Here is a 57,671-nt window from a genome sequence, read left to right on the forward strand (position 1 = left end):
ATCCCTCCTGTTCTGTGAGAGGATAGCTCTCATCCGCGGTCACTTCCACATCGTTCAAAGGAAGATAATAAAGGAACAGGAAGGAGGCGATGATAGGAGCGATTATGATTATAAGTATGAGAACAATGAGAAGCCTGCTTATGGAAGGCTTGGCCTTAGACCCTCCACGCTTCGATCGTTCCACTTGCTTCCCCCAAGAATGAATAGACACCTGTGAATAATAAACCTTGGGTTATGAGTTTGGAGATAGAATCTGATTGCGGGATCCACTCGATTATTGGGTCTTTCTTATCCGGCCTCAGCGCACGCTCCTGAGGAAGGTCATTCGGATACCCAAGAACTATTGTCCGATTATCTGCTCCTCATCTGTCAGTTCCAGCGCTTCCACCACCTTAGGGTTGCCTTTCACAAGCGAGCCGAAGCCCACGAAACAACTAACGGGACCGAATGTGTGCGCGGCGAGTGTCCTTTTCGAACTCATCTATTTCCCTTCATCATCGGGATTGATTGGAAGCTGCATTGGATAAATGCGATAACATGCTTCCTGAGAAATTGGTGTGGGGGGATGAAACCCCCTTTTGAACATCCTATTGGAGATGTCCTAAGAATTCTCCGAATTGGCGTCTCATTAGGCCATTCTGGATGCCTGTATCTCTGCCAGGTTCTCCAGAGTAGCTTCGTCCAGCGCCCCTATCGGAGGTTCTTCAAACCCAACTCCTGCCAGTATGTTCCCTACGCGCAGAATGTACCCCACACTTCCACCGTCATCAAGCAGGAAGCACTCATCACCTATGTTCACATCATCCGAAATGATCTGTTGATAGGTCGAATTGGCAAGTTCGTCATGATACTTATTAAAATGAGAACTCGCCGCATCGGGCGTCTCGAATCGAAGGAGCTGGATAACTATTCTCGTTGAATTCCCATATTTGAAGTATTTGATGTATGCATCGACCCCGTCCTCCATAACGAATTCTGGGCCAACCTCGGTCTGATTATAGTAGAAATCGACAAGGAATTCCCAACCTTCAGGGAGATCGCTCTCGGTAATGGCGATCTCCTGGAGGGAGGCTGTACTGTCATCTCCCAAACATCCTGTGAGGGGAACCGCTACCAGAGCAAAGGCTATGACCACCATCAGGACCTTCTTCATGAAATTCTTATGAAGTTATAAATATAAATTATTTTTTTAAAATACATAATTTTAATAAAGAAAATAAAAAGGGGGAAAGGAGTTGTTTATGCCTTCGACATCTTCTTGGTCATTGAATATGCCAGTGGTATAAGCAGTATTGCAAGGGCAACCGCGAACGCCCAGGAGATGTTGGCAATTATGTCTGTCACTCCGCTGAAAGTGGCGAAGATCGCGCCCGCACCGATGATCAGGAAGATGGAGTAGAGCACGAACTTGGCATACCCAGCAACATCCCTGAACTCGGGATGATCGTCCGCCACCGATTTTATCAGAGCGTCGGTCAACAGGATGCCGGCAGCGATTATCACGAAACCCAGGATCAATGGGTAGATGAGACCACCGCTAAGTAGCAGAGTGTCGAGTGCCAGGAACAGTATGAATGCGAGCAGACCTATCAGCAGGAGGTTCTTCAGCATATCGGCAATCTCCACCTTTTCCTCCGGGAACATCGGGCGGATTATCTTGCCGATGAAAGTTGCTAGGAAATCTACGAACACCGAACCCAGTATGAGTATCAGAATTCCAGCGAGCAGCCGGGGGAGATAGTCCGCTATTTGGGCCAGATAGTCCCCGACGGTCCCACCAACATTCAAGACCTGTATCGCCAGGACGATCGCGATGATTATTATGAAGGCCTTAACGGTCCCTCCGATGAGACCTGAGAAGTCCAAGCCCGAATTCTTGAGGGACCTCCCGATCGTGCTCTGGTCGTATGTCTGTTCGATTCCAATCCTTCTAACCAGACTGCTTATCCCCTTGCCGACGTAAGTGCCGACCACATAGCCGATCACCAGTATGATAATCGCCAGGATGATGGCCGGGATCGCATCGATTATAGCTTCCAGCATGTTTTCTAATTCTTGCACAATGTCTACCACAAGAATCACCCTGGTCCTTCTCGATACGATCCAGCACTAATATGGTGTTTATATTTTTTATGAATATGATAATTGGAAATGTGACTGAATAGGAAGACATTATAGATTTCATTGATTGAAATGAAGTTTGAATGACCATCCAATTCTATCCTTTCAATGGTAAATGGATATGAATCCAGAAAGGGATCGAGCTGAATTGACCACCAATCAATATTGCCCTCATATCCATTTGACCGTTGGATCTTTCTTCTCAGTCCGCATCGCCCGCTCTTCGGGGAGGTCCTTCGGATAACCGAGAACGATGGGCCCGTAGATGCTTTCCTCCTCTGTCAACTCGAGAGCTTCCACGATCTCTGCATTTCCCTTGACCAGCGAGCCGAAACCCACATAGCAGCTTCCGAGGCCGAAGGATTGTGCGGCTATCATGATGTTCTCGCAGGCAAGCGCGCAGCTCACAGCGTTTCTAGATGGACCTATGACGAAGAGAATGATTGGTGCGGAATAATACACCATGTCCTTGGGTTCGTCGGTCGCATCATAGAAGGCCTTCGCTTTCATGTAATATCCCGAGAACACAGGATCGTCTTTCATGCCATCGAAGGAATTCTTCCAGAATGGAAGCGTGGTCTCAACGAGTTTCTTCTTGAACTCTGGGTCCTCGACAACGACAAACCGCCAGGGCTGAAAAGGATAGGTTGAAGGTGCCTGATTGCCAGCCTCGATGATCGCGTTCATGATATCCCTCGGAATTGATTTTGGTTTATAGGCCCTGACAGACCTTCTACTGCTTATGGCTTCAATTACCGGGTTCGACATGGAAAATCCTCCTAGTTCAATTTTCTTTGTATTTGGTACCCGCCTTACTTAACGCTTGTTACCGTTAGCGTTCCGCTTGGTATCGAACCTTCGGATGTCGAAGATATAGGCCTGTATCTCTTTCTTGCTCACCATTGGATGCTATCAGAACTTCATAACCTTTGAATTACTGGCCATATTTGAATGAACTCGAATATCGAGATATCAGAGTTGACAGTTCGAACTCAGGAAATGAGCCATCCTCACCTCCTTCTGAGTACGAATCCTACTATCGCTATCACCGCAACGACCCCTATGATCCCAAGGAAGATGTAAATGGTGCTGTCGCTTGTATCTCCCCCCTCCTCAGCCTCTGGTGTGTCAACCACCATGGGGGATTGTGAGCTCTCGCCCTGATCATTGGCAGCCGTGATCCTGTAGCAATATGTCTGTCCGCTCTCTACGGAAGTGTCGTTGTACGATGTCTCCGTGGCAGTCACGCTTGCAAGGAAGCTCAGGTTGTCGGGATCAATTCCGCGGTAGATGTTGTACGAGGTGACGGCACTACCGCCGTCATCAGAGGGAGCTGTCCAAGTGATCAGGATATACTCATCACCTGAAGAACTCTGAGGATCCTGGGGTGCTGATGGTGCAGTTGAAATGATTGCAGCTTCAGGTGTGGCATTGACCGTACTGGAGACCGGTCCCTCCCCGATCGAGTTGATGGCACTGACCTGATAGTAATAGGTGATTCCGTTGGTCACGCTGGTATCGTTATAACTGAGTGTCTCGACGAAGGACAAGAGCTCGACCGAGGTTTCGGTTGAGTTCCGATAGATATTGTATCCCTCGATTCCCGAGCCTCCGTCATCTGAAGGAGCCGACCAGGTAATAAGAACATAGGAGTCTCCCGCTTCAGCCTGTGGATCTTGAGGAGCGGAGGGGATTGTAGCGGGTGTTGCATTGACGATCTCGGATCCGTCTCCCTCGCCGACATTGTTGACGGCATACACCTGGTAATAATAGGTCTGCCCGTTGATTAGATCGGTATCGGTGAAGGCGAGTACGTTGCCAATTGTGGTGAGATAGGTCTCAGATCCAGGGGAGGTACCCCTGTATATGCTATAGTTGGTGATGGCTTCACCGCCGTCATCTGAGGGGGCTTCCCAGGTGAGGTTGACGAAGGTGTCGCCTGAGCCAGCTTGCAGGTTCTGTGGGGCAGATGGTGTGGTGGCAGGGATGGCCGATGCCTCGTTTGATAGAGGACCTTCGCCCACTGAGTTGACCGCGCTTGCCTGGTAGTAATAGATCTGGCCATTGGCTACTGAATGATCGGTATAAGTAAGCAGGTTGTCAAGCGATGCCAGAAGGGTCTTTTCCCCCGAGCTCGTTCCTCTGTACACCAAGTAGCCGGTGATGGTGGCCCCTCCGTTGTTGGATGGGGCTGTCCATGTGAGGGTAATCTGGCCGTCTCCTCTCTCGGCCTCGAGGTCCTGGGGTGCCGTGGGGACAGTGGGACTCGAGCTAGGTGTGGCGGATACTTCGCTTGAGTTGGGACCCTCGCCCACCGAGTTCACCGCACTGACCAAGTAATAGTAAATTTGGTCGTTGGTGACTGCGGTATTGTTGTAGAACAGCATGTCACCGATAGTTGCCAAGTGGACCTCTCCTCCCGGGCTTGTTCCTCTGTACACCTTGTAGCCTGTTACCGGACTTCCACCATCATCGCTTGGAGCATCCCAGGTGAGGTTGACGTACCCATCTCCTGGCGAAACCTGTGGGTTCTGGGGAGCGGTGGGAACCGTTGCAGGAATGGCCGACGCCTCGTTGGAGAGTGGTCCTTCTCCTACTGAGTTCACCGCGCTCACCTTGTAGTAGTATATCTGACCGTTGCTGAGACCTTCGTCGACGAAGGTGAGTAGGTCTCCAATAGAGGTCAACAGGATCTCTTCACCAGATGCGGTGCCGCGATAGATCTTGTAGTTGGTGATGGTCGCCCCGCCATCGCTGGCCGGGACCGACCAGCTCAGGGTCACCTGGGTATTGCCTCTCTCGGCCTCGAGGTCCTGGGGTGCCGTGGGAACTGCAGCGACGGAACTGGGTGTAGCATATACCTCCGTGGAATTGGGACCTTCGCCCACCGAGTTCACCGCGCTCATCTTGTAGTAGTAAATCTGGTCGTTGGTGACTGCGGTATCGTTGTAGAACAGCAGGTCACCGATAGTTGCCAAGTGGACCTCTCCTCCGGAGATCGTTCCCCGATAGACCTCGTAACCGATTACTGCGCTTCCACCATCATCGCTTGGAGCAACCCAGGTGAGGTTGACGTACCCATCTCCTGGCGAAACCTGTGGGTTCTGGGGAGCGGAGGGGACACCCGTGGGAGTGTCTGATACCTCATCCGATAGATAGCTCTCCCCGATGGCGTTGACGGCACTTACCTGGTAGTAGTAGGTGACGCCGTTGGTAAGTCCAGTGTCGGTGTAGCTGAGGACAGCCCCTACCTGATCGATATATGTCTCTGTGCCAGAAGACGCCCCGCGATAGATGCTGTAATTGATGATCTCTGAGCCGCCATCGTCGGTTGGTGCGAACCATGTCAACTCGATGCTGCCGTTGCTGGCTACCGTCTGCAGATTCTGTGGGACGGTAGGGGTAGTGGCCGGTGTTGTATATGCCTCGTTTGATAGAGGACCTTCGCCCACCGAGTTGACGGCACTTACCTTGTAGTAGTATGTCAGTCCATTTGTGAGCCCGGTGTCCACATATGTGAGCGCCGTTCCAATTTGCGTAAGGAGGGTCTCCGAACCAGAAGAATCGCCCCGGTAGATACTGTAATTGGTGATGGTCGCCCCGCCATCGCTGGCCGGGACCGACCAGCTCAGGGTCACCTGGGCATTGCCTCTCTCGGCCTCGAGGTCCTGGGGTGCCGTGGGGACAGTGGCACTCGAGCTAGGTGTGGCGAATATTTCGCTCGAGTTTGGACCCTCGCCCACCGAGTTCACCGCACTGACCAAGTAATAGTAGATTTGTCCATTTGTAACCGCTGTGTCGTTGTAGAACAGCAGGTCACCGATGGTTACTAAAAGGACCTCTCCTCCCGGGCTTGTTCCTCTGTACACCTTGTAGCCTGTTACCGGACTTCCACCATCATCGCTTGGAGCATCCCAGGTGAGGTTGACGTACCCATCTCCTGGCGAAACCTGTGGGTTCTGGGGGGCAAGAGGTGGCCCCGCGGAGATTACATAGACATTCACGGTTCCAGAACCGCCGTTGGAATTGAGGGGGATGGCGTAGTTGTAGGATCCGCTGGAAAGCCCACCTGTATCAATGCTGACCGTGATGGTGTCATGTTCCCCGGTTGAAGTGCCGTTCGATGGAGAGACGCTGGTGATCCAGGAGCAGCTCTCGCTGATCGAGTACTCGAGAGTTTCATCACCCGAATTCCATACCTCGAATGTCTTGCTACCCGTGTATCCTATGGCTACGGTACCGAAGTCGAGAGAGGTGGGGGAGTATGAAAGATCAGGTTCCGATTGAACGGTTACGAAGGTACTCACGGTTCCAGAACCGCCGTTGGAATTGAGGGGGATGGCGTAGTTGTAGGATCCGCCGGAGAGCCCGCTGGTATCAATGCTGACCGTGATGGTGTCATGTTCTCCGGTTGAAGTGCCGGTCGATGGAGAGACGCTGGTGATCCAGGAGCAGCTCTCGCTGATCGAGTACTCGAGAGTTCCCTCGCCCGAATTCCACATTTCGAACGTCTTACTGCCCGTGTATCCTAGAGCTACAGAACCGAAGTCGAGGGAGGTGGGGGAGTAAGAAAGAATCGGTTTCAATACGATGACGTGGACACTCACAGACCCAGAACCGCCGTTGGAACTGATGGAGATGGTGCAGCTGTAGGTACCGCCGGAGAGCCCGCCTGTATTGACGGTGACCGTGATGGTGTCATGTTCTCCGGTTGATGTGCCGCTCATCGGAGAAACTGTTCTCCAGCCGCAGCCCGCGGCAATGGTGTAATCGAGGGTACCTCCCCCATCGTTCCATATCTCGAACGTCTGGCTACCAATGTATCCAATGGCTACAGTACCGAAGTCGAGGGAGGTGGGGGAGTATGCGAGAACTGGATCCGATAAATCCGATTCCGAAGCAGTTGTGACTTGAGGTATGGCAATCAGCAATATGATAGTAAGAAGTAGAACCTCAACGGTACTCTTATTCAATTCTCGATCCCCCCATTCTTAATTATCAATTGATAAATCAATTGAATCTCAAGAACTTAATTTAGGTTCTCGAAAGGTAAAATAACTTTGGGAGAACGAAAACGAGCGAGTAAGAAGCTAGCTTAATTCTCGTCCATCCCAGCTGACAGAAGAAAAATATCAACATCTGGATGAGGATGAGAGCGGGCGTGAAGGGATTCGAACCCCTGATCCGCAGCTTAGGAGGCTGCTGCCATATCCAGACTAGGCCACACGCCCTTGTTTGTATAAAAGGGGAAGTTGTAAAAAGGGTTTACTCAGAGTCCTCATCGGACTCTTCGGTCGCTTCCTCGGATTTGGCCTCGGGTTCATGCTCCTCCGGAGGTATCTCCTCTGGCTCAAGCTCTTCCTCGGTTTTCTCCTCCTCGGGGGCTTCCTCCTCGTGCTTGGGGTAGGCCTCAATGAACCTTACCTCGACGTTTCCGAAAGCTTCCCTGAGGTCAGCGACCACACGGTACTTTGCCATCGTCCACTTCTGATCGTACTTGCAGACATCAGGCATAGTGATGTTGTAGACATCATCCTCGATTACAACCTCAAAACCATCGCTGGAGCCATAATCCATCTCTAGGATACCTTTGACCTTGTCCTCGCTGGTCTCCAGCTTCTCGACCACTGTGAACTTGTACTTCAACGTGCTGCCGGCCAGGGGTCGGTTGAAATCCACCCTAACCCTACCTGCGGTCACGGCCACGATGGTGCCTATCCGGTTCTTTATGTTGACCTCCATGCCAATCCTGGGATCGATGTCCTGCCTGTGGAACTCTCTGAGGGGGTGCAGCTCAACGAGCTTTGGATCCCTCTGACCGGCGGCCTTCTCTGGTGGGATACTGACCTCCTGCTCCACGCCGACCTCGGCACCATCGAGAGCCTCGTCAAGTCCCTCGAAGACCCTGCCGGCTCCGACCAGAATGGAAATGGGGGCGTAGTTGGCATTCTCGTTGAAGATGTCGTTCTCTCTGGCCTTATCATCACTGGTGGTATCGAACATTTCCTCTGTGTCCTCTATCCACGCGTCGTAATCCAGACGGATAACATCTCCCTTTGTGATCTTGACAGCCTCATCAGACATGAAATTCACCAAACTTGATTATTCTGGGAAACGATTTGGTGTCATCAATTGGTCCCTATTATATTTTTTGGTGATTACTAAGGACCTACACCTTGACCAGTCCCTCAACCGTTTCCTTGTCCAGGACCTTGACCAGCTCCACGAGCAGCCTGAGATTACTCTCAACGTCCTTCATATCGATTATACCTACATGTGAGTGGATGTGCCGGGTCGCGACACCCATAACCAGGCTGGGGCATCCTACATTCGAGATGTGTATTATGCCCGCATCGGTACCGCCACCAGTGACCTGCGCGAGCTGGTAGGGGATCTTATTCTGCTCGCAGATATCGATCGCCAACTCCTTCAGCGGCTGGTTGGGTATCATGGATGTGTCGAAGACGGTGATTGCGACACCATCGCCCATTTTGGCTGGGGCCTGCTCCGGCCTTATGCCGGGAACATCTCCGGCGATGTCGACATCTAGCACCAGAGCGACATCGGGCTTGACCATGTTAGCGACCGTTCTGGCACCTCTAAGGCCGACCTCCTCCTGGACAGTTGCAGCGCCGATGATCTTGTTGGGGTGCTTGATCTTCTTCTCTTTCAGCGTTCGGATAAGCTCGGCGGCTAGGAATGCCCCGATGCGGTCGTCGAAGGCCTTGCCGAAAGCGAGGGTTCGCTCGTCCACCTTCTTGCCGTCCTTGAACCTGGCCTTCTTGCTCAGGTTGAATGAGGAATCTGGTACAGCAGCATCACCGATGCGCGCGCCCATCTCCTTGGCCTCGTCGGCATTCGCGGCTCCGATATCAATGAACATCTTGTCCATGGTCACGACCTTGTCCCTCTCCTCTCTCTCCATTACGTGGGGTGGCTTGGCCGCAATGATCCCCTGGACCTTTCCCTTGTTTGTGAGAACCCATACCTTCTGTCCCAGAAGGGCTTGATTGAACCATCCTCCCAGGCCGTAGAAGTTCAAAAATCCTGTATCGTTGATGCCTGTGACAATGAATCCGATCTCATCGATGTGACCGGGTACCAGTATCACAGGTGCTTCGTCCTCTCCGTTTTTTTCGAACACTAGAGAGCCGATCTTGTCGTTGTAAACTGTATCCGCCCATCGGTCCACGTATCCTTTCATGAGGGTGGTGGCCTCCCGCTCGAACCCAGATGGGCCATGGGCATTGCACAGGTCCTCCAGGAACTTCAATGAGTCCTTCTTCATTTCGAACACTCCTAGCGATTGAACGCAGATACCTCTATTTAGGATGCAAAGTTAAACATATCGGCCCGTAATAGTAAAATGGAGGAGGTGCGCCCATCGATCCCGATACCGTAGCCGTCACCAGGATTATGGATCCCGATTCGGAGGAATCGATTGGGAACTCGGTAAGAAGGGTTCTAGATTTGATCGACGCCTCCAGCGATCTTCAAGGGAAGAAGAAGGCGATGATCAAGCCCAACATCTGCTGCGATAAGGACTGGACCACCGGGGCCACGACGTGCCCCTGGGTGGTTAGAGCCGTTGTCCAGTGGCTGAATGAGAACGGAATCCATGACATCACTCTGGCGGACGGCACCATTGTCGGTCAGGACACTCTGGAAAACATGGAGAGGATTGGATTCATGAGGTTGGCCGAAGAGTTCGGCCTGGAACTCGTTGACCTGAATAAAGATAAGCGTGTCCATCTCGAGGTGGATTCTCCCCGTGTCTTCGAGAGGATAAAGGTAGCGAGAACTCCACTTGAAACGGATTACCTCATCAACATCCCAGTGATGAAGACGCATATATGCACCTCAGTCACCCTGTCGATGAAGAATCTGAAGGGGTTGCTGGATAAGAAGTGGAAAAGGCAGTTCCACTTCATGGGACTGGATGGAGCGCTTGCAGATCTAGCCTCGGTCGTGAGACCGGACCTGAACATCATCGATGGAACGGTCGGAATGGAGGGCCGGGGACCGATCAACGGCACCGCCAAGGAAGCGGGCGTTCTCCTCGCTTCCAGGGACCATTTCGCTGCGGACATCGCTGGCTCCAGGGCTATGGGGCTGGATCCCTTGGAGATCGGGCATCTCACTATGTTTGCCGAGAGGATTGGTGTAGGTGTTGAGTCCTACTGGCCCCATCTGATCGGTGATGCAGATTTTAAGCTCGCCTTCAAGAAACCGGTATCGGCGAGGGATCAATGCTTCTCTGGCGTCGAGCTTGACTGGGGCGATCCCTGCAGCGGTTGCGCTAACGCCTTGGGAGCGGCTCTAGATCACTTGGAAAGGGATGGGGATCTGGAAGAGGTGCAGCGCCGCGGGGGTGTTCTTATCGCTTTGGGAAAGAAGGCCGATCCCGATGCGAAGGAGAATCTCTTTCTCATGGGTAGATGTCAGCACCGCAATCGGAAGAAGGGCATTTACATCCCTGGCTGCCCGCCCCAGAGCTTCGTGATAAGGGGACTGTTCTACGAGATGATCGACAAGGAGACGGTGTACAGGCGGGAGGATGTGCTCAAGGAAGCTGAGGAGGCCTACGGGGATGAGCTTGAGGGCGATTGACCCTCAATAACTGGGGAAAAAAGAATAAATGCTAGTTGCCAGATACACGGGCCAAGGCCACCATAGCTTAGCCCGGTTGAGCGGCTGACTTGTAATCAGCAGGTCGGGAGTTCAAATCTCCCTGGTGGCTCTTTCTCCCTACTCCTCAAGCCACACGGTATCGTCATGCTCGAAGTTGATCTTCAGCACGATGATGGAGAAGTCATCCTGCACTTCTGGAGTCTCGTGGACCTCACCTGGTTCGCAGACCAGTATGTCCCCGGGACCCATATCGTGTCTAACGCCTTCTATGCTTATCGCACCATCCTGCAGGAAGTAGAATGCCTCGGTCTGCACCTCATGATAATGAGGGGGCACTCTCTCCCCTTTCCCGAAGCGGACCTGCTGAAGAATTGTTCTAGGTGGTACTACTGAATCATCGGTCAGGAGTACTTTCTTCTCGTAACCAGATCCACGAAGCCAATCGATCTCCTTGGAGCGTATCTCCCTCATCACATCACTGCTCTTTCACCGCGTCCCTTATGGCTTCATCGAGTATTTCCACGGCCGTATCAAGATACTCGTCTTCGATGTTAAGCGGTGGTATGTATCTTATTCCAGAGCGACCACATGGGAGGAGAATTAGCCCTCTTTGGTAACTCAATTCAACCACTCTATCGCGGAGGTCCACTGCATACTCCTTGGTGTTCCGGTCCTTGACGAACTCGGTGGTGAGCATCAATCCGAGTCCGCGAACGTCGCCTATGCAATCGTGCTTCTCCATGAGCTCCATCAGCATTTTCTTGAGATTCTCCCCTTTGCGCTGGGCTTCATAGACCAGATCCTCCTCATCGATTACATCGAATGTCGCCAGTGCGGCCCTACAGGCAAGAAGGTTTCCCCCATAGGTGTTGGAATGGGCTCCCTGCACCTGGAAGTCAAAGAGCTTGTTGTAGACCGTGGCGGCTATCGGGGCACCGGATCCAAGCGCCTTGGCGGTGCACAAGACGTCCGGAATCACCCCGTGGTGATCGATGGCCCACATCCTCCCGGTTCGGCCCATGCCAGCCTGTACTTCATCGTCCACATAAAGAATGCCGTGCTTCTCGGCGGTTCTCTTGATGATCCTTATGAACTCCGATGGAGGAACGATGTACCCGCCCTCGCCCTGCAACGGTTCGCAGAAGATCGCGGCCACCTCCTCAGGGGGAAGAAATGTCTCGAAGTATATCTCGTCCAGTATCTTGGCACACCATACTCCACAAGAAGGGTATTCCAGATGATATGGGCAGCGGTAGCAGTTGGCGTAAGGAATATGAGTGACCCCGGGCACCAGGGGGAAGAAATCCCTCTTCTGAACAGGCTTACTGGCAGTCAGAGAAAGGGCGCCGAATGTCCTTCCATGGAAGCCCCCGATGAAGGATATGAACTGCTTCCGACCCGTTGACCACCGGGCGACCTTCATCGCCGCCTCGACGCACTCTGCCCCCGAGTTGCTTAGGAAGACCTTCTTCTCGAAATCGCCCGGTGTTGTCTCACAAAGCTTCCTCGCCAGTTCCACCTGAGGCCTGTAGTAGAAATCGGTGCCTGCGAAGTGAATCAGCTTCTCAGCCTGGTCGCGGATCGCCTCAACCACCTTGGGATGGCAGTGTCCTGTGTTGAGTACTGCGATCCCTGATGCAAAGTCGAGGTACGTGTTGCCATCCACATCCGTTACGATCGACCCTTTTGCCTTATCGGCCACTATGGGTGATGTCTTGGTGGATGTGGATATGAATGCGTAATCCAGGGCAACGACCTCCCTGGCCTTGGGGCCGGGTGGTGTCTCCTTGATATCTGGAACGTTGCTCAAAGTAATCCCTCTGTTCTCCTTGTTTAGAGGATTGAGAAAAGCGTATATGATGGTTGTGTATTTCTCTGGATACTTGAAGGATGAATCCCATCTCTGGAGATGTATCCAATTTTGATGGTCAAATCTAGAGGCCGTGGACATGAAAGAGGGTAATTGCCACCCCCGCAATACCTCGATGCAGGGTATTTTACTTGGCCTGAAAAAACTGTCCCACCATCTTGGCCGATCAAATAATCTCCTTGACGAGCTGACAGTTCTGGGAACATCCTGGGCATCAGTCAAATTCTAATTAAATACTATCATTCAAATGTTAAAAATTAGTGGTCAAATAAAAATCAAATATTTCATTGAAAGACAAATTATTTGGATTCTTGATAAATATTAATATATTACAATGCCAACACTTATATTAGAGAAGTTACTAAAGATGGCCGGAGTTATCAATTTGCGTAAGAGTAATAAAGGCGGGAATCCAGGGCGAGGAGGGCCGAATAAGAAGGCAAGAGGGCCAAAGGTCGACAATCGGCAACCCAAGGCTCCTATGTTGAACATGAGGAGGCTCGGTGATTTTAGATACGATATCAGGGAGGTCGTAGCAAGATCCCAGATGGATGAGGCTGCGGGACCATCCTTCATCGCCCAAGTGATTGCCAAGGCATCCAGAATATCGATAAGGGATGCCAAGAAGTATGTTAGGGACTTTGAGCAAAGGGGAGAATGCACCAAGAATGTCAGTGAGGACATCTGCGGGCTTCTCGACCGTTACACGAAGTACCGCTGATTCTTCTTTCCAATAGGACAATATCTCTCGTGATTCAGTGAGTCTTCATGTCCTCTGCACTCTCTATCAGCTTATTGAGAATGGAGTACGCCTGGATCATATCATCTTCGTCGACTATGAATATTGTATCAGTGAAACAGCTGACAGACTCGACCACATTGATCCCACCTTCAGCAAGATTGCTCGACAAGTAGGCGAAAACTCCGCTGGTGTCCACGATCGACTCTGGGGATTTGACCGCGATCTCGACAAGGTCCTCCCTGGTCTTGAGAACATTTGACTGCCCCACCGCGTTCACCACTTCATCCCTCAGCTTCTCGTCCGCGATGATGGTGATGGCGTGAGTGCTCTGGATCACCTGCATCGTGCTTTTCTCGTTCAGAAGCTTTTTAAACATGGCCTCCAGGCGGTGAATGACGCTCCAATCGTTCTTGGCCGTGACGATGCAGATCTTGGTCTTCATCTCCAGGCGGCTGGTTCCCAATATCTTCAGGATCTGACTCTCGTGATCCTGCCTGCCAAGCTTCACAGCGTAGCGGCGACAGGCTATCATAACCGCCTCCTCGTTCTTCAAGCCCATATCCTTAAGGATCTGCCTGGCAAGGGATGAATAGTTAATGAGGTCCTTCGAAATGCAGTCCTTGATCGAGGGGTGAGCATCTATGTACGCGCGGGTCTTCTCCGCAGTGCTCTCCTTCTGGGATACCTTCTTCATCGTGCGAAGATAAATAATATGAGTATTAAAGAATTTTCAATTCGGTTGAAGGCCATTTTATCCATTCATATTCATACTGGAAGGATAGATCTGCTTGAATTCACAGTTTCATTCTTGGCTGAGTGTGATTATCGAGAGATAAAGGCGAACGTTCACTCAATCCAACAAGAATTTCTGGAACACCCTGTCGAATATCCCGGTGGACTGCTCCTCTATCACCAGCGAGGGCACCAGCCTTACCACGCTGCCACCGCAGACGTTTACAAGAACCTTGTTCGCGAACGCGAAACGATAGAACTGCTTCGCCGCGTTCCCCATGTCAATACCGATCATCAAGCCCTTTCCCCTGACATCGGTCACTATCTCACTCCCCTTCATCACAGAAGAGAGGCGCGCCATCCACTCATCTCCCAGCTTCCTAGAGCGATCGACTAGCTTCTCTTTGACGATTGTGGATATTACGGCGTTCGCCACTGCACATCCCAATGGGTTCCCGCCAAAGGTAGTACCGTGCGATCCAGGGGAGAAGGTCTTAGAGATCTCCTTAGAAGTGACAACCGCTCCTATTGGGAATCCTCCGCCCATCCCCTTTGCCAAGGTGACCATGTCTGGAACCACACCAAAGTGCTCGAACCCGAACATCTTTCCGGTGCGACCGAATCCAGTCTGGACCTCGTCCATTATCATAAGCGCGCCGAAATCATCACACAGATCCCGAGCCAGCTTCATGAATTGAGGATCCGAAGGAATTATCCCGCCCTCTCCCTGCACTGACTCGAGTATGAGCAGAGCGGTGTCGTTGGAGAACATTTCCTTCAGCTGCTCAGTTGAACCGTAATCGAAGAAATCGAACGCCTTTGTCAGAAGGGGTTCGAAACCCTCATGGTATTTCGTTTGGCCAGTGGCAGAAAGGGCGCCCGCTGTCCTTCCGTGGAACGAGTTCTTGGCGGCGAGCGCCTTATTGCGTCCAGTTTGCTTGAACGCGAGCTTGAGAGCCGCCTCGTTGGCCTCCGCTCCACTGTTCACGAAGAGGGAGGTGCTAAGGCCATCGGGCATCACCGAGGCGATGGTCTCGCCCAACAGGGCTTGCTCCTTGATGTAGTATAAGTTTGAAACATGGGAAAGGCGCTTGGATTGATCGCAGAGAGCCTGAGCAATGTTGGGATGACCGTGGCCAAGTGCGCACACGGCAATGCCTGCCACCAGGTCCAGATATAGGTTGCCATCCAAGTCATAGAGGAACTCCCCCACGCCGTGGTCGAAGCATATCTTCTCCTTACCGTAGTTCTGGAAAAGGTAGGTCTGATCGAGCTTGACTACATCATCGAAATTCATTGTGATACCTCGTTGGGTCAGTTGATGGTCACGGTAGTGCCACAGTTGGTGCCCATCAGCACCTGATTGAGTATTGAATTCGGCTCTCTTCCGTTCACCATATGTGCCTTCTTCACACCGTTCTCGATCGCCAGGCGACATGCCTCTACCTTGGGAAGCATTCCCCCTGAGACGATCCCGACCTCAATGAGATGGTCCATCTCGGCAATGGTTATGTCAGTGATGATGGTGTCCAGGTTTCCGATCTCCCTCATCACTCCGGGGACATCGGTAACCAGGACCATCTCCTCGCAGCCCAGCGCCCTCGCCAGATGTGCTGCCACTGTGTCGGCGTTGACGTTCATCTCCCTCCCTGAGGGGTCGACGCAGATGGGATAGATGACGGGCACGAAGCCGCTGGCACAGAGAACGGACACAGTGGTGGGATCGATGCACTTAACCTCCCCCACATTACCAAGATCCACCTTCAATTTAGCACCGTTCTCCTCTACTTCGACAGGGGACTTCTTCTCGCATATGACTGTCTTTCCCTCACTGCCGGAGATACCTATGGCCTTGACGCCTGTGGCCTTGAGAGCGTCGACTATTTGGTCGTTGATCTTCGAGAGAACGTCCTTCACCACATTGATGGCCTCGTCATCCGTGATGCGGAGTCCCGCAACCTTCTTGACCTCGAGTCCGCGAGCTTCCATCTCCTTGCTTATATTCGGACCACCCCCATGAACAACGATGGGCCTAAGGCCCAGCGAGACAAGCAGGGCGATGTCATTGGAGATGCGCTCCAGGTCTCCGTTGCCGTTGAGGGAGTTCCCTCCGAACTTGATCAGGATCTTCTTCCCACGGAGCTTCCATATCCGCGGAAATGACTGGGTCATGATGTTCAGGTTCACTTTCATCACCTATGTAGTGTACTCCGCGTTGATCTTCACGTACTCGTAGGAGAGGTCACATCCCCAGGCCTCAGCCAAAGAGTTTCCGAGGCCTATGTCCACCACTATGTGGATCTCCTTCTTCTTCAGCAGTTCCTTCAGAGGCTCCTCCCCCGTCCCGCAGGTCTGGATGAGAGGTTCGCCCTGCTCGTATATGGGTATCATGGTGCCGTTAGCCCCCATGGCTAAGTTCACCCTTTCGGGAACCATCTCTGCGCCCGAGTAGCCCAGAGCACACAGTATACGTCCGTAGTTGGGATCGGAGCCGAAAATAGCGGTCTTCACCAGATTGGAGGACACTATTGCCTTCGCAGCCTTTCTCGCATCTTCGGTCGACCGCGCACCCCTAACGACCACGGATATCAGCTTGGTGGCACCCTCTCCATCTAATGCAACCTGCTTGGCAAGGAGCTTCGCGACATACCTCACCCCCTCCCAGAAGGCTTCCGATTCGTCTGCTTTCATGCCCCCGGCGCAGCCGTTCGCCAAGATGACCGACATGTCGTTGGTGCTCTGATCACCATCCACATCGATCTGGTTGAAACTGGAGTCCATGACATCCTGCCATTTCCCGTCGAATCCAGGTGATAGGCAGGCATCAGTGGTAATGAAACTGAGAGTGGTGGCATGAAGTGCCTTCATAGCGGGGGAGATCATCCCGCTACCCTTGGCCATCCCCCCGATGGTCACCTTGGTGCCGTCCTCGAGGGTCACCTCGCATGCAGCTTCCTTGATCACAGTGTCAGTGGTCAGTATGGCTTGAGCAGCCTCCACATCCTTCTTGCGGCCGCTATCAAGTTCATTAGTGATCTCCTTGATGCCCGAGATTATCTTATCCGTCGGTAGGAAGCGGCCGATGATACCCGTGGACACCACTCCCACCAGGTCCCTTTCGAGACCGAGTGAGGCAGCGGTCTGGGAAACCATGTCCCTGGCATCCTTTGCACCCCTGTCTCCGGTTAGGGTGTTGGCATTGCCAGAGTTGATTATGAATGCCTGGAGCTTCTTTGGGTCAAGCTCTATCATGACCTTGAGGGGTGCGCCCTTCACCTTGTTCTGAGTATACGCGATAGCGCAGGTCGCTTCCGTCTCGGAGTAGATGAGCGCCAAGTCGCGCTTGTGCTTCTTGATGCCGCAGGCAATGCCAGCGGCCTTAAACCCCTTGGGGGATGTTATACCCCCATCTATCACCTTCATCTCAGACACCCAGCCCGGGGAAGTTCAATCCGGTTGTCTCGTCCAGCCCGAACATGATGTTCGCATTCTGGACCGCCTGGCCTGCGCCACCCTTGGTGAGGTTGTCGATCGTTGCCATGACCACCACATTCTTCTCTCCTGCGAACTCGAAACCGATCTCACAGAAGTTCGATCCAGCGACCGAGGCGATGTTGGGTGTCCCGTTGACGCGAATGAAAGGCTTGCCCTTGTAGAACTTCTCGTAAACATCATACAATGATTCGTGATCCATCTTATTCTTGAGAGTCACATAGCAAGTGGAGAATATTCCACGCACGATGGGCACAAGATGAGGAGTGAAGACTACCTCGATCGACCCGTTGCCCATGCTCTCCAAGGCCTGCTTTATCTCGGGGGTATGACGATGCTGGCCTACCTTGTAGGGGATTATGCCCGCGGCACAGGTGGGATGGTGGGTGATCTGAGAAGGTTCCATTCCCGCTCCAGAAGTGCCGCTCTTCGCGTCGATGATAAGTTTTCCCTCCACCAGGTCCTCTGAAAAGAGGGGAGCGGTGGCCAGCACTGCGCATGTGGGGTAGCATCCGGGGTTGGCCACCAGCTCGGCGGAGGTTATGGCGTCATGGAAGAGTTCGGGTATCCCGTAGACGGCCTTCTTCAGATTATCAACGTCCCTGTGATCGATCCCGTACCACTGGCGGTAGTCGCGAGGCGCCTTCAGCCTGTAGTCGCCGCTAAGATCGACCACCTTGATCCCCTTCTCAAGGAGGGGGGGTGCGAAATCCATGGAGGCGCCGTGGGGCGTCGCCAGGAAAGCGAGGTCGATGTCGGAGTTCTCGCTCAAGCTCTCATCGAATCTGATGTCGACGAAGCCCTTAAGGAATGGGTGGACCTTCGTGACCTTCAGACCGGCCTGCCTCCTCGAGGTGATGGTCACTAGCTCCATCTCCGGATGGGTGCAGACCATGCGGGCTGTCTCCCCGCCCGTGTATCCCGATCCTCCGACTATACCAACCTTAATCATCTCGATATCACTCTCTTCTAAGGAACTGCGCATTGTGGAATTCGAGTATTAATAGTGATGTCATATTTCAGACACCATGCTCCCCAGGTGTTCGTCTGGGAACGGTACCACACATATCGGTCAGCCTTGTCGGAATGAGGACGATAGATGTGTCAAATGTCGCTTGCGGGTCATCACGAATATATATACAAGCGGGAGTAAACGGCCCGATTTAAATGGTATCCAGTAATGACACTCGCGATAAGATCGTCCTGGCCTACTCCGGCGGATTGGACACCTCCATTGCCATCAGGTGGCTCCAGGAGAAGTACGACATGGACGTCATAGCGGTTTCCATCTACGTGGGACAGCCGGGCGACATGGACGCTACAATGGCCAAGGCCAAGAAGGTGGGCGCCGTCGATGCCTACGCCGTCGACGCGCAGGAGGAGTTCGTCAATGACTACGTGTTCCCCTCACTGAAGGCCAACGCCATGTACGAGGACAAGTATCCACTTGCCACAGCGATCGCAAGGCCGCTCATGGCAAAGATACTGGCGGACGTCGCGAAGAAAGAGGGAGCCAAATACATAGCGCACGGCTGCACCGCCAAGGGGAACGACCAGGTGCGCTTCGACGTTTCCATCAACGCTCTAGCCCCCCATATCGGGATCATCGCTCCCATGAGGCAGTGGATATACACCCGTGAGGAGGGCATCGAGTACGCGAAGGAACATGACATTCCAATACCCATCAAGAAGGCCACACCCTATTCGATTGACGAGAACCTTTGGGGAAGGAGCTGCGAGTGTGGCATCCTCGAGGACGCCTCGGTCGAGCCACCTGAGGACGCCTACGAGTGGACAACCTCGCCGTTATCCGCTCCCGACGAGCCGGAATACCTCACTATTGATTTCGAGAAGGGAGTACCAATCGCCATAAACGGGGAGAAAATTCCTCCAGTCGACCTGATAAAGAAGGTCAATGAGATCGCTGGCAAGCACGGCGTGGGAAGAATAGATCACATCGAGGACCGCCTGGTGGGCATAAAGAGCAGGGAGATATACGAGGCTCCATCGGCCATCGTCCTGGTCACCGCCCATAAAGACCTAGAGAACCTCGTGCTCTCCAAGGATCTGATGGCATTCAAGAAGTTCGTCGAGCAGAAGTACGCGGAACTCGCGTACAACGGCCTGTGGTTCTCACCTCTCAAGGAGACCCTGGATGCCTTCGTCGACAAGAGCCAAGAATTCGTCACCGGATGGGTCAAGATGAGACTCTTCAAGGGCTCAGCTGTCGTTGTGGCGAGATCGTCCCAATACTCATTATACGACACCGCTATGTCTACCTACGACGAGGCGGACCATTTCGATCATAACTCTGCCGAGGGATTCATATATTGCTGGGGCCTGCCTCTGAGGATGGCCGCCAAGGCGTACAAGGAGAAGGTGGATATCAGTGAACAAGAAGGTCCTATGGTCGGGGAGATTCAAGAAAGGAGCCAGTGAGTCCACTCTCCTCTTCACATCATCCCTGACCGTGGACTCCAGGATGGCGTACCACGACATCATGGGTTCCCTGGCCCATGCAAGGATGCTGGGGCAGCAGGGGATCATATCCATCGAGGATCAGGAGGCGATCGTCAAGGGTCTCAGGTCAATCCTCTTCGACCTGGAGAACGAGGGTATCGGATTCCCCGAGACCACCGAGGATATTCATTCGGCCCTCGAGATGGAGCTAACTGAGCGCATTGGGGAAGCAGGTGGAAGGATTCACACCGCCCGCTCCAGGAATGATCAAGTGGCCACAGACCTCCGCTTGTACCTTAGGGACAGGTTGCTGGATACCATAGAGAACCTGGTCCACCTACAGGAGGTCATGGTCGATCTTGCGGAGGAGCACGTCAAGACGATCATGCCCGGCTTCACCCACTTACAGCACGCCCAGCCCGTAACACTGGGATATCATATGATGGCCCACTACCAGCGCATCCAGAGGGACACCGAGCGCCTGATCGACATGTACAGGAGGGTGAACGTCTGTCCCCTTGGATCGGCAGCTCTGGCCGGAACCACCTACTCCATTGACAGGCATCTGACGGCCAGTTCTCTGGGCTTCGACTCGCCGACCGCGAACGCCATGGACGCTGTGTCGGACAGGGACCTGGTCGCCGAGTACTGCTTCTGCGCCTCGCTGTGCATGATGCACCTCTCGTCCTTATGCGAAGAGCTGGTTGTCTGGAGCTCACCCGAATTCTCCTTCGTGGAATTGGATGACGAATTCTCAACGGGCAGCTCGATAATGCCCCAGAAGAAGAACCCGGACGTGGCTGAGCTCATCAGGGGGAAGAGTGCTGGAGTCCTCGGGGATCTGAACTCCATCATGGTGATGATGAAAGGACTCCCATTCGCATACAACCGCGACCTGCAGGAGGATAAAGGAGCCCTGTTCAGGACTGCCGATACCCTAAACGGCAGCCTGGAGATCATGGCGCCCATGATGCAGACGCTGACTTTCAATAATGAGAAGATGCTGGCTGCCGCCAAGAGTGGTTTCCTGAATGCCACCGAGTTGGCCGACTACCTGGCAGGAAAGGGGATGCCCTTCCGTGAAGCGCATGGAGTGGTGGGGCAGGTGGTCCAGAATGCATCCGAGAGGAATATCGGGATAGAGGATCTCTCCCTGGACGAGTTGTGCTCCTATTCTCCTCTAATCGATGATGATGTCTTCGACTTGCTTGCGATCGAAAAGGCTGTGGAACGGAGAGAATCGACCGGTGGCACCTCGCCCTCATCGGTGAAGTCACAGATAGAACAGGCCCTGGTTTCTATGAACGAACAGGGCGATTTCGCCCGTTTGAAGCGTGAGGATATAGCTAAAGCGTTCGAGAAGCTGCAGAGCTAGGTCATTCACTCAAATAGAGGCGGTTCCACTCCAGTTCGTGATTTATATTTGCCACTTTCAGAATGCGGCTGAGCTTCTCGGCGATGCGGACCACTTCGTTGCTCTTTGAAGTCCCTCTGATGTAGAACTCCTTGCGATCCAGCGGGAACACCAATCGCATCCTTCCCTTGCGGTTGTAACCTTCAGGCTTCCTATTCTTCTCCAGCTCTGACTGGTTCAGATAGATGAACATTCGGAGTACATCCTCATCCTCGGGAACTTGCCCCGTCTCTTGAAGGAAGGTGATTAGCACCTCCGGGAAAACCTCCGCAAGGTCCTTGTATTCCACATTTTCTTCTAGAACGAAATGCCCACTGGTAGCCTTCATCGACCTGTTCGATGGTGAAGTCTATATAAATATTTGTCGAGTCGGTTGAACCCCCGGACGGGACATCAAAGGCCAGTGATTCGAGACCGAACAAAACAGACGAGGTAAATTAATAATAAGAGGCAATATTCAAGCCATGATAGCCGCACTCACCATCGCGGGCTCTGATTCCATCGGTGGCGCTGGATTGCAGGCCGATCTCAAGGCCTTTGCCGCCATATGGGTGCACGGCACCTCTGTGGTCACCTGCGTGACCTCCCAGAACACCCAAGGCGTTCTGGATATACGACCCATGGCTCTGGATGTCATCGAGTCCCAGATGGAGGCCGTTCTTGGGGATGCTGAGATAGCAGCGGCCAAGACCGGAATGCTTTACTCCACTGACATCGCCAGCACGGTGGTGCGAAGGCTGAATGAAGAGGATTTTCCTTTGGTCGTCGATCCCGTTCTCGTTGCAGGGGTGGGCGACTCGCTCCATTCCAGAGATCTAGTGGAGACGCTGAGGAGAGAGGTCATACCAAGAGCCACCCTAGTTACGCCTAACCTCCCAGAGGCCCAGGAGTTGGTCGGTTTCCCCATATCGAACTACAGGGATGTCGAGAGGGCATGCGATTCGCTGCGGGAGATGGGCGCCGAGGCTGTTCTGATCAAGGGTGGACACTTATCATCCGAAAAGGCAGAGGATGTCATGCTCTTTGAGGATCACTTCTACACTTACTCGTCTCCAAGAGTCGAGTCAGCAGGCCACGGCGGAGGCTGCACGCTCTCCGCCTATATAACGGGCTTCATGGCAAAGGGAATGGACCCCCCTGAGGCCGTGGAGAAGGCCAAGGGATGCATATGGAAGGCATTCGTATCCAGCTACGGAGTGGGGAAGGGTGTAACATTGGTTGATCCCCTTGCGCCCTTTGAGGAAGCAGCAGAAAAGTACGAGATCATGACCCGATTGAGACGGGCGGTCGAAATCCTGGAATCGATCCTGCCTGCTTCGTGGGTTCCTGAGGTCGGCATGAATTTCGTCTTCGCACTTCCTAGCGCTCTGTCTCCAGAGGACATCTGCGGGGTTGAGGGAAGGATCTCCTCCGTCAGGGGAAGGCTTGTTCACGCGGCCTGCTTTGATTTCGGAGCATCGCGGCATGTAGCCACCATAGCCCTGACCGCCATGCAGTTCGATCGGAGGATGAGGTCAGCCCTTAACCTGCGCTTCAGCGAGAGGAATCTGGAGAACCTCATGGCATCGGGATTGACGGTGGGAAGCTTCTCACGCTCAGACGAGCCAAGAGAGAGGAGGACCATGGAATGGGGAACTGAGAAGGCCATCATGGAGCTGGGTCAGGTCCCTGATGCAGTATACGACAGAGGAGGCGTAGGCAAGGAGCCCATGATAAGGATACTGGGTCAGGATCCCGAGGCGGTCCTAGACAAAGTGAGGATAATACTCGATTCACGGTGATCAGTTGAGAATCGCGATGTTCACGGACAGCTATCTGCCCTCTAGGGACGGTGTGGTCAATTCCATCCTGCTCACCAAACAGAAGCTGGAGGAGATGGGGCACGAGGTGATCGTGTTCGCTCCAGATCCTGGCAATAGTGATGACAGGGAGGAGGGGACCCAATACTTCCGCTCCGTGGCCTACAGGAGCTACCAGGGCTACCGGGTCCCCATGTTCCCCACCAACAAGTGCCAGATCCTAGAGGGGCTGGACGTGGACGTCATTCATAATCAAGGCCTTCTGCTCATGGCACTCCGCGGCATGTTCGCTGGCCGTTCGCTAAGACTTCCTGTGGTGACCTCCTTCCACACCATGATAACAGAGGCGGTGGAGTACTACTCATGGCTACCGCTTCCAAGGGAGGTCATGGACGTGCTGTTCTGGCGCTACCTGCGCAGCCTGCTCCAGCGCTCAGAGGCTGTGATCGCACCTACCCAGGCCATCCTGGATGAGCTGATGGCCTACGCGCCCGATATTAGAAAGGGAGAGGTAATACCCACCGGGGTCGATTGCAGTCGGTTCCGGCCGGATGTTGACGGATCCGCCATCAGAGAGAGATACGGCCTAGAAGGAAAGGTCATCCTCCACCTAGGAAGGATCGCCTGGGAGAAGAACCTGGACCTAGTGCTGGAAAGCTTCAAACTCCTGCTGGAGAAGGACCGGACCCTGAGGCTCATGATAGTGGGCTCAGGCCCCGCCAGAGATCATTATATGGAGGTCGCGAAGTCCATGGGAATCGGAGATGAGGTAATCTTCCCTGGTTTCGTTGCGGATGAAGAGCTTCCCATGTATTATGCGGTCTGTGACGTATTCGCCCTCGCCTCCAAGTTCGAGACCCAGGGACTCGTGGTGCTGGAGGCAATGGCCAGTGGCAAGGCTGTGGCGTGCATCGACTATCGGGCTACCGCGGAGATAGTGAACGAAGGTGTTGATGGTTTCCTCTTTGAGGAGTCGGTAGAGAGCTGCTCGAGCACGCTGGAAAAGGCCTTGAACGCGCCTGATTCGATCAAGATGAATGCGAGGGGAACCGCGGAAAGATATTCCATTGATGAGATGGCTGAGAGGTTGGTAAAGGTCTACGAGTACGCTATAGAACAGAAGAGGGAGAGGAGCGGGGAACCTAAGAGGAGAGCAATATGATCGAATTCGACCTGGGAAACATCATCTACGATTTCTTCAGCGTGATGGGAGTGCCAGGTCTGCTCCTATGTATATTCCTCCTGTTCTACATAGATGCCATCCTCATCCCAACGCTACCGGAGCTCTTCACCGTGATCATTTTCATGGCCATTCCTGAACCCTGGTTCGCCGGACTGATACTGTTCACCATCGCCGGGGCAGAATTCCTGGGTCTGACCACGCTTTACACCCTTGTCAAGAGCGTTAAGGTCCCGAGAAAGATAGAAGCGGCGGTCATTAAGTACAGAGATTTCCTCATCGTGAGGGACGAGAGGATGATCATCGTCAACCGCTTCGCCCCGGTACTTCCCTTCATGGGAGCTTTCGTGGCCATATGCGGCTGGTCCTATCGCAAGGCGGTCATATACACGCTTGCCAGCGGTGTGATCAAGTACGGTGCGATACTGGCCTTGAGCAACCTGTTCTTCGTTTACTTCTCAGAGGGGACCGCTGGGATGATCACAATAATCATGGTCCTGATCATCCTGGTCCTGAGCCTCATCGTCTCCGTGTACCGCAGGAGCATGATGAAAAAGGAGAAGCTACCCGAGGGGGTTTGCCCTCTTCCGGACGCCGACCCGTCGGAGGAGGAGGCATGAGGATAGTGCAGCTCAACCCTTTCCATTACCCGTTCATGGGGGGTATCGAGCACCGCATCCACCACATCTCCTCAATACTGGCCAAGGAACATGAGGTGATCGTCCTTACGGGTCAGCTTCCAGGGACCGCTGAGGAGGAGGAGATGGGCGGATACAGGGTGTTGAGACTTCCTTCCAAGCTGTACACCAATTACAATCCCCCTCATATCGTTACAAAAGGTCTGCTCGCCAAGCTGAATGATCTGGAACCTGACGTTGTGGATTTCCACTACCGCTGGTCGGGCTCTTACCGAAAAGCCATGAAGCGTTACATGGGAAAGAGGGTGTTCACATTCCACAACACCTTCGGCGAGGGAGAGGGATTGATCGGGATGTTCAGCACCTTGAACGATATCGCCCATACTGGTTTCATTAATAGTTTTGATAGGGTGGTCTGCGTCAGCGAGTTCGTAAGAAGTGATTTGGAGAAGAGAGGATTTTCCCCCGATTTGCTGGAAGCAGTTCCCAATGGTGTGGATCCCCCATCCCAGCTCGACGGGCAAGAGGGGGACTTCATCCTATTCCTGGGAAGGCTGGTGAGGACCAAGGGCCTTGACTATCTGTTGAAGGCCATGGAATCGGTAAGCGTGCCCCTCGTGATCGCAGGTGGTGGCCCTGAAGATAAGCATCTGAGAAAGATGGTCCAGTCAAACGGCCTAGAGGATAGGGTCAAGATCCTGGGAAGGGTGAGCGAGGAGGAGAAGCACCGCCTGCTATCGGAGTGCAGACTGTTCGTCTTCCCATCGGTATGGGAATCGTACGGCATTGCCGCGGCCGAGGCCATGTCATATGGCAAGGCCGTCATCACGACGGACGTGGGAGGACTTCCCGAGGTCGTTGGAGACGCTGGGGTTTTAGTACCATCCAGGGAACCTAAGGCACTTTCCATAGCGATCAATGGACTCATCTCTGATGATAACAGGAGAAGAGAGCTAGGCCTCCGAGCCCGCGAAAGGGTAAGAAGCTACACCTGGAAAAGAGCCGCGGAAGAGATGGAAAGAATCTACAATGATGTGGTTTCGGACCGATCTTAGTAAGCTCTGCCCACCTAAATAGAAACGTTTCTATCGTGAAGGCACGATTGAGTGCATGGATGTGATTGACTGGAACCCAGGAGACTTGTTGCCTACGCCACGCTTTCCGAGTTGAGGCCGAGAGCCTGGATCACCTTACCTGGGTGCAACTTCAACTGCAGAGGATGCTTCGCCATAGCCAGGAGAGCATTCGGAACACTGATGTCGCCATCGGAGCTGGTGGCTCTCCTGAAGAAGGCAAGCACGGAGTACTATGGGCAAACCTCACTGGAGGAGATCATGATCACCGGGGGGGAGCCGGCCCTGAATGGCGATTTCCTAGAGTCGCTGGTATCTTCCCTGGGAGAGATCACGCCCAGGATCTTGGTACAGACCAACGCATCTCTGCTGACGCCCGAGCTCCTCGACCGCCTGATGGATAAGGGGCTGGACGAACTCGTTTGTGACCTTAAGGCGTGGGACGATTCCCTTCACAGATGGTACACTGGCCACACGAATCAGACGGTGTTGAACAACATCAAGTACGCCTGCGGGAGGATGAAGATCACGGTAAACACCCTCCTCATCCCGGATGTGGTGGATGCTGAAGAGATCGAGGCCTTGGCCCATTTCTTGTCCCAATGCGATCCAAAAGAATTGGAGTATCGCATAAATCCGTTCAGAGCGGACCTCAGTCCAGAGCCGATGTCCAGAGAGCCCAACGAAGAGGAGATGAAAGCAGCGGTGATAGCTGCAGAGAGGCACCTTGAAGGTTCAGTACGTAGCAGGAGTTGCCTTCGCGAGAGCGAGGGGGGGCCGACAACTCACTGGATAACGGTTTTTCCTGATGGAAGAATGGAAAGAAGAGGAATGGAGAATTACCGGGAAAGGAATCGTGCATTATTCGAGAAGTGAAGAGTTGAGGTCTGCTCATGTCGTGGGAATTATCTCCTTCAGCGTGACCGTGAAGAATAGGGTCTGACCCACCAGCTCACCGTTGAAGTTGAGCACTATGGTGTTGGTATCGGGATTCACCTCGTACAGAATGAACTCGTTGGCAATGTCGTCCAGACCCTTCAGGTTGCCGGCATCATCCACATTCAGCAGATTCCTGACACGGATCTCCCCCTTGCCACCATTGGCTGAGGAATCATAGTAGTCGACCTTGACGTACCAACCGGTCTTTGATAGGCCGAGGTCCTTCCCATAGACGGGATACTTGGCACCCAGGTTAGGTTGGTTCATGACCATCACTCTGTCCGCTTCTGCGGAAACGCTCATCACGGTCACGTCCCATTTCCAGTGGGGATCCTTCAGGGTCATTCCCGCCACCGGTTCTGTCTGGAATTTGATGTAAAACTGGGTGAAGTTCAATGTCTCGAATACATTCAATGTCTCGATGAACGGGATCTCAACCAGCTTGCTGTAGTTCAGCTGTCCGTAAGCCTCGTCTGGGGGAATCTCAATGACCTTGGTCTGGTTTATGTACATTCCGATGATGCCGTTTTCGAAGCCAGGAATCATCTGACCAGCCCCGATACGGAATTCCAACGGGACATATTGGGACTCGTTCCTCAGCGTGAATGTCAAAGATTTGGGGTAGAGAGCGTCGTTGGAAGCTACATCCCAAAAGGAAGTGTCGAAGACCCTTCCATCCTCAAGCTGACCGATATAGTCTACGCTTACGAGGTCTCCCCACCTGGCGTAATCCACATCAGGCGATTCCGCCCTTTGACCAGAGTCGTACAGAAGAATGACCACGCTGCTACCGCTGACCATGAGTATGGCTACGAGAACGATCAGAACCGTGTTTGTCGCGGCCTTTATGTCACCCTTGAGATTTCTGAGGTTCATGGGATTACTACGCAGCAAAACGATTCGATTGATATAAAGTTTCGCTCCCCGAGTCCCCCTGGATGTCAAGGTGATGGGTCGGGTGAAACGGGATGCTTTTATAATCGACTAGCTCATTACTTTGCGATTCGATGAGGACGCTTTATATTCACGCTGATTTCATGGAGTATGAACTCAAGAAAAGGACCCCTGTCGCCGAAGAAGTGACCGATGACGAGATGGACGGCAGGATGGAGGAGGTCCTTGTTGCCTTCATCACCGTCGAGAGGCAGGACGAGGGGAAGGTGGAGCAGGTCGCTAGCGAGCTGGCCCAGGACCTGATGGAGACGGCGGAGAAGGTGGGCGCGGAGAGGATCATGCTGTATCCCTATGCTCACCTTTCACCTGATCTGTCGGACCCCAAGACCGGGGTGGAGATGATGCACAAGGCCGAGAAGTTCCTTCTTGAAAAGGGAGCGGAAGTGAAGAGAGCGGCCTTCGGCTGGTACAAGGCATTCAGGATCAGCTGCAAGGGACACCCTCTCAGCGAGCTCTCCAGGGAGATCCTGGGCAAGGAACTGATCGAAGAGGCAGCTGGAGAGGAGCGCTTTCTAATTCTGACCCCAGAAGGAGATGAGTACGCTCCTGAGGACTTCGCTGGCGGAACGGAATGCTTCAAGGTCATGATGGAGAAAGAAGCCCTCAAGAAGGAGGCTCCCGCGGCCGGCGAGTCAAAATATCTCCGCCTTTGCCGAAAGTTCGGGATTCAATGGGAAGCAATGAGCGATTCCGGACACATGGCCTTCAACCCGAAGGGCGCACTGATGTTCGATCTGATATCCGACTACTCCACGGAGATCGTGTTCGACCTTGGTCTCCCCATGTACAATGTCAAGGGGACAAATATGTTCTCATTGGACGAGCCGCCAGTCAGAGAGCACGCGGACCTCTTCGGCGACCGTCTCTATACCGTGGAGACAGAGAAGCGCAAGTTCGTGATGAGGTATGCAGCCTGCCACCAGCAGTTCGCGATGATCCGCAATTGGAACATCAGCTACAAGCATATTCCATTTGGGGCGTTCGAGGTCGCAGATTCATACCGTCTGGAACAATCGGGGGAGACCATGCTCTGTTTCCGAACCAGGCGCTTAAACATGCCAGATCTCCATGTCCTCTGTGCTGACATCCCAGAGTCAGAGGAGTGGTTCTCAATACTGGACGCACGTATCTACAAGGAAGCGGAGGACATCGGTCGCGATTACGAGATGCTCGTGAACTTCTCCTCGTGGAATGCATACCAGCAGCACAAGGAGATGATGTTGGATATCCTCAAGAAGCACGGTAAGCCCGCGCTACTCCACTTCTACCCCGAGGGCATCAACTACTACTGGACGGTCAACATCGAATACCACATCCTTGATGATCTCAAGCGCGCAAGGGAGATCGGTACGGTGCAGATAGATGTGGGCAACTCCAAGCGCTTCGACATCACTTTTGTTGACGAAGAGGGGAAGAAGCAGTACCCCGTGATCCTTCACTCCGCGGTCATAGGTACCATCGAGCGCTATCTGTACACCTTGTTTGATACCGCTGTATTGATGGAAAGGGAGGGTAAACCCGGCTGTCTTCCGGTATGGGTTAATCCAGAGCAGGTGAGGATATTGACCGTGGCGGAGGGGCATCTGGAACGGGCAAAAGAGATTGTCGATAATCTCGAAAGAGCCAAGATAAGGGTCTCATTCGATGATCGCGGCATCACCGTCGGAAAGAAGGTGAGAGAGGCGAAACAGGACTGGGTCTCGTATATGATCGTGATAGGCGACAAGGAACTCGAGTCCGATGAGTTCACCGTCTACGTTCGAGAGGTGAATGACAACCTCAACATGACACTCGACCAGCTGATCGCCCGTATCGGCGACGAGACGAAGGGCAAACCCTTCAGGCAGCTCTATCATCCTAAGGAGATTAGCAAGAGAGTCGGTTTCTAGGAGGAAAAACAGTCCTCTTCACCCTTTTACAATCTCCATAATCAATCGACACAGTACATTGAGGAATGTTTTGGACTCACGTCCTGAGAATGAAGTCGACCACTGCGTCACCCACCTGTGATGTCGTCGCTTTCCCACCAAGATCGGGGGTGAGCATACCCCTGTCGATGCCATGCCTTACGCCTGATTCTATCCTCGATCCGAGCTCCTTCTTGCCGAGGTGATCGAGCATCATCTTCGCCGCCAGTAGCGCACCGAAGGGATTGGCCTTTCCCTGACCCACGATGTCAGGAGCGGAACCGTGAACGGGTTCGAACATTGAAACACCGAAGGGAGTGATGTTGCCGCTGGCCGCGAGACCGATCCCACCCTGCACCTCTGCCCCAAGGTCTGTGAGAATGTCGCCGAACATGTTGGGCGTGGCGACCACGCCGAAGTCCTGTGGTCTCCGCACCAGGGCCATTGCCATGGCGTCCACGAACATGAACTCGACATCAACGCCGTGTTCTTCGGCCTTCTGGATGAACACCTCCCTCCAGAGGCCGTAGAGCTGCCTGCAGACGTTGGCCTTGTCTACGGCAGTTACCTTTATCTCACCTCTTTTCAATGCGAAGTTCATCACGAATTCCGCGAACCTCTCCACGCCCTTTCTGGAGAGAAGACCGACCTCGAAGGCGAAGTCGTTGTCGCCTGTGAAGCGGGCCTCCATGTCTATGTCCAGAGTGTACAGCTCCCTCTCGATGTGTATGGAATCACTCTTAGATTCTGGGGTGAACGTCCCGCCTGCACCCATGTACACATCCTCCGTGTTCTCCCGGAGGAAATCGATGTCGAAGTCGACCTCGGACTTCAGGGGGGTGAAGGGATGCCACGACTTCACCGGACGGTGGTTGATGAATTGATCGAACTGGGTCCTCATGGCCAGTAGAACGCCCCTCTCCAGAACTCCTGGCTTGACCCTTGGATCCCCTATGGCTCCGAAGTATATTGCATCCTGTTCCCGGAGGATATCCATGTCCTCGGTTGTGAGCAGCTCGTTGGTCTTAAGGTACCTAGTGGCCCCGATGTCCATCTCGATGAACTCCATCTTGAGATCATCGTTCTCCTCCATGACCCTCAGGACCTTGAGCCCCTCGGCTATGACCTCTTTGCCTATCCCATCACCGGGGACAACGGCTACCTTGAACATCGACCACCCTCCCTTATCTTGGCTAAGAGCCCCCCTTTATCTATCAGGTCCCTCACGAAATCCGGGTATTGGGGGAATGTCCACTCTCCGCCTCGTGTCTCATTGATTATCCTGCCATTGATGGTGTTCACCGAAATGATGTCTCCCTCCTCGGCCTCCATTTGACATTGCACCGGAAGAAGACCCACATTCAGCGAGTTTCGGTAGAATATCCTTGCGAAACTCTCCGCGACAACGCAGGCGATGCCCGCCTGAAGCAGTGCCCTGGGAGCGTGCTCCCTAGAGGAGCCACAGCCGAAGTTCCTCCCGGCGACGATGATGTCACCCTCGGAAATCCGTTTGGCCAGGCCGGGCCTCGTCTTCTCGAAGGCGAAATCATCTAGGTGGTCCTCGTTGTCGCTTGTCAGCCTCTCTGCGGGAATGATCTGATCGGTGTCCACGTGATCTCCGAACTTCCAAACCTTGCCTCTGATGGTGTCCATGATCTCACCTATACGATAGCCTCCGGGGTGACGATCCTGCCGGCAATGGCGCTTGCCGCCACAACTGAAGGGGAAGCGAGGTATACCTCAGAATCCTTGTGGCCCATCCGTCCAATGAAGTTGCGGTTGGTAGAGCTCACGCACCTCTCTCCTGACGCCAAAATACCCATGTATCCACCCAGGCACGCACCGCATGTTGGTCCAGAAATAAAAGCACCGGCGTCGATGAAGATCTGAAGGAGACCTTCTCTCATGGCCTGCTCGTAGACCCTAGTGGACGCTGGAACCACGATCATCCTGACATTGGAGTCCACCTTTCTGCCTTTGAGCAGCTTCGCAGCCGTCCTGAGATCCTCTATCCTGCCATTGGTGCAGGAGCCAAGGTAAGCCTGATCAATCGGCACATCCATCTCCTCGACTGGCTTGCCGTTACCGGGAGAGTGGGGCATTGCCACCATGTAATCCAGCTCGGAGAGGTCGTAACTCATCTCCTTCTCGTACTCCGCCCCTGCATCGGGCGACACCATCTGGTATTCGCCCCTGATCCTGTCACCAAGATAGTCCAGGGTCATCTCATCCGCGGGAAAGATCCCCGCCTTTCCCCCAGCCTCGATGGCCATGTTGGCGATAGTCAGCCTCTCGTTCACCGGAACACTCCTTACGCCATGTCCAGCGAACTCGAGGGCCTTGTATGTGGCCCCATCTACACCCATATCTGTGATCAATCTGATGATGAGGTCCTTTCCAGAGACCATCCTGGAGAATGAGCCTTCAAGCTCGATCTTGAAGGATTCAGGAACCTTGAACCAGAGCTGTCCCTCGGCAAAGCAGGCTGCCGCCTCGCTGCTTCCGATCCCCGTGGAGAAGGCGCCGAGCCCCCCGTAGGTACATGTGTGGGAATCCGCGCCCACGATCAAGCGCCCTGGGGCGGCAAACCCCTCGTCTATCATGACCTGGTGGCACACCCCGCCCTTTCCTACTTCGAAGTAATTCTTGATCATGTACTTCCTAGCGAAGCGCCTCATCTCCGCCGCCTGCTCTGCTGATGAGATGTCTTTGTTGGGTACGAAGTGATCTGGAATTAGGACGATCTTTTCGACGAAGGGTATGCAATCCAAGGTCTCGAACTCCTTGAAAGCGATCGGCCCTGTCACATCGTTGACCATGACGTAATCGATCTCCGCCTCAACGATTTCCCCAGCGTAAGCGTTCTCGCCGGATTTGGTGGAGAGTATCTTCTCAGCAACTGTCTTTCCTCGGTCCATCGTCATTCCCCGTTACCTTATGACAGCCTATTTCATATCTTTTACCGAGTAGAGGCGGTCGATAGCCTCCACGGCTGCGTCAACACTCGTCTGCACAATGTCCGAACCAACTGCCTTTCCTACGGACATGATCGCGTGGTCACCGTTGTACTGAACCTTTATGATAACCTCGCATAACGAGTCGCTGCCTCCGGTGATGGCACTGAGACTGTACTCCTTGAGTGATATCTTCTCGCTCACCACTGTGCGTATGGCTTTGAGGGCAGCATCAATGGGACCCACCCCGATCTCGGATCCACGCCTGATCTCGCCGTCGACCTCTATCGACACCACAGCGGTTGGAGTGATGTTCATTCCGGTCAGCACCGAGCACTCCTTCAGATCGATGCGCTTGCATTCATCAGGCCTCTTACCCTGAATGTGATAGGCTATTGCCACCAGCTCCGCATCGTCAACATCCTTGCCGCTCTCGGACAGCCCCTTGACCTTACGGACGATCTCTCCCAGTTGTATTTCGTTAGGATGGATGCCGTATTCGCCAAGCTTCTCATTCACCGAATGAGCGCCCGTATGCTTTCCCATCACTATGGCTCGATCCATTCCCACCAGTTCTGGGCCGAAGGCCTCGTAGGTCGAGGGATCTCCCAGCACGCCGTGAACGTGGATGCCACTCTCGTGCGCGAAGGCGTTCGCCCCAACGATGGCTTTGTTGTTCGGAATCGGGTAACCAGTCACCCTCGATACCGTCTTGCATACGGGGCCTATCTTGCTGGCCTCCAGATTCGTTGAGACATTGAAGAAGGCCATGAGGGCCATTGCCACCTCTTCCAGGGCGGCATTTCCCGAGCGCTCGCCCAGGCCATTCACGCACACGTGGATCTGTTTCGCCCCCGCCCTGACAGCGGAGAGCGAGTTCGCTACGGCAAGCCCGAAGTCGTCATGACAGTGTACGGAAATGGGAACCCTGGTGACCGTCATCAGCTGCCTGATGAGAAGCTCCATGGCGGGAGGGGATATCACTCCTACGGTATCGGGTACATTGATCTTGTCCGCCCCCGCCTCCTGGACCGCGATATGCATCTCCTTCAGGAAATCGATCGATGTTCGTGTCGCATCCTCGCAGGAAAATTCCACGGTGAGGCCGTGATCCTTGGAGTACTCTATCGCATCCACGGCAGCAGCCTTCACCTCCTCCCGGGACTTCTTTAGCTTGTACTTCAGATGCGTGTCCGAGGTCGCTATGAATGTGTGTATATAGTCCAAGCCGCAGTCCAGAACGGCGTCGACATCCTCCCTGCGGGACCTTGCAAGACCGCAGACCGCGGACTCCAGGCCGAGGGAATGGATTCTCTTCACCGCCTCCCTCTCGCCCTCTGATGCCCTTGGGAAGCCGGCCTCGATGACATCCACGCCCAAGTCGTTGAGAGCACCCGCTATCATCACCTTCTCGTCAAGCGAGAGGGCAATGCCTGGCGTCTGCTCACCGTCCCTCAGGGTGGTGTCAAATATCATGACACTCTCGGGCATGGTGTCTAGCAAGATCTCGGAGTTGAAATCACTGGTGAATATTCTCCTCCGATCGATCTCCCGGGGCACGCCCGACCGTTCAGTCTTCCCACTATTGGTCTGTAGGTCTTTCAAAAAATCACCTCTACCAATCCAAATTAAAGCGATGAGGCTAGAGCAGGCGCAAAATCAATGTCCTGTGCAGGCCGTTTGAAACCATCGCGATACCTCGGATTGGTTAATGGGATAAAAGAAAATGAGTTATTTAACGGTTGCTAAGGGATTAGAATGGGCTCAGATGCCCCTTTGCTCGCCCCATATGATCTTATGCAGCTGGGGCATGACCCGTATCTGCAACCTCTTGGACAGCACCCACTCCGCAACATCAAGTAGTTCCACTCCACCCACGGCGGTCACGATGACGGGGCACTTGATCTCGTTGCTGGAGAGTATCTCCTCCACGAAGTCCATGTCCTCCTTCCCTGCGACCACGAACTTGAGCTGATCGAATGGTGACAGCATCTCCAGGTTCTTCATGACAGTACTACCCTTCATCCCAGATGATGGGGTCTTGATGTCCATGCTGATCATCAGCTCCTCATAGCAGGGCAGCTTATCCAATGAGATGGAGCCGTTTGTCTCCAGCTGTATGTAGAACCCCCTCTCCAGAAGGGCATCGATCAGCCCATAGGTCTCATCCTGGATAAGTGGCTCACCCCCTGTGATGCAAACAGTGTCAACGCCGAAGGCCTCGACCTTCTTGGCTATATCTTCCACCAGCATCTCCTCCCCTCCATCCCTCGCGTAAGGGGTGTCGCACCAGGAGCAGTCTAGATTGCATCCTACCGTTCGGATGAAGACCGTTGGTAGGCCCATGAGCATTCCCTCGCCCTGAAGGGAGTAGTAAATTTCACAGATCCTCATATCATTCCCTCATACTGAATGGGGTCCTGGTAACCAGCCTCCTCGAACCCCTTTAACCGGAGGAGGCAGGAATCGCACCGACCGCATGCCTTCATCCCTCCCTTGTAGCAGCTCCATGTGAGATGGAGGGGTGCGCCCAGTTCCTTGCCCATCGCGACGATCTCCCCCTTGGTCTTTCCGATGATGGGCGTGATTATCTCTATGGGCTTTCCTTCCACACCGGTCTTGGTGCCCACCTCCAGAACCTTTTGGTACTGTTTAAAGAATTCGGGACGGCAATCGGGATATCCGCTATAGTCCACTGCATTCGCCCCGATGTATACCCTAGAGGCGGATTCGCACTCGCAGAGGCCCGCGGCTATTGACAGGAATATTATATTCCTGGCTGGGACATAGGTTACTGGGATCTCATCCTTCATAGCATCTACCGAACCCCGCTCGGGAACCTCGATCGCCATTGAGGTGAGCGCGCTGGAGCTGAAGCAACCTATGTCCAGGTTGATTATGATGTGTTTCTGGAGGTCGTAATACGACGCCACATCCTTCGCCGCGAATAGCTCCTTATCATGCCTCTGGCCGTAATGGATGGTGAGTGGTACAACTTCGTCACCCTTTGAGAGTGCGTGAGCCAGAGTGACTGTTGAATCCAGCCCTCCAGAAAGCAGGACCACTGCCCTTGCCACCAAATCACCTCAGGTCGCGAGAGACCCAAGCGCTCTGCCCTCGTTCCTCGTCCACTCCTACCTCGATCCTGCGGATGTTGGATGGGAAGTCGACCTCCTCGATGACTCGGTTGAGCATGGTCTCGGCTATCTCCTCGGCGCTTGATTCGGAGATGTCAAGGATGAGTATGTCCTCCTTGGGGAAAACATACCGTTTTCCGTCAATTCTTGCTTCAACCTCGTCCCCTTTTTCCTCGATGGTGACCCTCTTGGAACTTCCCGGGAGTAGGACCCTGTGATCGAACTCTTCGGTAATGCGGCGCAGTGCCCGCTTCAGATCGATGAAATCCATTATCATTCCGTTCTCGCCCTTCTCACCGTAAAGGATCATCTGCACCACGTACACATGACCGTGCAGCTTGCCACACCGCGCGTGCCCGGCGATAAAGTGGCATGCCGAGAACTTGATGTTCGAGTATCTTCCGTCTATTTCCAATCTCATTTCAAATCCCTACTGAATGCAGAATTCCTGGCAGTATCCCTTTCCAACCATTGCGGATGCAAGCGCTATCGAGTCAACATAACTTAACTTAGCTCTAGATGTATCAACGAATACCCTGTCGATATTAATTATTGGCGCCCCCAATGCCCGTCCTCCGCCCAGGAAGTGCAGGGTCCGGAAGATGAGATTGCCCGAGATTCCGTCGGGGGCGAGTATGAAATTTCGGCTGGAAACGGCCTTCTCGATGAGTATCTCATCATGCTCGATGTCCAGTCCTATGTCCCTCCCCCACAACACAATCTCCTCGGCATCCTTGATGGTCTTGTCGACCACTGGATTTCGACCAATATCTGAAAGCCTTCCTCCAGAAAGGATGCCTATTGAGGGCTCGATGCCCATTCTCTCCAGCATCTCGATGCCCAGGGTGATGAAATCCCGTTTCTCTTCCAGATCCCATCCCTCATCGATGCCAACTGGTCCAAAGAAGAACAGCCCTTCCTCCCGGGGCTCGAGAACCGCCACCCTCATGACACGATCAATGCCAAACCCCTCTTTGATTGCAGCCATGGCCTCGTTCGACCCCATGTCCCCTCTGACCGCTGCCTGTATCTCCCCCTCGAGAAGATCCATCACCATCTTATCAGGGTTCGTGTAGATCTGGGTGACACCGTAACCCTTCTCATTGGCCACTGCGACGCTGGCTTCCACCTTGGTGGCGTTCAGCTTGGTCCCAATACCTATCACGATATCAGGGTTCACGGCCATGGAAAGGATCATCTCTCCCGTCAACATCGTTCACTGATTATCTTGCCTTGCATTTCTATGTTTCGAATTGACACTGAAATTGGGACTGTCCAGATGAGAAACAGGTCCTTTACCCTAGAATGCTGTCGAACCTGTAATCCTCCCAGTCACGGAGGCCGAGTGCAATCTCCAGCTCGACCGGTGTGAGTATGGGCTTGTTGTACCTCAGGTAATCGTCTATGGCCAATCTCGGACACGCTGTGGATACGTAGGCATCGACCTTCAGAGCGATCAGGCTGTCAGAATCGAAACGGTCCATAGCTATCAGGAAGCCCTTTCTCCCCTTAGATTCAAGCTTGCTCCTGAGCGACCTAGCGAGCTCCAGTCTCATCTGTCCGGGTTTGGTGCAGACCAGGATAGCGAAGATCTTGGCCTCTGAGCCCAGCACAATCGCTCCGTGTCTCTGTCTGAGTACCTTGTCTGTCAGATCCTGCACATCTCGTACCTCGCGATTGAGGGGGTCGATCACGATCACTGGTTTCGAAGTCTCTATGGAGACCGCAAGCGGATGGAAGTTGCCGCTTCCGATGTAGAGGAACTGGTCCACCGCAGCTGCAAGTGAAGAAGCGGGCGTAACATTGCATCCCAGAACCTGACCAGCATGGGCCACTCGACTATCGCCCTCGCTGACAATGGCGACCCTTCCATTCTTCTCTAGCCATTCCTTGACTGTTGGGAGAAGCCGAATGTGTTGGACCGTGGTTATTATCCCCACTTTCTCTCCAAGCTTCTCCAAGGCTTCCTCCAGCAGTGGTATTGGATCCACATCTGCATGTACCTCGACGAAGAACACGTCATCAGGAGCTCGCAGGCAGGGCATTTCAGCGTGACCGAACTGGACAAGCGCTTCGGCAAATCTCCTGAAATCCGTCGGGAAGTCGCAGGCACCATAGCATGGATCAGCTAGAAGAAGGATATCCGCCCCGGTCCTCTCCTCCAGACCACTCATAATGTCCAGGGCGTGAAGCTTCAGCCCTTCGGGCAGCTGGACGGCGACCTTTTTCGCTTCCCTGCGGACAATCCAGTCCGAGACCTCATCCAGGTTGAAATCGTACATCGAAGACACGGTGAATAAATAGAAGGGAAAGGGGGGGTTTAAGACTTGGGAATGAGCTCCTCACCCTTCTCTATCTCGATGGAGCAGGGAGTCGTGAGCTTCATGGATGCCCTCCAGAGGGCCTCCTTTGCTAGATTGAACTGATTGGGGTAGGTCCACACGGTCATGACCGTCTGACCGGAATTCACCCTTGCGGCGGTTCCAACGTTCTTGCCGAAGGCGTGCCTCATGCCGCTGGATACCCTGTCCGCTCCCGCCCCAGTTGCGAGTTTGTTCTCCCTGAGAACGTGATGCGGATAGATCCTGATCTTGAGGTGGTAGTTGACCGTGCCAACCCTCTTGGATAGGAGTCTGTTGGCAGCGATACGCGCGGCCTCCATGGAGGTGTGCCTTATCTGGCAGGGCTCCTTAGCCTTTAGTGAAACCTGAATAGGGAAGTCTCCAGTGGTTTCTCCCATATCATATTGAATGATCCTGGAGGCAGGCACTCCACCCATGTACTCCCTCCGGGTATATGCCTGTCCCTTGATCTCGCGATACATTCTTGCGGGCTTCCTTGCCATCATTCATCACCAATTGTCATGTCACAGAAGGGAAGGCTACATAAATCTTTTTCTATTTGAAGATTGCCGAAATGGCCGTTGTCTCCGGCCACCTCCAGGTCGTCTGGGGAAGGCTTTGAAGACATTTCTGAGTTGGTAAACCCGCCCGATGACCCAGAGGCAAGTTCCGTCTAGAGGATGATCTTTTGCCCTTTTGGGGGTCTACTCACGAGAAAGTTATTTCAATTGAATCATCCTACGGCTTAACAAGGGGGTCACCCTACGGCCAGAAAGCGCATCTCTCAAAAGGAAGCCAGGATTATTGCGAACGAGAGGATACAACGCCTCCTGAATCTGGCGGAGGAACAGGCAATCTCTGGTAACATTGAGAGAGGAAGGCGTTACGTGCAACTCGCCAGAAGGATCGGGATGAGGACCAATACCCGGATGCCCCGGGAGTTCCTCTATTGCAGGGAATGCCTTTCTCCCCTCGTACCGGGGAAGAACTGCACGGTCAGACTGAGATCCAATCGAATCAGCACTACCTGCAAGGAATGCGGCCATATACGGAGACACCCCTACCTTGCCGAGAAGAGGCGGTTACATGAGCAGTAAGAATAAGGAGCTTATCAAGCGGGGTGCCGAACTGAAGCCCACGATCCATGTGGGAAAAAGCGGCATAACCGAGGGAATCGTCGATGAGATCGTCAGACAGATCAAGGAAAAACACCTGGTCAAGGTCAAGCTCCTTCCATCATCTGATGTCCCTAAGGAGGATGCCGCCGCTGAACTGGCAGAGAGGACCCAGACCGGTCTCGTGGATTTGAGGGGGAACACTGTCCTGCTCTGCGACAAAAGGCTTTTTCAATAGAGACCTTGATTAACGGGAAGGGATGCAATGCTCGATGTTGCTGTGATCAGGGAGAACCCAGAGCTGGTCAGGAGCGCTCTTAGGAACCGACTGTATGAGGAGGAAATTCTGGATAGGTTCCTGGAGATCGACGGCGAGTGGAGAAGGCTAGTTGATGAGAGCAACCAGCTGAAGAGGCAAAGGAACATTGTTGCTGAAGAGATCCCCACGATGTCTGGCGAGGAGAAGAAGGGAAAGATCGGTGAGATGAAGGATGTTTCGAACCGTATAAAACATCTGGATGCGAGGATTGCCGAGCTCGAAAATGAACGAGACGAGGTGGTACTCAATATCCCGAACATACCCCATGAGAGCGTGCCGGTGGGCGCGAGCGACGAGGACAATCTGAAGATAAGGGAGTTCGGCTCACCAACGGACTTCGATTTCAGGCCCAAGGATCACATCGAGATCGCAGAGGATCTCGACATAATCGATTTCGCCAGGGGAACGAAGATTACTGGAAGCGGTTTCTACGTCCTTAAAGGAGATGGAGCAAGGCTGGAAAGAGCCCTAATAAACTATATGCTCGACCTTCATAGAGGCCAGGGATATACTGAGATCTTCCCTCCCGTGATCGTAAACAAGAATTCGGTCATCGGTACAGGTCAGTATCCAAAGCTGAAGGATGACATGTACTGGATTGAGAGGGACGATCTCTGGCTGAATCCCACTGCAGAGGTTCCGGTCACGAATCTCCTTGCAGATGAGATACTGGAGAAAGAGGACCTCCCCATCTACTACACGGCATATCTTCCATCATTCCGCAGGGAGGCCGGGAAGCACGCAGATACCAAGGGAATCATAAGGGTTCACCAGTTCAACAAGGTGGAGATGGTGAAGTTCGTTCTTCCGGAGAACTCTTTCGATGAGCTCGAGACCCTGCTGGACAATGCGGAGGACGTGTTGAGAGACCTCAAGCTTCCTTATAGAGTGATGACTTTATGCACGGGCGACCTTGGCTTCGCCGCAGCAAAGTGCTACGACATTGAGGCTTATGCCCCGGGTAGCGACAAATGGCTGGAGGTCTCATCGTGCAGTTGCTTCACCGACTTCCAGGCCAGAAGGGCAAGGGTAAAGTACCGTCCGAAACCACACATGAAGAGCGAGTTCGTCCACACCCTCAACGGCTCTGGTATAGCTCTTCCAAGGACCATGGTGGCTGTTCTGGAGAACTTCCAGAACAAGGATGGGACGGTGACCATACCTGAGATACTGAGACCATACATGCAGGGACAGGAACTCATCGAGTGATCAAAGCGCCGGTCCCCTTCCATTCTTTATTCTTCCTTCCTTCAGATGTGGGGAGTCCCAGCTGTTTATGGCACCTTTGGATGAGCCTCCACGGAACATCAACCTGAAAAGAGGTGGAGTTATCAACGCGGTGATAAGGCCCATGAAGACCACGATAGAGTAAACGTCCTGTCCAATTATTCCGGTAGAGAGACCGTAAAGGGCGATGATCATGGCCACCTCGAGTCTTGGGCTCATTCCTATGCCCACTGCGATCGATTCCTTGATGGACATGCCCAGAGCCAGGGCTGGAATTCCGCACCCAATCACCTTTGAGAGCACGGCCACCACTGAGATTATGATCGCCACCCAGATGAAGTTGGCGAGACCAGATACGTCGAAAAGGATGCCCAAGGAAATGAAGAATACCGGTGCGAAGACCGCTCCCAGGTACTTGGTACCCCGTTCGAACTCCCCCTTGATAGCCAGGGAGGAGAAAACCGTTCCTGCAACGAACGCGCCCACGATGGCCGATATCCCTATCACCTCAGCAATGTAGGCGTAGAACAGGGCTATCATCAGTGCGAGGAGGAATCCAGTGTGTTCGAGTCCCCGCCCTTTTGCTTCCCGATCAGCCTTCTCCAGTATGCGGCAGAGATACTTCGTGCCTGCCCAGATTCCTATTACCACGAACCCTATGGCGGCGACGATCAGGTAGATTATACCCAGGATGTCGACCTGCCCACCAGCCGTGCCACCGGCAATAGCGAGGACCACCATTCCCAGAATATCATCGACAACGGCAGCGCCGAGTATTGCCTGACCAACCGGCTTCTTAATCATCTTGAGTTCCATCAGAACGCTAGCGGTCACAGCTACACTGGTAGCCACTAGAGTGGCTCCCACGAATATCGCCTGGGTAGTGCCCGCATCGGGCATGAGTATCGTGAAAACGGCGAAGCCTGCGACCCAGGGCACCACGACACCCCCTATGGCGATGGTTATGTTTCGCTTGGTGTAGATTGATTTCAGATCCGATTCGAGCCCTATCATGAAAAGGAGGACAATCGCTCCGAACTGGGCGAAAGTGGCGACCAGATCGACATCGATCAGAGTGAATCCGATCACGCTGGGACCCAACAGCATCCCGATCAGGATCTCACCTACCACCATGGGCTGCCGCATCTTGCTGATGACGAAGTGACTGATGACGGCAATCATTAGAAGTAGCGTCAGCTGAAACCATATCTGCGGATCGGACTGCATCTCATCCCGTTCATCGGATAAGGTGTGACATTAATAAAAGTTCTCGATTCAGTTCTACCAGTAGCTATTGGCTATGAAGATTATTGATGTTTTTCGACCTCGATCAAGGAGATTCGAAAAGGACCTTGTGTCCATCCTTGTGGAATTCTTCCTGCAGCTTGAAAATGAGGTTCGAACGGATGCGACGATCTTTCATGGGCTCATTGGTGAAGACTACCACGTCGTAAATGATGTGGTTACCACGGACATCCTTGGCGTACAGCTCGGGCTTGTGATCTTTATTGACGTTGTCCACTTGATCGGCAGCCCGCTTGAGTATTCTCTCGACCTTTCCGTGGGGAACTTCGTATGAGACCTCGATGCTGACGGTTATTCCGTGCTCACCCGAGAGGGTGTAGTTGAAGATCTTCTCCTCGATCATCTCGCTGTTCGGTATGTCCACGATCTCCCCCTCAAGTGTCCTTACTCTGGTGAAGATCAGACCTTTTTCCACGATATCACCGGTTATATTACCGCCAATTCCGATCCGGTCGCCCACATCGAAGGGGCCTGTGTCCATCAGGCCGAATCCAGCCACTACGTTCTGGATGGTGGAATATGAAAGCGCCAGTACCAAGCATACGAAAGTGATCACTATTATCACCAGTACCAGGCCTACCAGCTCCAGTCCCAGCATGGTCAGGATACTGAAGATCGCCGTCAGGGTTGCGATGAAGAACAGGGAGTACCTTACACCTGTCTTGAGGAAGTCCACCTCCTTGGGGCTGAAGCGCTTGGTCCTGAACTTGAAGTCCTCGAGGATCGCCTCTACCAGTCTATCAAGGAAGTAGATTGCCACGACAATGACGCCTGTTATCATGAGACTGCCGGCGTTCTCGGAAATGAAGTCCTCAATCGCTGCCGCCAGGCTAAAATTAGGCACCATTGAGATGAGAATCAGGATGACGAGGATACCGGTTACCGCGTAGACGACGTAGCTCATGAACAGGCTTGTGAACTCAACGGCACTGGGATGGATCGATTCCTCGGACGAGGATTTTATCCTTGCTCTCCTTGCCAATCGTCTGAGCACCCTGACGATCAGCATTGCCACCATCACAACGACCACTATGAATATTATGTCCAAGGCATATCCTAAGAATGGAGTCCAAACATTCTCACGGAACCATTCAGAGAACAATGAAGCTATGAAGAATAATGAAACCAGCAGAATGATCACGATAGCAATCCTTATGAATCGCTCCAGGAAGTCGATGACATCTGAATCGGTGTACTTGCCTTCCTTGGCTCTCATCAGCTCGAAATGCTTGGAAAGGTATGACCATATGTATAGAGAGAAGACTATGAGCCCTATTACTGCCAGTAATGCCCAGCCGTACTCGTTCATCCACTCTCCCTCCCCGATTGGGAGTGGGGAGGACATTTCCGCGGCCATAGTCGACACAAAATAATATAGGTATTTCAAATTTGCCTAATCCCGACACAACTGGCCAAGTCACCATTTTCGGAAGCCTACCAGTATTCCAATATTAACGGGATAGAACGGTACATGGTAACTTATGATGCGAATATCATCCCCTTGACCAGCCAGACGTCCGCTTTCTTATCGACATCGACCGCAAACAGATTAGGCAGGAATACCGCGGGGATCCCTGTGATCGCCACTCCAAACTCTATCTTCCATGCACCTATATCGAATCCAAAAGCAGATCCTACACAGGCTAAGTTGATGCTCACCATGGACTCTAGCCTGAACTCGGGAGTGTCGATTACACTTGATACCATTCCGGGAAGTCCAGCTCGTCCGAAGACCGAGAAGCGTATGAAAATGTGCTCAGCGAGCCGCTCAACTATTGAGGTCTGAGAGGTAATCCCAAGAGGATTCTTCACATCGAGCAACGCCTTGCAGATCATATCTCCTATCAACGAAAGGGTCTCTCTTACGCAGTTTTCGGTTATGACCAGGCTCAACGAGAAACCCCCTCCAAACGAACCGGAGTATTCGTTCAATGATACCTCGACATACAATCTCATCTCCACAATTGAAGATGCGAGGACATCGATGCATTTCTCCATGATCAGATCCACCGTCCTGCTGAAGACGTAACCAAGCGATTCTAGGGAAGGTTCGACACCTTCCGCTTCACTAAAAGCCCTGGCCGCAGAATCCCATATCGTCCTGGTGATGAAGTCTATTTCCGATGAGGTTACCATCATTTTGCCGTTTGTCGAACCTTTGGTTGCCTCCTTGAAAACCCAGCGATCAGCACCATCGTAAACTCGTTGCCATGATCTGCCATCGTTGTAATGGTCAGTCGTCCACGGCGTAGAGTCTACTCTGTTACCCGAGGCGTCCTTGAGGACAATGCTCTCGCAAATGGGGAACTTCACCCTTCCTCCGTTGTCGAGCGCCTGATGCTTGAAGGTGTAGACTACCCTCTCATGGGGCATGATCGATACTCCGGTAAGATCTTCCAGCCTCTGATTGCCATGTGACGTCTCCACCGACCAGTCCTTGAGCGAGATGGCCCGGTCCGTCGGGTTGTAGATCTCTATCCATTCATTGCCATTGTCGAGACCGGCGGGATTCTGCTCGTACTCGTTGATGACCAGATGATTCACAAAAGGTGAGTTGAACTTGACCTCGAGCCCAGCGTCGATAGATGCCTTCACACCCGGGATAGGGGTGGGAATGTTAGAAAGAAGGGCACCCAGACCTGGAATATCTTTCAAGGAGATCATGTGGCTTGTATACTGGACGACCTCGGGAAGGTAGAGCAGCAGAACCAGATCAGAGAATATCCCCTTGATCTCAACGAAATGACTGAATATCTTCATCAAGGGATCGACCACAATGCTCAGGCTCCATTCGTCCTGTCCAAGTGTGCAGTTGATCAGAATGTCATACTCTCCGTTCCCCAGTCTCACCAACCGATTAGCCATGGAGATGGTGGTCCCCATCACTGACATGGAGAACGTCACCTTGAGGATGTCTTTGATCTTGCCCAAGGCTAGATCGACCGGGTTGGTTTCTACCGAGAATCTCAACCCGAATACAGTGGTATTGAACTCCACCGTACCCAACACTGACTCCACGAACTTCCCCATCAGATCGAAGGCGGTACCCGCCGCTCCTTTCAATATTCCCTGAAGACCTGAGACCATTGCCTGCAGAACTTGGGAGAGGTATTCCACCCCCTTCATGGAATAGGAGAGAAGGGTGGAGAACATGTCCTTGAAGAAATCGAAAGCCGCAGTGATGCCGTTGGCCACAAATTTCAGGGCATCCACGATACCATTCCAGATGCCCTCCATGAAACTTGTAACCTTTCCCATCAAGGTGGAAGTGGGAGAGTAATCTACTCCTTGAAGGGCCCATCCAGTGTTCACAGCTATGGTGAACTCCGTGGAGATCCTCACCCGTTTCTCGCATGAGGGCGACTCCGCACCCAGAAACATATTGGACGACTCAATGGAACTCGCAGACAACCGGATATCGCCCTGTATTTGAACTGTCCACTGTGTGACGTATGGTACGAGTGAAAGGTTGGTCAACTCCGTCATATGGGTGTTTGGATAAAAATCGTTTCTTGGGTGATCCCAGGGCATCATTATACCTATCTCGATTCGATCGGAGCCCTCAGAAACCAGTGGATTGGCATCTACCTGGATGGTCTCCTGCATATCGCAATCCCTTAACATTATGGTGAAGCCAGAATCCTTGGGAACGGGGACCACAATCCTGTCGCATCTCAATTCGAAACTATCCTTAATCTGGGACATCTGCCTCTGAACATATCCTGCCAGAATGCCCTCCAAACCGGGTAATCCCTCCATAGAACCTGAGATCAGATCAGAAAGCAGGCTGGAGATCTGGCCAAAGGATGTCTGAAAGACCTGCTTCGCAAACACATCCCTCATCGCCTCCAACCTCCAGGATGATGCCCTCTGATATTCAACTTCCAGAACATCCATCAGATTCCAGGTCGTTGAACTGGTGAAGTAGCTTCTAAGCTCGAGTTCCATCATCCTCTTGGATCGCTCACCCATGTGGGGGATGGAATCGGAGGTCTCGTTCACCATTTCCTGAACCACTTGCGTGATGGCCGCCTCCAAGGATTCCTCGGTACTGAGTATGTCTCTCCAGTGGGCGTCCATGAAGGCGCACAGCTCTTCCGACATGACGTCCACCAGTCCTACGCTCTCCTCCGCCTCTTCGAGGACGGATGTGAACCAATCCTGCTCCAAAATGCTTCCTAGTGAGTCCATTAGGCGATCCAGAGGACTCTCGCCATCGAGAGGGTCGAGATCCATCTGGACAGATGGCGTTCCAAAGTGTGAGATTATGCCAAGCACCACCTGTTTCAAGAAAAGGCTCAGAGTCTCCCCGAGTTGAAACGACGAGCGCTTCCATTCCTCCAGAAAGTCACCCCAGATTGATGAAGAGAAAATGTCCACTGATGGAAAATCCACCTCATATTCCCCTCCAAGATCCAGCGCGTAGGTCTGATTTAGATCATTCACCACTGAATATGGATGATCTGAGACGGTGATCTTTCCATCCGGGGCGTTAAAGTGCAAGTACCTGTAGCTCTCCTCCAGGTATCCAAATTCTGCCATCCTTTCCGATATCCATTCTATCATTTCCTCTTGTAGAAGATCCATACCAAAACAGCTCTCTATTAGCCCGTTTAGGGAGAGTTCCCCCGTCTCGAGCAAAGTTTCCAATCCCTCTATGAGATCCAGAACATGAAGGGACTCCAACCATTTGAGTACCAGAATATCAGAGATCGCAAACAGGCTCTGGGCCAGTATTAGCCCCATGTCGTACTCCAATGAACCATAAGATGAGAGAAGAAGATCAGCGGGATCCACCTGGCCCCCTCTGAGCGATTTGTTCAATATGGAGGAGTCGCCTTGCCATTGACCTTCCATCCAAGAGGTCAGAGAAGGGTCCAGAGACCTCAGATGCTTCCTCTGCTCCAACAATAAAGCTAGATTCATTGCCCTGAGTACATCCTCTTCGGTTATCACTTCTGAAGTGCCCATCGCTCCTTGTTTTGATCTTAGCCCATATCCCCTCAAGACCCTGTCCTGCGCCAAAGCTGAGAGCTCGTATCTCACTATGTTCTCGAACTCGCACCTACCTCCGCTCAGAGCTTCGGCGAGAGCCCCGATTCGATTAGCCAGCAATGGAAATGGAAGGTAGAGGCCAGTTTCTAGATCCTCTCGTTGTATGACCATTCCGCCGTATCCCTCCACCACGATGGTGATATTTCCTGCCATGGCGAAGTAAGCAGGAACAGTAGTCAGGTTGTAACTGGAATAATCGCCTTCCAGCTCTGGATACAGCTCCTCCATGCAGGTCCGCATGAACACCAGGGTGGCATTGGAGGTATTCGCCCTGACAAGGAGCCCGTCCACTCCTCGAGGATAGTTCATCCTCACATGTTCTGAGAGCGATGAAGAGAACCTTGCCATGATGGCACTCTCGTTGATATCGTTGGATGCCCTTACAGAATCAATGGCCTTGGAATAAGCGACCTCCTGGAGATCGAATGAGATCTCATCTGCAGTTCTTGACATCTCCCTAGCGATCTCCAGGGGGATAGGGTTCGAGCCCTCTCTCAGATCGGCCTGGTAGATCAGTGCAATCGAGAAGCCGGAAAGAACAAGGAGGAGCACAGCCGCCACTGAGAAAGGCATTTGAGCCTTTCGCCACCGACCCTCCGCGAATCTTCTTGACCCGGGAATTGCTATCGAGTCGAACCTTTTATTGCTCACTGGAATGGCTAGTTCAAGAGCGGTAAAAAGGCCTGCAGCTACCTGCAGGCTACATACATCATGGATTCATCAGGTGGTATTGGCTCAGGAAATCTATTATAGGATTCAATTAATGCTCCGAGAAGAGGATTGGGATGCTTTCTGTAGTAATGGCTTTTCTGGCCATCGGGGCAATCATAATAATAGGATTCATCTCGAACCTGCTTTTCAACAAATCAAAGATACCAGATGTCCTGATCCTCATACTTCTTGGGTACTTGATAGGCCCGGGCGCCTTTGGAATAATCGACCAGGATATGTTCAACATCATAGAGCTGATGGCACCATTCCTGGCGGCTTTGGCCCTGGCTATGATAATGTTCGATGGTGGCCTCGGCCTCAACTATGATCAGGTCCTTGGCTCGCTAACCCGGACAATGCTCCATACTATAGTGGCCTTCGTCCTATCGATAATTATCACCACTGCCATCGCGTTCATGTTGATGGGTTGGGACTTCATAACCTCACTTCTTCTGGGAGCGATACTCGGTGGAACGAGCGGGGCGGTGGTGATCCCGCTGGTCAACCGTCTCAGGGTCTCTCCGAAGACGCGGACCTTACTCACCATCGAGTCGGCGCTGACCGATGTCATAGTCATCGTGATGGCCATGTCGATAATCCTTCTGATGCAGTCCCACACGGGAGACCTTGGACCCACGATCCAGGGTCTGGCGGCGGCGTTCTTCGTCTCCTTCATGATCGGTCTGATCTTCGGCATCTTCTGGTTGAGGATCCTGGCAAAGCTCAATGGTCAGCCGTTCTCATACATGGTGACCATCGCTGTTCTGTTGATCATGTACGCCCTCACTGACATCCTGGTCGGCCAGAGTGGTGTGGGGGCCATAGCAGCCCTTGTATTCGGGCTGGTCCTGGGCAACAAGGAGGAGTTCGCCCGGATATTCAAGAAGTTCAAGGGGGAGTACCATTTCAACGAGGAGATCAGACAGTTCCACTGCGAAATATCCTTCTTTGTCAGAACATTCTTCTTCGTCTATCTTGGAATGGTCTTCAGCGTTACGCCCGTGGATACAACTTACATCGTTCTGGCATTGGGCATTTTCCTGGGCCTGGTCGGGGTAAGGTTCCTCGCCGCGAACATCACCTCTTCGGTGTTCAGGCTCACCAGACCCAACAAGATGGCGGTGTTCTTCATGATGCCCCGCGGACTCAGCGCGGCGGTACTGGCATCCTATCCGCTGGCCCTTGGCGTGGTTAGCCCCGAGGTGGGTGCAGCCTTCCTGAGCGTGACCTTGGTTGTGATCGTTCTCACCACGGTCATGGCCTCGATCGGGTCGTTCACCATTGAGAACGCAGCACCGACGCCCGAGCAACAGAGGAGAATGAACCTTATCTCGAGGAGCAGGTACGCAGCCAGATGGCTTGAACAACGTGATAGAAACGGGACAGATGGCAATGGCACCTCGGATTCGGACCTCATCGATCTGGAGGAATGACCTCAATCCTGTCCCAGTTGCTCCATTGATATCCTGAGAAAGTTCTCCAGATGTTCGACAAGGAATGGGTTGTCCGTGAACCCGCAAAGAGAAAGGTCCGGGGTGGCTATGAGCGCAATCTCTCCATCACTGAATACATCCGTGGCCAGAAGTCCCGTTCTTCGATGGAGATTTGTGCTGGATGGCACCTTAACGAATGGCTCGGTTATGATAGTGACCTCCACGCCCCTCTTCAACGCTTCCCTGAACTTCGTTCCGTGAACCTGCCTGATGACCCGGATAAGGGGGCTGGAGATGATGAAGCTGCTCAGCGATGAATCGAGTATTTCTCCGATCTTTGCGAGCACCTTCTCCTTTCCAACTATTGTGAAAACGAGCTGCGGAACCCCCCTTTCGCTAAGTATTCCCTGTACCTCGTTCAGCTTGTCGAAGGCTTCCGAGATCTCTTCGACAATTTCCATCTTGATATCTAAGGGAGGAACTGGATGGAAGATGGTGGGTCTTCCCTCGATGGATGTAACGAATCCTTTCTCCTCCAACGATTGGAGTACTTTGTAGGCCGAAGTGCGAGGAATACCTGCCGTTTCTCCAATCGCCTCTGCCGACCCCCGGTCCATGATTACGAGTGCGATGTATGTCTTCGCCTCGTACTCAGAAAGACCCAGTTTCCTGAGGATTGCGGACACAGATTCGTACTCCTCCTCCAAGGTACCTGCATTCATGTTGAAAATGTTCAAGAAATCCATGGGATTACGTGTAGCTATACCAACTACATAAGTATTAAATCCTTACCTTACAATTCAATCCGTGGGATGTATTCATGTTAATTCAAGAGAGTAAACTCAAGAAGGGACTTCCAAAGCAAACGGAGTCCTTATGTCCCGAGTGCGGTAAGATCATTACCGCAACCATCTTCGAGAAGGACGGCAAGGTCTTGATGGAAAAGGAATGTCCTGACCACGGAAAGATAACCGATGTGTACTGGTCAGATGTGGACCTCTACCTCAAAGCCGAGAGCCTGGCCTTCGATGGAGTGGGCGTTTCCAATCCCCTGATCCCCGATGCGAAGGTCTGCCCTGATGACTGCGGCCTCTGCCAACTTCACCTTAGCCATACCTCACTCGCAAACCTCGATCTGACCAACCGCTGCAATATGAAGTGCCCCATCTGCTTTGCCAATGCGAACGCCGCAGGGTACGTGTACGAGCCCTCCTACGATGAGGTCGTCCAGATGATGCAGACACTGAGGGATGAAAGACCAGTTCCATGCACTGCAATCCAGTTCGCCGGAGGAGAGCCCACCATATACCCCAGGTTCTTCGATGTCATAAAGAAAGCAAAGGAGATGGGATTCGCACAGGTCCAGGTCGCCACCAACGGAGTGAAATTGGCCAATGACCCCGATTTCGCCAGGAAGTGTGCCGAGGCAGGCCTGAACACGATCTACCTTCAATTCGACGGCCTTCGTGAGGACATTTACGTGGCGGCCCGGGGCAAGCCAATGCTAGAGACAAAGCTGAAAGCCATCGAGAATGTCAAGGCACTGGCCAAGCCCCCTTCGATCGTGCTGGTACCCACCATCGTGAAGGGAATAAACGACGATCAGGTCGGTCCCATCCTGGAATTCGCCATAAAGAACAGTGATGTGATAAGAGGCATCAACTACCAGCCAGTGGCATTCACTGGAAGGATCAGCAAGGAGCAGAGGGAGAAGGAACGGTACACCCTTACTGACCTGGTCCACGATGTTAACGATCAGACCGGTTACACCAATAACGACGATTGGTTTCCGGTCCCTGTCGTGGCACCTATCTCCACCTTCGTCTCCGCACTCCTTGAGGAGGAGAAGGTCACTTTCACCGCGCACCCGCACTGCGGTCTAGCCACCTATCTGTTCGTTCAGAACGGTAGGGTCATCCCCATCACCAGATTCATCGATGCCGAGAAGCTGCTCGACGGACTGTTGGAGCTCACCAAAGAGATGGAGGGGGGGAAGAGCAAGACCCTGTCCAAGCTCAAGGCGTTCTCCATTCTTAAGAAATCCATAATCAAGGAGAACCTGCCCGAGGGTCTCTCCATGACCAGGTTCCTGAAGACCATGCAGACGGTGTTCAGCGACGATACCAAGGAGGGACTTTCCGAGTTCTCATGGAACATGATGTTCGTGGGCGGTATGCACTTCCAGGACGGATACAACTACGATATCGAGCGCGTGAAGCGCTGCGTTATCCATTACGTAACACCGGATAACAGCATCATTCCTTTCTGCGCGTACAACGGTGGTCCGACCTATCGTACCCGCATAGAGAAGAAGTACTCCGTGCCCATAGAGGATTGGAGGAAGACCAAGGGCGAGGAGTATACCTGAGGTATTAGAATGATAGTTACAGTTGAGATATGCATGCACTGCGGCGCTTGCGCGGGCTCCTGCCCCAAGAATGCCGTTTTCCTGAATGACACCCTTCCCGTATTCACGGACGCCTGCAACCGCTGTGGACGATGCGTGAAGGTCTGCCCTGTAGGGGCTCTAGAGATGGAGGCCAAAGCATGAAGCGTAAGTGCGATGTACTGGTGGTTGGAGCAGGACCTGGTGGAAGCTCGGCCGCCCGCCACGCCGCAGAGGCTGGAGCGGACGTATTGATCATCGAGAAGCGCCAGGAGATCGGGTCCCCAGTCAGATGTGCCGAGGGCGTATCGCGCGCCTGGTTCGAGGAGATCAAGGTCCCGGTGGACAAGAAGTGGGTCGCCAAGGAGGTCGATGGCGCCAAGCTCGTCTCACCCTCTGGAAGCTCATTCTACGTCGATGAGAAGATGGCCGGCAACGAGGTGGGAATGGTCCTCGAGCGTCACCTCTTCGATAAGGCCATGGCTGCCAACGCGGCAAGGGCTGGAGCGGAGATCATGCTCAAGACCTCGGCCACCGGCGTGGTGAAGGAGGGAGACAAGGTGGTCGGTGTCACCGCTTCCAGCTACGGAGAGCCCTTGGCAATAGAGGCCAAGATCGTGATCGCCGCCGACGGATTCGAGTCACAGGTCGCTAGATGGGCGGGTCTGGACACCAGCCTCACGCAGAACGACATCACCACATGCTTCCAGTACAGGCTCACTGGGATAGATATCGAGCACATGTACACCGAGTTCTTCATCGGTAGCGCTGCGCCAGGAGGTTACGTTTGGGTCTTCCCCAAGGATGAGGATACTGCCAACGTAGGATTGGGCATCCTCCTCTCTCAACTCAAGAAGCCAGGAGAGGTGAAGGGATACCTGGACAAGTTCATCAAGGACAACGAGCGCTTCACCAAAGGACAACCGTTGGAGGCCGTGAGCGGCGCGGTGTCCGTCTCACACCCGCTCGACGAGACCGTCATGGATGGCATGATGCTGGTGGGAGATGCAGCAAGGCTGATCGACCCCATTACAGGAGGGGGCATTGCCCATGCATGCCTCTCCGGCATGTACGCCGGAAAGGTGGCCGCTAAGGCCCTTGAGGCCAATGACTTCAGCAAGGAGTTCTTCCAGGAGTATGAGACGCTCTGGCGCAACAGGCTTGAGGACAAGCTGTGGCGCAACTGGATGGCAAAGGAGAAGCTCGTAACCATCACCGATGAACAGTTCGACCTGGTCATCGAGACCCTTGCCGAGGCGGGGGTCGATAAGATGTCCGTCTACAACATATTGAAGGTTATCAAGGAAGAGCTTCCAGATCTCGTGAAGGATTTCGAAGAGTTCATCTGAAACCCGAAAGACCGATCCCGTCCTATTCCAGCCTGACACCTGGCACTCCGGTATGGACGATGATCGGTTCACCGCCTCTTTCTTCAATGGCCCTGCAGACCTTCTCAGCCTCCGTGGTCAGGGCGATCATGCTCCCGCCTCCTCCAGCTCCGGTGAGCTTAGCACCTAATGAATGGGGCAATGCTGCTTCCACAAGGGCGTCGAGCTCCGGGCAGGAAACCCCCAGCCTCGATAGAAGGGAGTGATCCTCCGTCATGAGTTCTCCAAGAACATCCGGGTCATTCTTCTTGAGTGCCTTCATACCTTCCAGGGATATCTCACCGATCCGGTCGATTGCCTCTCTCGCCCAGGGGTGTTCCTCCACCCTCGTCTTGACCATATCTACAAGCGGACCGGTTGAGGCATGGATTCCGGTGTAACCAACAACAATGGTCAGCTCAGGAACTCGGAGATGGTGTATATGCCACAACCTCTCATCCCTTCTGATCGTCCAAAGATGGTCCTTCCCTTTCTTACGGTTCACAAAGATACCGTGTCCATGAGTGCTTACCGATGTATCAATAGGGCTGGCCCTCCCCTGAACCTCTGACTCGACTTCAAAACCCAGTCGTGCCACCGTGGGCTGATCGAAACCGCTCCTGAGCTGCATGAGGGCTGCCAGGGTCGCGGTCGTAACGGCGGCCGAGGACCCCAAGCCCGAACCGGAAGGGAGATTGGAGAAGGTCTGAACGGATACCGGATCGCCCATCCAGACCTTGTCCATCGCCGCATTGATATACGAACGGTAGGTAGTGTCCATCACCTTGCCGTTGATGGTGAACTCGATGGATGGCGTTGCGATGCATCTCAACCTGAGATCTATCGCCACAGCTATCGCGGGCAGGCCAAACACAACGGCGTGTTCGCCCAGAAGAATGAGCTTCCCGGGTGCTGAAGTTATCACCATCTATGACCCGAACGGTCCCAGAACCTAAAACGATTTGTCATCGTATAATCAGAGATTGTATTCCTCGGTGATCTCCTTGACGGCCCGGTTAGGGCTCTTGTTATCCAGCTCCTCTCTCTTGGTGTTCCACCAATTGGTCTCGAAGGTCTCTAGGGCACAATCAAGTTCGTCCTCGGTCTCGAACTCACTGCCATATTCCTGGAAGAATTCGTCCTGGAAAGCCTTCATCAAGTCCGTTCCGTACTTACGGTTCACAAGGGCGACCCGCAAATATTCATCCAGGTTCTTGGCTACTAGAAGGGCGACCTCACCTGGCTGAGACCCCATGATAAGATCCAGGAGTGAGTTTGTCGCCATGACGAACATAATCTCAAGCTTCTTCTCAAGAGGGGCATCAGACTCCATCACCTTCTCGTTCATCAAGGAGAGCCAAAGGTCTCCCAGGGCAACAGTCCGTTCGTGATTCTTCTCGAAGATGATCTTCTCAGCTTCTTGGTCTACTATCTCCCCGAAATCCACAACATCCTCTTGGTCATCGTTTCCGTTCATATTCGTGATTCCTCCTGTTTGATCCCCAATTCTCAGACATGAATTCCAATCTCTGATTCAGAGTGCTATCTGCGATCACCTAGACTGTAACCCACGTAATAGTAATTTGTCCCGCAATCGGAATGGGCTATCAGAGGGTCTCCACCACATCCTTGACGATCATCAGGCCTTTCTCGATGTCCTCCTCTGATGCCGCATAGGAGAAACGAAGATGCCCTTCGCCCCTAGCACCAAAGGCAATGCCCGGCGAGCAGATCACGCCCTGGGAAGCGATCGCCTTTGCAAGTTGCATGGAGGGAATGTCCATGTCGTAGGATGGGAATGCGAATATAGACCCCTTGGGCAGGTCGCACTTGAACCCGGGTATCTCATTTATCATCGATACCATCTTCTTCCTTCGGTTGTCGAAAACTGGGACGACCTCCTCCAAGAATTCCATCATGTAGGGCATGGCAATGTTCACCGCATACTGGATAGGAGTTGGGGGACATGCCATGGTGTAATAGTGCATCTTCGATATCTGCTTGATAGCCTCTTCGTTAGTCACCAGATATCCAATACGCCATCCTGTGGTGGCCATGGACTTAGAGAACGAGTTGACCACTATGGCGTTATCCAGATGTTCGCAGAATGAGAAGTGCTCCCCCTCGTAGATGTAGTTATCATACACCTCGTCGGAGATGATGTAAATGCCATTGTCAGATGCGATCTCTGCCAAGGAGTTGAATGTCTCCCGGGATATTACCCCCCCAGTGGGATTTGAGGGACTGTTCACTACAATCGCCTTCGTTCTGCTGGTGATCTTCTCCTGGATCTCGTCCATATCGGGCTCGAATCCCCCTTCCTCACTGAGGCCGTAGGTGATAGGTTTCGCTCCTGCCAGAACCGCGTGGGGATGGTATAGTACGAATCCTGGCTCCGGTATTAGCACCTCATCTCCAATATCATACAACGATTGGCTGATGACCAAGAGGGCTTCGGTCGCCCCTGATGTGATCACTACGTTGGACGAGGTAATCCCCTCGCAGTATCTCTCTAGATAGTTGGACACTGACTCCCTTAATGAGCTGAGACCTATGGTGGGACCGTACTTGTTCATTCCCATGTCCAAGGCGCTTTTCAATGCCTCCTTGGCGACCTTTGGAGGTTCGTAGTCTGGTTCCCCCAATCCCAGGTTGATAGCGTCTCCGCCCACAAGCTCGAAGATCTCCCTCACCCCGGAGGGATTTACAGAAGTGATCCTGTTGGAGAACATGATGGATTGGTGAACATCAACTGTGAATTTGCATTTTGTGTGATACGTGTTAACATAGAACAATATATCGGGCTCGATTCTCCTTCTCCAGTATCATCGAATTGAGAGTAATCACTGAGGTCAATCGATTTTCTAACTCCTCCAATTCATCAATGAAATTCAAAAGAACAGATTAATTTAGTATTAATTCGTCAACCCCTTCCAAGCGTAATACCTGGCAGGCGGGAGATGGGAAAGTGGGAACATTCAACAACATCGGCAAGTTCATCGCAAAGAGGTACAAAGCGATCATAGTGTTCTGGATAATTATTCTCGCCATAGCGATTCCTTTCGCGCCGAGCGTCATGGAAGCCGTGGAATACAACATGCTGGCAATGGCACCTGAGGACATGGAGTCCATGCGGGCGCAGGAATACATCGATGCCAACTTCAACATCTCCATGGACGGATTCTCTACCATCATAGTCTTCAAGGGTGAGGGGCAGAACTCCGTTCTCGGGCAGGAACTCAAGGAAGCGATCTTCAACATATCTAGCGACATCTCTGGTAGAGAGGAGATGCCCAATAACACTGTAATCTCGATCTATACGCCCCTGCTCGACAACTACACCGATATCGTGGTCAGCGGCATAGTCGACGTCAACAGGCTGGCGAACGGAACGGCCATGCTCATCTTCGGCATGCCGTCCATGTACCCAATGCTGTGGAACATAACTCTCGAATCTGGTTTGATGTTCTACGGCTGTGGGGACGCTTTTGCGCTCAACTGGATCGCTATCCATGACATCGATCCTGATGCCAACACCACCGAGGTCGACTCCCTTGCCTACGAGGCGACCTGGGACGAAATCGAGTTGATTCTCGACATAGCTAACGTCTCAGCCGAATTCCAGGATCTGTTCTGGATCTGGTACGAGGACTTCTCTGCCGCCTGGAACTCGACGAGCGGCGACCCTGTGCTGGTGGACAATCCTCTCGAAAGGGAGGAGCATGCCATCAACTCTGCTTTCCCTGGGTTCTGGGAGGATGCGAGGCAGTACTTCGAGGATATTGGACTCGAGGACCTTTGGCCCATCGCCGGGGAAATATTCAACAGGACAGTCGAGATGCTTGACCCCCTGGATTTCGTGGATCCATATCGCGTGAATGCGGTTTGCCACACCGTGGTCAACGACATAATCCAACCGTACCTTGTGCAGATCCCATTGGACCTGAGGGCTCCGATCGAGGATTTCATACATGGATTCCAGCAGAAGTGGGATGACAACACCACCGCCTCGATCAGCAGTAACTGGACGCTGCACTTGATACCGAACATGACCCAGGAGCGGCAGTTCGTGGAGGAGCTTGTTCCGCCCCTCGTGGACGCTTTGCCAAAGGCGGGAGCAGAGGTTGTGGAGGCCGTGTACGCCCTGGGATGGGATCAATGGTCGAACTCCACCGCATTCAATGATACCGTCATACTGCTCACGCATGAGACCCTTGGCGATGTGGATGATGATCTCATCCTGGAGATAATCGGTCTGGGACTCAACGTCACAGATCAGCAGATCCGGGAGATGTCCATCGAGCTGGTCCTGGACACCTCTCTGGTCGACTATCCGATCCCCATACCTGAGGGAATTCTCAAGATGAT

52 protein-coding genes and 2 tRNA genes (1 of these 54 running past the window's edge) are annotated in these 57,671 nt (G+C 53.1%); 19 read left to right on the plus strand and 35 right to left on the minus strand.

What is annotated here, in order from left to right; genetic code table 11:
* From GKC03_07010 to GKC03_07050, 9 genes are all read right to left on the minus strand, one after another.
* The coding region (locus tag GKC03_07010; GenBank protein ID NYT12280.1) for a hypothetical protein at positions 1-184 on the minus strand (184 nt) is incomplete at its 3' end.
* A 156-nt stretch (positions 185-340) separates the two neighbouring features.
* Positions 341-481: a hypothetical protein gene (locus tag GKC03_07015; protein NYT12281.1), complete on the minus strand. Its 141-nt coding sequence runs from the start codon at positions 479-481 to the stop codon at positions 341-343.
* Positions 482-628: 147 nt separating this feature from the next.
* Entirely contained in the window at positions 629-1,153 is a 525-nt protein-coding gene (locus GKC03_07020) for a hypothetical protein (GenBank protein ID NYT12282.1), read from the minus strand.
* 86 nt (positions 1,154-1,239) lie between these two features.
* Positions 1,240-2,073 carry a hypothetical protein gene (locus GKC03_07025; protein ID NYT12283.1) on the minus strand — a complete coding sequence of 278 codons (834 nt, stop codon included), beginning with the start codon at positions 2,071-2,073 and terminating at the stop codon, positions 1,240-1,242.
* 219 nt (positions 2,074-2,292) lie between these two features.
* The gene (locus tag GKC03_07030) at positions 2,293-2,889 is read right to left on the minus strand and encodes a nitroreductase family protein (GenBank protein ID NYT12284.1); all 597 of its coding nucleotides are present in this window, start codon (positions 2,887-2,889) and stop codon (positions 2,293-2,295) included.
* Positions 2,890-3,131: 242 nt separating this feature from the next.
* Positions 3,132-7,094: a choice-of-anchor D domain-containing protein gene (locus GKC03_07035; protein NYT12285.1), complete on the minus strand. Its 3,963-nt coding sequence runs from the start codon at positions 7,092-7,094 to the stop codon at positions 3,132-3,134.
* Between the two features lie 183 nt (positions 7,095-7,277).
* A tRNA-Arg gene (locus GKC03_07040) sits at positions 7,278-7,352 on the minus strand.
* 34 nt (positions 7,353-7,386) lie between these two features.
* Entirely contained in the window at positions 7,387-8,184 is a 798-nt protein-coding gene (locus GKC03_07045) for a peptidylprolyl isomerase (GenBank protein NYT12286.1), read from the minus strand.
* A gap of 106 nt (positions 8,185-8,290) precedes the next feature.
* Positions 8,291-9,409 carry a M42 family metallopeptidase gene (locus tag GKC03_07050; protein NYT12287.1) on the minus strand — a complete coding sequence of 373 codons (1,119 nt, stop codon included), beginning with the start codon at positions 9,407-9,409 and terminating at the stop codon, positions 8,291-8,293.
* 128 nt (positions 9,410-9,537) lie between these two features.
* Between GKC03_07050 and GKC03_07055 the strand changes: the two genes are divergently transcribed.
* Both GKC03_07055 and GKC03_07060 read left to right on the plus strand, forming a co-directional pair.
* The gene (locus GKC03_07055) at positions 9,538-10,731 is read left to right on the plus strand and encodes a DUF362 domain-containing protein (GenBank protein NYT12288.1); all 1,194 of its coding nucleotides are present in this window, start codon (positions 9,538-9,540) and stop codon (positions 10,729-10,731) included.
* Between the two features lie 56 nt (positions 10,732-10,787).
* A tRNA-Thr gene (locus GKC03_07060) sits at positions 10,788-10,861 on the plus strand.
* 8 nt (positions 10,862-10,869) lie between these two features.
* Here the strand turns inward: GKC03_07060 and GKC03_07065 are convergent.
* Positions 10,870-11,223 (minus strand): cupin domain-containing protein, encoded by a 354-nt coding sequence (locus GKC03_07065; GenBank protein NYT12289.1) that lies wholly within the window; start codon positions 11,221-11,223, stop codon positions 10,870-10,872.
* A 4-nt stretch (positions 11,224-11,227) separates the two neighbouring features.
* The gene (locus GKC03_07070) at positions 11,228-12,562 is read right to left on the minus strand and encodes an acetyl ornithine aminotransferase family protein (protein NYT12290.1); all 1,335 of its coding nucleotides are present in this window, start codon (positions 12,560-12,562) and stop codon (positions 11,228-11,230) included.
* Positions 12,563-12,956: 394 nt separating this feature from the next.
* Between GKC03_07070 and GKC03_07075 the strand changes: the two genes are divergently transcribed.
* Positions 12,957-13,343 (plus strand): hypothetical protein, encoded by a 387-nt coding sequence (locus GKC03_07075; protein ID NYT12291.1) that lies wholly within the window; start codon positions 12,957-12,959, stop codon positions 13,341-13,343.
* A 34-nt stretch (positions 13,344-13,377) separates the two neighbouring features.
* Here GKC03_07075 and GKC03_07080 read toward each other — a convergent pair whose 3' ends face one another.
* The 5 genes from GKC03_07080 to argC form a co-directional block, all read right to left on the minus strand.
* Positions 13,378-14,058: an ACT domain-containing protein gene (locus tag GKC03_07080; protein NYT12292.1), complete on the minus strand. Its 681-nt coding sequence runs from the start codon at positions 14,056-14,058 to the stop codon at positions 13,378-13,380.
* A gap of 156 nt (positions 14,059-14,214) precedes the next feature.
* Complete coding sequence (locus GKC03_07085; protein ID NYT12293.1) at positions 14,215-15,393, minus strand: acetylornithine/succinylornithine family transaminase; 1,179 nt, start codon at positions 15,391-15,393, stop codon at positions 14,215-14,217.
* Between the two features lie 17 nt (positions 15,394-15,410).
* Positions 15,411-16,289 (minus strand): acetylglutamate kinase, encoded by an 879-nt coding sequence (argB, locus tag GKC03_07090; GenBank protein NYT12294.1) that lies wholly within the window; start codon positions 16,287-16,289, stop codon positions 15,411-15,413.
* Between the two features lie 3 nt (positions 16,290-16,292).
* Positions 16,293-17,519, minus strand: coding sequence for a bifunctional ornithine acetyltransferase/N-acetylglutamate synthase (gene argJ, locus GKC03_07095; GenBank protein NYT12295.1), 1,227 nt, complete (start codon positions 17,517-17,519; stop codon positions 16,293-16,295).
* Position 17,520: 1 nt separating this feature from the next.
* Positions 17,521-18,540 carry an N-acetyl-gamma-glutamyl-phosphate reductase gene (gene argC / locus GKC03_07100; GenBank protein NYT12296.1) on the minus strand — a complete coding sequence of 340 codons (1,020 nt, stop codon included), beginning with the start codon at positions 18,538-18,540 and terminating at the stop codon, positions 17,521-17,523.
* Positions 18,541-18,755: 215 nt separating this feature from the next.
* Here argC and GKC03_07105 point away from each other — a divergent pair, with 215 nt between their 5' ends.
* The gene (locus tag GKC03_07105; GenBank protein ID NYT12297.1) at positions 18,756-20,027 is read left to right on the plus strand and encodes an argininosuccinate synthase; all 1,272 of its coding nucleotides are present in this window, start codon (positions 18,756-18,758) and stop codon (positions 20,025-20,027) included.
* Positions 19,978-21,423 carry an argininosuccinate lyase gene (gene argH, locus GKC03_07110; protein NYT12298.1) on the plus strand — a complete coding sequence of 482 codons (1,446 nt, stop codon included), beginning with the start codon at positions 19,978-19,980 and terminating at the stop codon, positions 21,421-21,423. Before GKC03_07105 ends, argH begins: the two co-directional genes overlap by 50 nt.
* Position 21,424: 1 nt before the next feature.
* Here argH and GKC03_07115 read toward each other — a convergent pair whose 3' ends face one another.
* The gene (locus GKC03_07115; protein NYT12299.1) at positions 21,425-21,790 is read right to left on the minus strand and encodes a hypothetical protein; all 366 of its coding nucleotides are present in this window, start codon (positions 21,788-21,790) and stop codon (positions 21,425-21,427) included.
* 136 nt (positions 21,791-21,926) lie between these two features.
* Here GKC03_07115 and thiD point away from each other — a divergent pair, with 136 nt between their 5' ends.
* From thiD to GKC03_07140, 5 genes are all read left to right on the plus strand, one after another.
* Positions 21,927-23,243 carry a bifunctional hydroxymethylpyrimidine kinase/phosphomethylpyrimidine kinase gene (thiD, locus tag GKC03_07120; protein ID NYT12300.1) on the plus strand — a complete coding sequence of 439 codons (1,317 nt, stop codon included), beginning with the start codon at positions 21,927-21,929 and terminating at the stop codon, positions 23,241-23,243.
* A gap of 16 nt (positions 23,244-23,259) precedes the next feature.
* Entirely contained in the window at positions 23,260-24,423 is a 1,164-nt protein-coding gene (locus GKC03_07125; protein ID NYT12301.1) for a glycosyltransferase family 4 protein, read from the plus strand.
* A complete protein-coding gene (locus tag GKC03_07130) occupies positions 24,420-25,061 on the plus strand; it encodes a hypothetical protein (GenBank protein ID NYT12302.1) in 642 nt (213 codons plus the stop codon). Before GKC03_07125 ends, GKC03_07130 begins: the two co-directional genes overlap by 4 nt.
* On the plus strand, positions 25,058-26,134 hold the full coding sequence (locus GKC03_07135; GenBank protein NYT12303.1) for a glycosyltransferase family 4 protein: 1,077 nt from the start codon (positions 25,058-25,060) through the stop codon (positions 26,132-26,134). Before GKC03_07130 ends, GKC03_07135 begins: the two co-directional genes overlap by 4 nt.
* A 111-nt stretch (positions 26,135-26,245) precedes the next feature.
* A complete protein-coding gene (locus GKC03_07140) occupies positions 26,246-27,028 on the plus strand; it encodes a radical SAM protein (protein ID NYT12304.1) in 783 nt (260 codons plus the stop codon).
* Between the two features lie 15 nt (positions 27,029-27,043).
* Here the strand turns inward: GKC03_07140 and GKC03_07145 are convergent, their stop codons facing one another.
* Positions 27,044-27,967, minus strand: a complete 924-nt coding sequence (locus GKC03_07145) for an FKBP-type peptidyl-prolyl cis-trans isomerase (GenBank protein ID NYT12305.1) — start codon at positions 27,965-27,967, stop codon at positions 27,044-27,046.
* 131 nt (positions 27,968-28,098) lie between these two features.
* On the opposite strand from GKC03_07145, the gene GKC03_07150 reads away from it, so the two are divergent.
* Complete coding sequence (locus GKC03_07150; GenBank protein ID NYT12306.1) at positions 28,099-29,934, plus strand: threonine--tRNA ligase; 1,836 nt, start codon at positions 28,099-28,101, stop codon at positions 29,932-29,934.
* A 76-nt stretch (positions 29,935-30,010) separates the two neighbouring features.
* On the opposite strand, the gene GKC03_07155 is transcribed toward GKC03_07150, so the two are convergent.
* The 10 genes from GKC03_07155 to GKC03_07200 form a co-directional block, all read right to left on the minus strand.
* Entirely contained in the window at positions 30,011-31,123 is a 1,113-nt protein-coding gene (locus GKC03_07155) for an isocitrate/isopropylmalate dehydrogenase family protein (protein ID NYT12307.1), read from the minus strand.
* On the minus strand, positions 31,111-31,605 hold the full coding sequence (locus GKC03_07160) for a 3-isopropylmalate dehydratase (protein NYT12308.1): 495 nt from the start codon (positions 31,603-31,605) through the stop codon (positions 31,111-31,113). Before GKC03_07160 ends, GKC03_07155 begins: the two co-directional genes overlap by 13 nt.
* An 8-nt stretch (positions 31,606-31,613) precedes the next feature.
* Complete coding sequence (locus GKC03_07165; GenBank protein ID NYT12309.1) at positions 31,614-32,870, minus strand: 3-isopropylmalate dehydratase large subunit; 1,257 nt, start codon at positions 32,868-32,870, stop codon at positions 31,614-31,616.
* Positions 32,871-32,897: 27 nt separating this feature from the next.
* The gene (locus GKC03_07170; GenBank protein ID NYT12310.1) at positions 32,898-34,397 is read right to left on the minus strand and encodes a 2-isopropylmalate synthase; all 1,500 of its coding nucleotides are present in this window, start codon (positions 34,395-34,397) and stop codon (positions 32,898-32,900) included.
* A gap of 273 nt (positions 34,398-34,670) precedes the next feature.
* Positions 34,671-35,300 carry a radical SAM protein gene (locus tag GKC03_07175; protein ID NYT12311.1) on the minus strand — a complete coding sequence of 210 codons (630 nt, stop codon included), beginning with the start codon at positions 35,298-35,300 and terminating at the stop codon, positions 34,671-34,673.
* A complete protein-coding gene (gene queC, locus GKC03_07180; protein ID NYT12312.1) occupies positions 35,297-35,983 on the minus strand; it encodes a 7-cyano-7-deazaguanine synthase QueC in 687 nt (228 codons plus the stop codon). Before queC ends, GKC03_07175 begins: the two co-directional genes overlap by 4 nt.
* 4 nt (positions 35,984-35,987) lie before the next feature.
* Positions 35,988-36,464, minus strand: coding sequence for a 6-pyruvoyl tetrahydropterin synthase family protein (locus tag GKC03_07185; protein ID NYT12313.1), 477 nt, complete (start codon positions 36,462-36,464; stop codon positions 35,988-35,990).
* 9 nt (positions 36,465-36,473) lie between these two features.
* On the minus strand, positions 36,474-37,229 hold the full coding sequence (mtxX, locus tag GKC03_07190; GenBank protein ID NYT12314.1) for a methanogenesis marker protein Mmp4/MtxX: 756 nt from the start codon (positions 37,227-37,229) through the stop codon (positions 36,474-36,476).
* A gap of 109 nt (positions 37,230-37,338) precedes the next feature.
* Positions 37,339-38,334, minus strand: coding sequence for a diphthamide biosynthesis enzyme Dph2 (gene dph2 / locus GKC03_07195; protein NYT12315.1), 996 nt, complete (start codon positions 38,332-38,334; stop codon positions 37,339-37,341).
* A gap of 29 nt (positions 38,335-38,363) precedes the next feature.
* Positions 38,364-38,888, minus strand: a complete 525-nt coding sequence (locus GKC03_07200; protein NYT12316.1) for a 50S ribosomal protein L16 — start codon at positions 38,886-38,888, stop codon at positions 38,364-38,366.
* A gap of 276 nt (positions 38,889-39,164) precedes the next feature.
* On the opposite strand from GKC03_07200, the gene GKC03_07205 reads away from it, so the two are divergent.
* The 3 genes from GKC03_07205 to serS are packed head-to-tail and all read left to right on the plus strand — an operon-like array spanning position 39,165 to position 41,028.
* Positions 39,165-39,482 (plus strand): ribonuclease P protein component 4, encoded by a 318-nt coding sequence (locus GKC03_07205; protein ID NYT12317.1) that lies wholly within the window; start codon positions 39,165-39,167, stop codon positions 39,480-39,482.
* Positions 39,472-39,738: a YhbY family RNA-binding protein gene (locus GKC03_07210; protein NYT12318.1), complete on the plus strand. Its 267-nt coding sequence runs from the start codon at positions 39,472-39,474 to the stop codon at positions 39,736-39,738. The genes GKC03_07205 and GKC03_07210 overlap by 11 nt, the downstream gene beginning before the upstream one ends.
* A 27-nt stretch (positions 39,739-39,765) precedes the next feature.
* Positions 39,766-41,028, plus strand: coding sequence for a serine--tRNA ligase (gene serS, locus GKC03_07215; GenBank protein ID NYT12319.1), 1,263 nt, complete (start codon positions 39,766-39,768; stop codon positions 41,026-41,028).
* Here serS and GKC03_07220 read toward each other — a convergent pair whose 3' ends face one another.
* The 3 genes from GKC03_07220 to GKC03_07230 form a co-directional block, all read right to left on the minus strand.
* Positions 41,029-42,273 (minus strand): cation:proton antiporter, encoded by a 1,245-nt coding sequence (locus tag GKC03_07220; protein NYT12320.1) that lies wholly within the window; start codon positions 42,271-42,273, stop codon positions 41,029-41,031.
* Positions 42,274-42,376: 103 nt separating this feature from the next.
* Positions 42,377-43,708, minus strand: a complete 1,332-nt coding sequence (locus tag GKC03_07225) for a mechanosensitive ion channel family protein (protein ID NYT12321.1) — start codon at positions 43,706-43,708, stop codon at positions 42,377-42,379.
* A 122-nt stretch (positions 43,709-43,830) separates the two neighbouring features.
* Positions 43,831-48,057, minus strand: a complete 4,227-nt coding sequence (locus tag GKC03_07230) for a lamin tail domain-containing protein (protein ID NYT12322.1) — start codon at positions 48,055-48,057, stop codon at positions 43,831-43,833.
* Between the two features lie 134 nt (positions 48,058-48,191).
* On the opposite strand from GKC03_07230, the gene GKC03_07235 reads away from it, so the two are divergent.
* On the plus strand, positions 48,192-49,550 hold the full coding sequence (locus GKC03_07235; protein ID NYT12323.1) for a hypothetical protein: 1,359 nt from the start codon (positions 48,192-48,194) through the stop codon (positions 49,548-49,550).
* 2 nt (positions 49,551-49,552) lie between these two features.
* Here GKC03_07235 and GKC03_07240 read toward each other — a convergent pair whose 3' ends face one another.
* On the minus strand, positions 49,553-50,296 hold the full coding sequence (locus tag GKC03_07240; protein ID NYT12324.1) for a TrmB family transcriptional regulator: 744 nt from the start codon (positions 50,294-50,296) through the stop codon (positions 49,553-49,555).
* Between the two features lie 74 nt (positions 50,297-50,370).
* Here GKC03_07240 and GKC03_07245 point away from each other — a divergent pair, with 74 nt between their 5' ends.
* From GKC03_07245 to GKC03_07255, 3 genes are read left to right on the plus strand one after another with little or no spacing between them, the layout of a single operon-like run.
* Positions 50,371-51,918, plus strand: a complete 1,548-nt coding sequence (locus tag GKC03_07245; GenBank protein NYT12325.1) for a radical SAM protein — start codon at positions 50,371-50,373, stop codon at positions 51,916-51,918.
* Positions 51,919-51,927: 9 nt separating this feature from the next.
* The gene (locus tag GKC03_07250; GenBank protein NYT12326.1) at positions 51,928-52,101 is read left to right on the plus strand and encodes a 4Fe-4S dicluster domain-containing protein; all 174 of its coding nucleotides are present in this window, start codon (positions 51,928-51,930) and stop codon (positions 52,099-52,101) included.
* Positions 52,098-53,285, plus strand: coding sequence for an NAD(P)/FAD-dependent oxidoreductase (locus GKC03_07255; GenBank protein NYT12327.1), 1,188 nt, complete (start codon positions 52,098-52,100; stop codon positions 53,283-53,285). Before GKC03_07250 ends, GKC03_07255 begins: the two co-directional genes overlap by 4 nt.
* Before the next feature lie 22 nt (positions 53,286-53,307).
* Here the strand turns inward: GKC03_07255 and mvk are convergent, their stop codons facing one another.
* The 3 genes from mvk to GKC03_07270 all read right to left on the minus strand — a co-directional run bounded on the left by mvk (position 53,308) and on the right by GKC03_07270 (position 56,038).
* The gene (mvk, locus tag GKC03_07260; GenBank protein NYT12328.1) at positions 53,308-54,228 is read right to left on the minus strand and encodes a mevalonate kinase; all 921 of its coding nucleotides are present in this window, start codon (positions 54,226-54,228) and stop codon (positions 53,308-53,310) included.
* A 51-nt stretch (positions 54,229-54,279) separates the two neighbouring features.
* Positions 54,280-54,780: a hypothetical protein gene (locus tag GKC03_07265; GenBank protein ID NYT12329.1), complete on the minus strand. Its 501-nt coding sequence runs from the start codon at positions 54,778-54,780 to the stop codon at positions 54,280-54,282.
* A 130-nt stretch (positions 54,781-54,910) separates the two neighbouring features.
* Positions 54,911-56,038 carry an aminotransferase class I/II-fold pyridoxal phosphate-dependent enzyme gene (locus GKC03_07270; protein ID NYT12330.1) on the minus strand — a complete coding sequence of 376 codons (1,128 nt, stop codon included), beginning with the start codon at positions 56,036-56,038 and terminating at the stop codon, positions 54,911-54,913.
* A 233-nt stretch (positions 56,039-56,271) separates the two neighbouring features.
* Between GKC03_07270 and GKC03_07275 the strand changes: the two genes are divergently transcribed.
* On the plus strand, positions 56,272-57,671 hold the beginning of the coding sequence (locus GKC03_07275) for an MMPL family transporter (protein ID NYT12331.1). 2,023 nt of this gene lie beyond the right edge of the window; the window shows 1,400 of its 3,423 coding nt (coding positions 1-1,400); its start codon is at positions 56,272-56,274; its stop codon lies beyond the right edge, outside the window.

It is taken from the genome of Methanomassiliicoccales archaeon, from assembly GCA_013415695.1.
GTDB lineage: Archaea > Thermoplasmatota > Thermoplasmata > Methanomassiliicoccales > JAAEEP01 > JAAEEP01.

What these genes read in the sequence shown, in the direction of transcription:
- GKC03_07015 (NYT12281.1), bottom strand. Translation starts at nt 481, where the DNA reads ATGAGTTCGAAAAGGACACTCGCCGCGCACACATTCGGTCCCGTTAGT.
- GKC03_07020 (NYT12282.1), bottom strand. Translation starts at nt 1,153, where the DNA reads ATGAAGAAGGTCCTGATGGTGGTCATAGCCTTTGCTCTGGTAGCGGTT.
- GKC03_07030 (NYT12284.1), bottom strand. Translation starts at nt 2,889, where the DNA reads ATGTCGAACCCGGTAATTGAAGCCATAAGCAGTAGAAGGTCTGTCAGG.
- GKC03_07050 (NYT12287.1), bottom strand. Translation starts at nt 9,409, where the DNA reads ATGAAGAAGGACTCATTGAAGTTCCTGGAGGACCTGTGCAATGCCCAT.
- GKC03_07055 (NYT12288.1), top strand. Translation starts at nt 9,538, where the DNA reads ATGGATCCCGATTCGGAGGAATCGATTGGGAACTCGGTAAGAAGGGTT.
- GKC03_07065 (NYT12289.1), bottom strand. Translation starts at nt 11,223, where the DNA reads ATGAGGGAGATACGCTCCAAGGAGATCGATTGGCTTCGTGGATCTGGT.
- GKC03_07075 (NYT12291.1), top strand. Translation starts at nt 12,957, where the DNA reads ATGCCAACACTTATATTAGAGAAGTTACTAAAGATGGCCGGAGTTATC.
- GKC03_07080 (NYT12292.1), bottom strand. Translation starts at nt 14,058, where the DNA reads ATGAAGAAGGTATCCCAGAAGGAGAGCACTGCGGAGAAGACCCGCGCG.
- GKC03_07085 (NYT12293.1), bottom strand. Translation starts at nt 15,393, where the DNA reads ATGAATTTCGATGATGTAGTCAAGCTCGATCAGACCTACCTTTTCCAG.
- argB (NYT12294.1), bottom strand. Translation starts at nt 16,289, where the DNA reads ATGAAAGTGAACCTGAACATCATGACCCAGTCATTTCCGCGGATATGG.
- argJ (NYT12295.1), bottom strand. Translation starts at nt 17,519, where the DNA reads ATGAAGGTGATAGATGGGGGTATAACATCCCCCAAGGGGTTTAAGGCC.
- argC (NYT12296.1), bottom strand. Translation starts at nt 18,540, where the DNA reads ATGATTAAGGTTGGTATAGTCGGAGGATCGGGATACACGGGCGGGGAG.
- GKC03_07105 (NYT12297.1), top strand. Translation starts at nt 18,756, where the DNA reads ATGGTATCCAGTAATGACACTCGCGATAAGATCGTCCTGGCCTACTCC.
- GKC03_07115 (NYT12299.1), bottom strand. Translation starts at nt 21,790, where the DNA reads ATGAAGGCTACCAGTGGGCATTTCGTTCTAGAAGAAAATGTGGAATAC.
- thiD (NYT12300.1), top strand. Translation starts at nt 21,927, where the DNA reads ATGATAGCCGCACTCACCATCGCGGGCTCTGATTCCATCGGTGGCGCT.
- GKC03_07125 (NYT12301.1), top strand. Translation starts at nt 23,260, where the DNA reads ATGTTCACGGACAGCTATCTGCCCTCTAGGGACGGTGTGGTCAATTCC.
- GKC03_07130 (NYT12302.1), top strand. Translation starts at nt 24,420, where the DNA reads ATGATCGAATTCGACCTGGGAAACATCATCTACGATTTCTTCAGCGTG.
- GKC03_07135 (NYT12303.1), top strand. Translation starts at nt 25,058, where the DNA reads ATGAGGATAGTGCAGCTCAACCCTTTCCATTACCCGTTCATGGGGGGT.
- GKC03_07145 (NYT12305.1), bottom strand. Translation starts at nt 27,967, where the DNA reads ATGAACCTCAGAAATCTCAAGGGTGACATAAAGGCCGCGACAAACACG.
- GKC03_07150 (NYT12306.1), top strand. Translation starts at nt 28,099, where the DNA reads ATGAGGACGCTTTATATTCACGCTGATTTCATGGAGTATGAACTCAAG.
- GKC03_07155 (NYT12307.1), bottom strand. Translation starts at nt 31,123, where the DNA reads ATGTTCAAGGTAGCCGTTGTCCCCGGTGATGGGATAGGCAAAGAGGTC.
- GKC03_07160 (NYT12308.1), bottom strand. Translation starts at nt 31,605, where the DNA reads ATGGACACCATCAGAGGCAAGGTTTGGAAGTTCGGAGATCACGTGGAC.
- GKC03_07165 (NYT12309.1), bottom strand. Translation starts at nt 32,870, where the DNA reads ATGGACCGAGGAAAGACAGTTGCTGAGAAGATACTCTCCACCAAATCC.
- GKC03_07170 (NYT12310.1), bottom strand. Translation starts at nt 34,397, where the DNA reads ATGCCCGAGAGTGTCATGATATTTGACACCACCCTGAGGGACGGTGAG.
- GKC03_07175 (NYT12311.1), bottom strand. Translation starts at nt 35,300, where the DNA reads ATGAGGATCTGTGAAATTTACTACTCCCTTCAGGGCGAGGGAATGCTC.
- GKC03_07185 (NYT12313.1), bottom strand. Translation starts at nt 36,464, where the DNA reads ATGAGATTGGAAATAGACGGAAGATACTCGAACATCAAGTTCTCGGCA.
- mtxX (NYT12314.1), bottom strand. Translation starts at nt 37,229, where the DNA reads ATGGCCGTGAACCCTGATATCGTGATAGGTATTGGGACCAAGCTGAAC.
- GKC03_07200 (NYT12316.1), bottom strand. Translation starts at nt 38,888, where the DNA reads ATGGCAAGGAAGCCCGCAAGAATGTATCGCGAGATCAAGGGACAGGCA.
- GKC03_07210 (NYT12318.1), top strand. Translation starts at nt 39,472, where the DNA reads ATGAGCAGTAAGAATAAGGAGCTTATCAAGCGGGGTGCCGAACTGAAG.
- serS (NYT12319.1), top strand. Translation starts at nt 39,766, where the DNA reads ATGCTCGATGTTGCTGTGATCAGGGAGAACCCAGAGCTGGTCAGGAGC.
- GKC03_07220 (NYT12320.1), bottom strand. Translation starts at nt 42,273, where the DNA reads ATGCAGTCCGATCCGCAGATATGGTTTCAGCTGACGCTACTTCTAATG.
- GKC03_07225 (NYT12321.1), bottom strand. Translation starts at nt 43,708, where the DNA reads ATGGCCGCGGAAATGTCCTCCCCACTCCCAATCGGGGAGGGAGAGTGG.
- GKC03_07235 (NYT12323.1), top strand. Translation starts at nt 48,192, where the DNA reads ATGCTTTCTGTAGTAATGGCTTTTCTGGCCATCGGGGCAATCATAATA.
- GKC03_07240 (NYT12324.1), bottom strand. Translation starts at nt 50,296, where the DNA reads ATGGATTTCTTGAACATTTTCAACATGAATGCAGGTACCTTGGAGGAG.
- GKC03_07245 (NYT12325.1), top strand. Translation starts at nt 50,371, where the DNA reads ATGTTAATTCAAGAGAGTAAACTCAAGAAGGGACTTCCAAAGCAAACG.
- GKC03_07250 (NYT12326.1), top strand. Translation starts at nt 51,928, where the DNA reads ATGATAGTTACAGTTGAGATATGCATGCACTGCGGCGCTTGCGCGGGC.
- GKC03_07255 (NYT12327.1), top strand. Translation starts at nt 52,098, where the DNA reads ATGAAGCGTAAGTGCGATGTACTGGTGGTTGGAGCAGGACCTGGTGGA.
- GKC03_07265 (NYT12329.1), bottom strand. Translation starts at nt 54,780, where the DNA reads ATGAACGGAAACGATGACCAAGAGGATGTTGTGGATTTCGGGGAGATA.